This is a genomic window from Bacillus sp. EB V-12 (assembly GCF_056158125.1).
Window position 1 is genome coordinate 1 of record NZ_JBUXJL010000002.1, and the last position, 56,165, is coordinate 56,165.

Consider the following 56,165-nt stretch of genomic DNA (forward strand, 5'->3'; position numbering starts at 1 on the left):
ATGTTGGCTCGGTAGCTCAGTCGGTAGAGCAGAGGACTGAAAATCCTCGTGTCGGCGGTTCGATTCCGTCCCGAGCCACCATTTTTTTATGCCGGCTTAGCTCAATTGGTAGAGCAACTGACTTGTAATCAGTAGGTTGGGGGTTCAAGTCCTCTAGCCGGCATCATTTAGGGGCATAGTTTAAAGGTAGAACTGAGGTCTCCAAAACCTCCAGTGTGGGTTCGATTCCTACTGCCCCTGTAAAGTATATGGGCCTATAGCTCAGCTGGTTAGAGCGCACGCCTGATAAGCGTGAGGTCGATGGTTCGAGTCCATTTAGGCCCACCATATATTATTCCGCAGTAGCTCAGTGGTAGAGCTATCGGCTGTTAACCGATCGGTCGTAGGTTCGAGTCCTACCTGCGGAGCCATGGCCCGTTGGTCAAGTGGTTAAGACACCGCCCTTTCACGGCGGTAACACGGGTTCGAATCCCGTACGGGTCATACAAAAAAGAGTCAGCATTATGCTGGCTCTTTTTTATTTTGTTAATCCTTTTTATTACGTTACTTTCCAGAAATAAATAAAGGAATTTTGGAAAAGCTATGGTATGTATAAAAAGGAGGAAATCATAATGACACGAGTGAGAGACTTAATGAGTACCCATATTGTACATTGTACACCGCTAGACAATGTATATGAGGCAGCTGTAAAAATGAAGGAAGAATCGGTTGGATTAATTCCTGTTGTTGAAAATGAGCAAGTTGTTGGGCTTGTTACTGATCGTGATTTAGTCGTTCGAGGGATTGCTGAAAAACATCCTGGATCTAATAAGATTACAAATGTAATGACAACAAATATTATCTCAGTTTCTCCAAATGATTCTATTGAAAAAGCTACAGAGCTAATGGCACAGCATCAAATTAGACGATTACCAGTAGTTGATAGTGGTCAACTTATTGGCATGTTAGCACTAGGAGATTTAGCTATAAGGGAATCAGCAGATGATCAAGCTGGATTTGCCTTGAGCGAAATCTCAGAGCGTACAGAGTAAATTGAAACTTTCATTAACCGAGAGTTTAATGGTCACTCATAAAGAGCTAAATTATATATAAATTTCAGATACATTATTCTAGTATATATGGATTAAACTAATATGTTAGCGTGATGTATCTGAGACATTATATAATAAGTATGTGGTTAATAATTTCGACATTTTTTTAAAATTTGTTATTCTTAATTTTTAATAAGAGAAAAGATGATATACTGATAGATATAAGTCTTATGAGAGATTTTGAATATAACAATATTAATTTTTAGTGGTGCGATAATAAATTAATATTTCCTACATAGATGAAAAGGGAAGGGGAATTATATGAAGGCTGTACAGGGCGATCCAAATTGGAATTTGGTTACAGATACATATATAGAACCAAATAATTTCGCTGAATTATTTTCTTTGCTTGTACCTTGTCACCCAAAAGGTGAGGGGAAAGAACGAACTATATTAGTATGGAAAGAGAAAGAATTTTATAAAGAAGAAAATTTAGCGGCATTTATCGTATATGGCATGAATAAAGCAAAGAAATTACCGCAGTTTCATAAAGATGAAATTCCAACTTTAGTGCGTATTCTTCGCTTATGCCAAGAGATTGGTTGGTATGAAGAGGCAAATGATTTTATGATAGCGCAAGGATTAGCTGAGTTTGTTCATACTTCATTGGAATATGAAACATGGGATCTTTTGACGCAATCAGTTGCTTTAAATTATTTAATTATTAAATATCGTATAGGTGAATTGATAGATAGGGATATTGAAATTTGGGATAGAGTTAAATTTAATGAGAAGTGTATAACCGATTGTAAACATTTATTATCTCATAAAGAAGTATTGGAATTTACATTCTTTTATATGTGCAAGAGAGCGAAATCATTATCAAAAGAGCAATTAAATAGTGATATGATGAGTTTAGCAATGTATTGTAATACTTTTGTATATGATTTGTATACACATGATTTATTACGGAAATATCGTAAGTGTACAGATTTCCTATCATATTATGGACCTAGTCAGGCAGTTTTAGCATGTCAAAGAGCTGTATTATCTCAAATTTCCGATCGCTTAGACCCATTAAAGACAACGCATGTAGATGATTATTTATATGTGATGAAAGAAATGATGGAGCATATGACGATAGGAGTAATGGATCGATATGGTCATTTTATTGGAAAGCTACTATCTTATGTGCCATTTTTCGAAATGATACAAGTTCCACAGCATGCATATTATTGTGAAGAATTACTGTATATTTGTAAGGGGATTGAATATAAAGAAGAAACACTACGCAATTATATATTTATACAATTACATGATTGTTTACCATCATTCTTTAGGCTATTTCTTAAAAATAAGCGTTACGCAACGATTCATGATATTCTTTTCTATTGGTGCGATGACGAACAACGAATGAGCTTAGAGAAAAAATATAATCTGAGCTTTATTTATGAAAAATATGCTTGTGGATAAACAATATTTTCGATATGAAAAATTAATATAAATTAAAAAGGATCTCCAGTTTATGTGAGATCCTTTTTTGTTAGTAAAACAAGGAGAAAGTGATTAAGACAAGAAACAACATTCCATATAGGAGAAGTTGTGCAGTATAACTTCCTTGTATACCAAAAAAAGTATTGGCTTTCTTATACAAATGCAATATGTATTTTATTGGAGCATCTTTGAAAGATTGGTACACAGTGTCTCCTCTTTCTAAGCTTCTTGTTCTTGTTTTTGTTTTTGGTTATAAGGGACATTAATATATCTAGCTACAAATAATAAAACAGCCATAAAGAATACTGGAAATACAGTAGATAAATAAAAGCCATTACTAATTATATTTGTTATGAGAGCACTCAAAAGAAATATAGCGTTATAAATATGGGCAATTTTTTGTTTTAGTTGCACTTGAAATGATTCCATCATAATTTCTAATGCAACAAAAGCAATAATAATAGATAAAAATACAATGTTTGTATTGTAAATGATTAAACAACAGATTAAACCTAAAAAGGCTGCGTATTCAATTATAAGAGGTATATTGCGTGGCATACAATTTACCTAACTAAATATGGCAGTGGATTTACTGCATTTGTTTTTTCAAAATTCCATTCTCCATTATGTAATTCAAAATGAAGATGTTGCCCGTATGAATGACCTGTGTTTCCCATATGACCTATTAATTGTCCAGTTTGTACTTGATCACCAGCTTGTACAGTGCGATCCTTCATATGAGCATAAACAGTTGTATATAATTTCCCATTGATTTGATGCGCAATGAAAACAACATTGCCATAGCTAGCTGAATAATAAGATTTCACAACTTTACCTGCAGCAGCAGCTTGGATAGAGACGTTTCCTGGAGCGGCAATATCTATACCATAGTGCATTTGTTCCCAGCGTATATCAAAGGTTGAGCTAATTCTTCCTTGAGCGGGGAATTTGAAAGCAGCTGGAATTGATGAAGGCTGATCTGTTTTAGCTTGTGGTTGATTTTGTACTACATAGTGTTTTGCTACATATCCGTATCCTGTGCCAAAACGAATTTTATACCAAGTACCTACAGTTTCTACTACTTGTACTTGTGTACCGTTTTGTAATGAACCGAGTAGAGCGCTACTTGTACTAGCGGTGCTACGTACATTTAGATTAGGTGTTGCAACAGTATATTTTGTATTATTTTGAACGGTGATTCCTTTTACTAAGGGTTGTGAACCATTAGAGATGAATGCTTTTTGTACGTAACCTGTTTGGCCATTATGTGATATTTTATACCATTCGCCTTGATCTTCTTGAACGGTAATAAACTTACCATTTGGTAATACATCTAAAATGGAAGATTCTAAATTAGGTTCAGAGCGAACGTTTAATGCATTAGCATTAACGATGTATTGATCATTAGTTTGAAGTTTGTTTTTTAGTAAAATAGCATCTTTTTGTACATAACCTACTTTATTATGAACAGATACTTTATACCAACCATTAGTTGTTTCAAGGATGTTCACTTTTGTATTAAAGCGAATTGTATCAATTGATGTGCTTTTTACGTTATCTTCTGTATGTAATGCTACTTGATCGACTTTGACATACCCAGTTTTAATATTAGATAATTGTTCAGCGTTTGCTTTTTGTACATTTGTTTCACCCATAGAAGGAAGTAAAGAAGCAATCGCTACAGTAGTTGCTGTTAAAGCAGTAGCTTTCATATTCATGGAATAGAGACCTCCTCTAGTTGTATAGTTGTAATTTTATTATAGTATAAAGATATAATATAGTGGGGGTATTCACATAAATGTAATATGAAATCAATATAAAAATAAATTTTTTGAGGATAATGATTCCTTTTTATACAATTAATTGGGGTTTTATTTTCTAAAATAGAATGTATGTATTGTATAATTTTGATATTATGTTGATAATTAAGAAAATTAAAAAAGTTGATGATGTCTTATTAGGGTGTTATACTGACAGTGATAATTTTATAGTTTGCTAGGAGAGCTGGTGTTGCCAGCTGAGAGTAGGCCGTAAGCCTTTGATCCTTTTTATTACCTGATCTAGATTATGCTAGCGTAGGGAAGCAATTCGGACACTAACAATGAGTCCCCGTTTCTTTGCGTATAGAAACGGGGCTTTTTTATTTGAAAATTTCATATTGAAACCACTAGGGGTGCTTGACTTGCTGAGAGAGGAATAATCCTTAACCCTTACAACACCTGATCTAGGTAATACTAGCGAAGGGAAGTGGAACATCGAATAAATGTATAACTTTATTTGCTGTAACCACTTCTTATATATAGAAGTGGTTTTTTATTTAGATACATATATTGAAAGGGGATAGAGAAATGAAATTTTGCGATAGATTATTAGAAACTGTGCAACCGGTTTGGGAGATGAGTCATAATCATCCGTTTGTAGTGGGTATGGGAGATGGCACGTTAGAAAAAGATAAATTCCAGTATTATATTATTCAAGATTATTTATATCTGCTGGATTATGCAAAGTTATATGCGATTGGTGTTGTAAAAGCAACGAATCCACAAGTAATGGGAAAGTTCGCTGAACAAATTGATGGAATATTAAATGGCGAAATGACAATCCATAAACAATATGCAAAAAGACTTGGAATTTCTATAGAGGAGATAGAGTCTGCGAAACCATCTGCTAAAAATTTAGCTTATACAAATTACATGATGTCTGTATCTCAAAATGGCACACTTGCGGAATTAATAGCAGCGCTTCTTCCATGTATGTGGAGCTATTGGGAAATTGGAAAGCGTTTAAATGATATTCCTAGAGCAAGAGATCATGAGTTTTTTGGTGAGTGGATTCAAGGATATAGTTCGGAAGAATACGGTAATCTTTGTATTTGGTTAATAGATTTATTAAATGAAATGGCAGTTGGAAAGTCTGAGAAAGAACTAGAAAGATTAGAGGAGATTTTCTTAAATTCCAGTCGATTTGAATATTTATTCTGGGATATGTCCTATCGTAAGGAGATGTGGGGATTTGAGGAGCAAGAACATACTACAGTTTCATAATGTTTCTTTTCATTACGATGAGAAACCAATCACCCATGAATTAAATGCTTCTATACATGAGAAAGAGTTTGTCAGTATTATCGGACCGAGTGGATGTGGGAAAAGTACTTTATTTCGCCTTATTACAGGTCTAGAAAAGGTAAGTACTGGACAGATAGAACTGACAGAAACAAAGCACCATCCTGTAGGATATATGCCGCAAAAAGATATGCTTTTGCCGTGGAGAACAATTATTGAGAATGCTGCCCTGCCGCTAGAGTGCCAAGGTGTACAGAAGAAAGAAGCAGAAGTAAAGGCAAAGGAACTGTTACATAAATTTGGTTTGCAAGGGTATGAGAAAAAATATCCGAAAGATTTATCTGGTGGTATGAGACAACGTGTATCTTTTATTCGAACTTTATTAACAGGCGGGGAGATATTGCTGTTAGATGAACCATTTAGTGCATTGGATGCTTTAACGAAGACCTCTTTGCAAGAATGGTTGTTTGAACAATGGCAAGAGTGGGAAAAAACAATTTTATTCATTACTCATGATGTTGAAGAAGCGTTATTTCTTTCAAACCGAGTTTTAGTAGTGGAACAGCAGCCGATAACGACTTTGACTGAACGGACTGTACCGCTTGATCATAACAGAACACGAAAAGATTTATATAAACCGGAAGTATTAGCGCTGAAAGATGAGCTTCTTAGTATGTTACAAAGGCAGGTACTTGTGTGATGAACCGATTGAAAGAATTAGTTCCTGCTATTACACTTTCTAGTATTTTACTAGCTGTGTGGGAAATAGGAGCAAGAATTGTAGATGAGATGTACATTTTACCGTCACCTTCTGCGATTTTAATGAAGATATGGAAACTAAAAGACATATTATTTACAGTTCATTTACCTGCAACGTTATACGTCGTTTTAATAGGTGTTGTTATCTCTATCGTATTAGGTGTAGGGCTAGCGATGTTAATGAATGCGAGTACATGGATGGAGAGAGCATTTTATCCATTATTAGTTGCTTCACAAACGATTCCGATTACTGCGCTTGCTCCGCTATTTGTTTTATGGTTTGGATATACAATTTGGAGTAAGGTTGTTGTCACAGTTTTAATTACGTTTTTCCCAATTGCGGTCAATACGTATGATGGACTGCGTAGTACGAAAAAAGAATGGGAGGAGCTCTTAGTTACATATGGAGCAACAAAAAGAGATATTTTTCTTAAATTAAAGTTGCCGTCTGCTCTTCCTTATTTTTTCTCAGCTTTAAAAATTGCAGTTCCGCTTAGTGTTATCGGAGCAGCAATTGGAGAATGGCTCGGTGCACAAGCTGGGCTTGGATATTTCAGTAAGAGAATGATGACGCAGTTAGATGGAGCTGGCGTATTTGCACCTATTGTATTGTTATCATTATTAGCTATTTTCTTCGTCGTAATTATTTCCATATTAGAAAAGAAATTCATTAGTTGGAGGAAGCATTCATGAAATTTTTAAAGCGCATCTTTGTGTTTACATTATTAATTGCAATAATTGCAGGATGTTCGAGTAATTCAGCATCAGACAAAAGTAAAAAAGAGAAAGAAATAACAGTCATGTTAGATTGGTATCCAAATGCGGTACATAGCTTTATCTATGCAGCAATTGAAAAAGGATACTTTAAAGAAGAAGGTGTAAAGGTAAATATTAAATTCCCTTCTAATCCGACTGATCCATTAACGCTGGCAGCAGCAGGGAAGGTGACAGTGGGCTTGTATTATCAGCCAGATGTTGTTATGGCGAGAGCGAATGAGCAAATTCCAGTGAAATCAATTGGGGCTGTCGTACGTTCACCATTAAATCATGTTGTATCACTGAAATCAGCGGGCATTCAATCACCGAAAGATTTAGAAGGAAAAACAGTAGGATACTCTGGAACACCATTAAGTGAGATGTATTTAAAAACGATGGTAAAAGAAGCTGGTGGTAATCCTGATACAGTGAAAGTAGTAGATGTTGGCTTTGATTTAGTACCAGCATTAATTACGAAGAAAGTAGATGCGGTAACAGGGGCATACATTAACCATGAAGTACCTGTTATGCGTCATGAAGGCCATGAACCAGCGTACTTTAATCCAGCTGATTACGGAGTACCAAACTATCATGAGCTTGTGTTTGTAACAGGTGATAAAACGTTGAAAAAAGATAAAGAGGCGTTGCAAGCTTTCTTACGTGGTACGAAAAAAGGCTATGATTTCATGAAGAAAAACCCAGATGAAGCATTGAATATTTTATTAAATCATCAAGAAAAAGAAAACTTCCCACTTGTGCCAGAAGTTGAAAAGGAAAGTATGAAAATTTTATTAGAGAAGATGGAAACGAAAGATGAGCCATTCTTATCAGATTCAAAAGAATCTTGGGAGAAACAAAATAAGTGGCTGAAGGACAAAGGAATGACGAAAGAAACCGTCCCAGCCGATGAATTATTCGAAAATATTTTAAAGTAGGCGAATGAATATGAAAAATGAGCTCCACGTAATCTCAAATGGCCATATGCCATTCGAAGAGTTAGTGAATGTAGCGATGCAAATTGAGAGTGAGATTGATTATTTGCATATTCGTGAGCGTGAGAAGAGTACGAAGGAATTATATGAAGGTGTGGAAAGTCTATTAATGGAGGGCTTTCCGGCTTCTAAAATTGTCATAAACGATCGAATTGATATTGCAATTTTATTAAATATTCCTCGTGTTCAACTAGGATATCGAAGTACAGATGTAAAGTCAGTGAAAGAAAAGTTTTCGTATTTGCATGTCGGTTATTCTGTGCATTCGCTAGATGAAGCAATAGTAGCTTTTAAAAATGGAGCGGATTCACTCGTTTATGGCCATGTATTTCCGACAGATTGTAAAAAAGGTGTGCCAGCGAGAGGGCTTGAAGAAATTTCAGACATTGCAAGGTGTTTATCTATACCGATTACAGCAATTGGAGGAATTACCCCAGAAAACACAGTGGATGTTCTTACTAACGGTGTAAGCGGTATAGCAGTTATGTCTGGAATTGTAAGTAGTAGTAACCCGTATAGCAAAGCGAAATCTTATAAGGAATCAATAAGAAAGTGGGCGGAAAAACATGTGTGAGAAGTATGATGTAGCGATTATTGGTGGTGGTGTAATTGGTAGTTCAATTGCACATTTTCTAGCAGAAAGAGGACATAAAGTAGCGATTGTGGAGAAGCAAAGTATTGCATCGGAAGCTTCAAAAGCAGCTGCTGGTTTACTTGGTGTTCAGGCAGAATGGGATGCGTATGATCCGCTATTTGAACTTGCTAGAGAAAGCCGAGCTATATTTCCACAACTTGCAGCAGTTTTACGTGAAAAGACGGGTGTTGATATTGGATATGAAGAAAAAGGAATTTATCGTATTGCTCAAAATGAAGATGAGAAGGAAAGAATTCTTCACATTATGGATTGGCAGCAGAAAACAGGTGAAGATTCTTATTTTCTAACGGGAGACCATGTGCGGGAAAAAGAGCCATATCTATCCGAATCTATTATAGGAGCAGTATATTATCCGAAAGACGGTCATGTTATTGCACCAGAGCTTACGAAAGCATTCGCACATTCTGCAGCGATTTCCGGTGCTGATATATATGAACAGACAGAAGTATTTGATATCCGTATTGAAAATAATAAAGTGACTGGAGTTATTACAAGTGAAGGTATTGTCACATGTGAGAAAGTCGTTATTGCAGGAGGTTCATGGAGCACGAAGTTACTCAGTTATTTTCACCGCGATTGGGGTACATATCCAGTTAAAGGAGAAGTGGTTGCGGTAAGAAGTAGAAAACAACTTTTAAAAGCACCTATTTTTCAAGAAAGATTTTACATTACTCCAAAGCGCGGTGGACGTTACGTAATTGGGGCAACAATGAAGCCACATACGTTCAATAAAACTGTGCAGCCAGAAAGTATAACTTCTATATTAGAGCGTGCTTATACAATATTGCCAGCTTTAAAAGAAGCAGAATGGGAAAGCACGTGGGCAGGATTAAGACCACAATCGAATCATGAAGCTCCTTATATGGGAGAGCATGAAGAAATAAAAGGTTTATATGCTTGCACGGGCCATTATCGAAACGGTATTTTATTAAGTCCTATTTCTGGCCAATATATGGCTGATTTAATAGAAGGAAAGCAAGAGAATCATTTGCTAGATTCATTGCTTTCTAGAAGAGTTTAGAAAGGGGATGGAAGTTTGAATTTAAAAATTAATGGTAACCAAATTGAAGTGCCAGCGAGTGTAAAAACAGTAGCTGAGCTACTTACACATTTAGAGCTAGATAACAGAATTGTTGTAGTAGAGCGTAATAAAGATATTTTACAAAAAGATGATCATACAGATACATCTGTTTTTGATGGAGACCAAATTGAGATTGTAACTTTCGTAGGAGGCGGTTGATTATGTTAAACATTGGACCATTTTCATTTCATTCTAGACTTTTATTAGGAACAGGTAAATTTCCTGATTTTGACGTACAGCAAAAGGCAATTGACGTTTCTGAAGCTGAAATTTTAACGTTTGCAGTACGTCGTATGGATATCTTTGATGCAAAGCAACCTAATTTATTAGAGAAACTTGATGTGAAAAAATATACGTTATTACCAAATACAGCAGGAGCAAAAAACGCTGAAGAGGCTGTTCGTATTGCAAAATTAGCAAAAGCTTCTGGGCTTTGTGACATGATAAAGGTAGAAGTTATTGGTGATGATAGAACGTTATTACCTGATCCGGTAGAAACATTAAAGGCATCTGAAATGTTACTGGAAGAAGGATTTATCGTACTTCCGTATACATCTGATGATGTTGTATTAGCACGTAAATTACAAGAGCTTGGCGTGCATGCGATTATGCCAGGAGCATCTCCAATCGGATCAGGACTTGGTATTGTAAATCCATTAAATTTGAGCTTCATTATTGAACAAGCGACAGTACCAGTTATCGTTGATGCCGGTATTGGTAGCCCAGCTGATGCGGCATTTGCAATGGAATTAGGAGCAGATGGCGTGTTATTAAATACAGCTGTATCAGGAGCAAAAGATCCTATTAAAATGGCACAAGCAATGAAATTAAGTATTGAAGCAGGCCGTTTAGGATTTGAAGCAGGTCGCATTGCACGTAAGCGTTGTGCAACTGCAAGTAGTCCTTTAGAAGGAATGAGCGTAGTTGAATAATCGATATTCTCGCCAAGAACTATTTTCTCCAATTGGAGAAGAAGGACAGCAAAAGATAAGAGAAAAGCATGTGCTTATTATCGGTGCAGGTGCATTAGGTAGTGCAAATGCAGAGATGTTTGTAAGAGCAGGTGTTGGCAAGATAACAATTGTTGACCGTGATTATGTAGATTGGAGTAATTTACAAAGACAACAATTGTATGCAGAGAGCGACGTAAAGAATAATCTTCCAAAAGCTATAGCGGCTAAAAAACGTTTAGAAGAGATTAATAGTGATGTAACAATAGAAGCTCTCGTTCAAGATGTAACAGCTGAAGAGCTAGAAGAACTTGTTATAAATGTTGATGTAATTATTGATGCGACTGATAATTTCGAAACGCGCTTTATTGTAAATGATATATCACAAAAATATTCTATTCCATGGATTTACGGTGCATGTGTAGGTAGTTACGGTCTTTCTTACACAATCCTTCCTAGTAAAACACCATGTTTATCATGTTTATTACAGTCGATTCCGCTTGGCGGGGCAACATGTGATACAGCGGGTATTATATCACCTGCTGTATCTCTTGTCGTTTCTCATCAAGTAACAGAAGCTCTTAAACTGTTAGTAGAAGATTACGAATCACTTCGAGATGGGCTTGTATCGTTTGATATGTGGAAGAATGAGTATTCATGTATGAATGTGCAAAAACTTCGCCAGCATAATTGTCCTTCATGCGGAGAGAATGCATTATATCCGTATTTAAATAAAGAAAACACATCAAAAACAGCAGTTTTATGCGGGCGAAATACAGTTCAAATTAGACCACCTCATAAAGATGAAATGAATTTTGAACAATATAAAGAGTTGTTGGAAGGTCGTGTAAATGATTTAAATATAAATCCATATTTACTATCATTTTCTGTTGAAGACAAGAGGTTAGTAGCCTTTAAAGATGGCCGTGTGCTCGTACATGGAACGAAAGATATAAGCGAAGCAAAAACGATTTATCATCGCTATTTTGGATAGAAAAGGATGAGTGGGATGAAAGTGAATAAAGCTTTAACAATTGCAGGGTCTGATAGCGGCGGCGGTGCTGGAATTCAGGCAGATTTAAAAACATTCCAAGAGCTTGGTGTATACGGAATGACGGCTATTACGGCAATTACTGCTCAAAACACGCTTGGCGTTCAAGGGGTATATCCTGTTCCATTAGAAGGTATTACAGAACAGCTGAATTCAATTGGTACGGATGTAACACCAGATGCAGTGAAACTAGGAATGTTATTTAGTAGTGAAATAATTCAAATTGTTGCAGAACAAATTAAAAAGTTTGGCTGGAATAATATTGTGCTAGATCCCGTTATGATTGCAAAAGGCGGTGCATCATTATTACAGCAAGAAGCAGTTCAAGCATTAAAAGAATATTTATTACCAGTAGCAACTGTTATAACACCGAATGTCCCAGAAGCAGAAGTGTTAACTGGGATGGAGATTCATAATGTTGAAGATAGTAAGGAAGCTGCAAAAATATTGCATGAATTAGGTGCTAAATATGTGCTTATGAAGGGCGGACATGCAGAATATCAAGGGAATGAAGTAATTGATTTCCTCTTTGATGGAGAAAAATTTATTGAGTTTAGAAGCGAGCGAATTCCTTCAAAGCAAACGCATGGAAGTGGGTGTACATTTGCTTCAGCGGTTACAGCAGGACTTGCGAAAGGATACTCAATTGAAGATGCTGTTCAAGAAGCAAAACGATTTATTAGTATAGCAATTGAAGAGCCATTGAATATTGGTAGTGGTCATGGACCGACGAATCATTTTGCGTATAAAGTGAATAGAACGCGTGTATAGATAAGTGAAAAGCCAGTTTTATAACTGGCTTTTTTTCTGTTTACTTTTTCAAAATACAGGAGTAATATATCAGCCAGAATACATTTTTTTGTAAACGCTGAGTCCAATTATATGGAGCGGAGGAACCAATTTGTGCAGTGTCACTAGGGGTGAATCTTTCAAGTTTGAAAGTAGGGCTACTCTCAAAGTCCGAATCCGACAGCTAACTTCGTAAGCGTCTTGAGAGAGGACGGTGCCATGATGGATACATCACTTCATCGATCTGATTAGTATAGGGGAATATCAATCTATGTTTGATTTCTTTTATACTAAGGAGGATGAGGTACATGGAACTAACACTTATTTGTGTTGGAGAAGAAAGTAAGGTAAATAGTTTAAGAGATTTAGTATCATTTCAACATGAGTTAATTATTTTTACAGCAAATGAAGAGATAGCGGCTGAAGTTAGGAATTGTGGGTTTGATTGGACTTATAGCTGCAGTAAGGAGCAGGACTTTACTAGTATTTGTGAGTGTATTAAGAAGGTGATTTTACTAGGGGATGAGCTTCCAATCGTTAGTTTTTTCACAGAACACATTCGCTTTTCTTTTCAAGCACCTATTACTGTTGTTACAAGGAATAAACGATATCCAGCGAGGCTCTATGAAACAATTGGAGCTAAGTTTGTCGTGTTTACAAATTGTGATAATATTTCTTTTTTATTTTTTGAATAGGGCGGGGGAAGAAATGATGAAGGTACTATTACTTGGAGATATAGCAAATCGTTGGGCAGTATCGGTAGAGCGAGTTCAAGAATTGGTTCAGATCGATCCCCTTTTTCCAGGGCCGTATATTATATTACCATCAAAAGATGCTTTGTATTTAGAGGTAGATATTACCGAGTATGAGCAGCTACATGCAGAATTGACACAAGTTTATATTCGCGGGAGAAATTTACGTGCATTTTTACGAGGAGAATAAAGGTTGAATAAAAAAGAGCGAATGCTGAGTGCAACAAGCTATGCACTTCATGTCATTCGCTCTTTTTATTTCATATTTAAAAGGTCATTTTTAAGAAAAGAGAAGAGAAATAAAGAAAATAGATGAAATAATAGTAATAATCTTCAATGTAAGCGTTTAAATGAATGTAAATATTGTTATTTTCAGTAATTTACTCCTTTACAAGTGAAATATAGAGGAGTATATTTACTCTCATAAATCATTCATAAAATTTCCAAAAAAACCTAAAATCGCTGAGTTCCAGAAATGGAGCGGGGGAACCAATTTTGTGCATCGTCACTTGGGGTGAATCTTTCAGTTTTGAAAGTAGGGCTACTCTTTAGGCCCGAATCCGACAGCTAACCTCGTAAGCGTTTAGAGAGGAGGTTTACTTTTTGTTGTTCATTTTTTGAACACTGAGTAGAGCTCAGTGTTCTTTTTTAATATTTAAATGGTAAATTTTAACAAAAATAAAGTGAGGGATAGCTATGTTAGATGTTGTAATGGTCGGGATTTTTATTTTATTAGTTGCATCAATGGCAAGTCTTGCAAGTTGGTCAGATAAAGTTGTGAAAGAAGGAAAGCAATCATGATGATTGTCTTATCGGTTATTGTCGCAGCAATTACAGTGTATTTAGTGTATGCATTATTAAATCCAGAGAAGTTTTAATTAGGGGGAATCATTCATTATGATTTGGGTTGCAGTCATTATTACAATGCTCTTGTTTATTTTAGTAGCAAAGCCAACGGGGGTTTATTTAGAAAAAGCTTTTCAAGGTAGCAAAACGCTAGATAAAGTATTTGGGCCTTTTGAAAAACTTATTTTTAAAATTACGGGTGTAAAAGAATACAATCAAACGTGGAAACAGTACGCATTATCATTAGTTTTACTCAACGGATTTATGATTGTTGTTGTATATTTCATTTTCAGATTACAAGGTGTGCTGCCGCTAAATCCAGCGCATATTGAAGGGATGGAGCCTACGCTCGCTTTTAATACAGCGATTAGTTTTATGGCTGATACAAATTTACAGCATTATAGCGGTGAAAATGGTTTATCCTATTTATCACAATTAATCGGGATTACATTTTTAATGTTTGCGGCACCAGCAACGACATTAGCGCTCGTTATGGCTTTTATAAGAGGACTTGCTGGAAAAGAACTTGGTAACTTTTTCGTTGATTTTACGAGAGCGTTAACGAGAGTGTTTCTTCCTATCGCATTTATTGCGGCACTAGTTTTTGTCGCACTTGGCGTACCCCAAACGTTAGATGGGGCGGTTACAGCACAAACGATTGATGGGGCAAAGCAAAGTATATTACGTGGACCTGTTGCATCATTCGTTTCCATAAAGGAACTTGGAAATAACGGCGGTGGATTTTTCGGAGCGAACTCTACGCATCCTTTTGAAAATCCAGGACAAATGAGTAATATTTTGCAAATGATGCTTATGATGTTATTACCAACAGCACTTCCATTTACGTACGGACGAATGGTAGGAAATAAAAAACAAGGTCGCATCCTTTTCGTATCACTTTTTATGGTGTTTTTACTAGGATTTATAACGATTACGACATCTGAACTAAATGGGAATCCGGCATTAAATGGAATGGGTATCGAACATGTACAAGGAAGTACAGAAGGGAAAGAAGTACGATTTGGAACAGTATTTTCTTCATTATACGCAACGGTAACGACAGCTGCTGAAACAGGCGCTGTTAATACGATGCATGATACGTTAACACCAATTGGCGGTTTAGTTCCGCTTGTAAATATGATGTTAAATACTGTGTATGGCGGCGTTGGAGCAGGTTTTGTAAACATTATTATGTATGCAATTATCGCGGTGTTTATATCTGGGTTAATGGTTGGACGGACACCAGAGTTTTTAGGTAAAAAGATTGAAGGTAAGGAAATGAAATTAATCGCGGTCACGATTTTATTTCATCCATTGCTCATTTTAGGATTTTCGGCATTAGCTCTTTCAACAAATTTAGGGACGGATGCTATTTCTCATTCCGGTTTCCACGGTTTGACGCAAGTGGTATATGAATATACATCGTCAGCTGCGAATAACGGATCTGGATTTGAAGGATTAGGAGATAATACACCGTTTTGGAATATTACGACTGGTTTAGTTATGTTTTTAGGACGTTACTTCAGTTTAATTACGATGCTAGCTGTGGCAGCTTCATTGAAAGAAAAAACGGTAGTGCCAGAAACAGTCGGAACGTTCCGTACAGATAATAGTTTATTTGGTGGCATCTTCATCGGAACAATTGTAATTGTCGGTGCATTAACATTCTTCCCGATGTTAGTACTCGGTCCAATTGCAGAATTTCTTACATTGAAGTAATGGAGGGTAAATGATGAGACCGGTAGTAGTAAAAGAAAAACAATTAAATGAGTCCCAAATACATGCTGTAGAAGATGAAGTTAGACAAGCGAAAACGATGGATCGTGATATCGTAACACATGCGATGAAGCAATCCGTTGCGAAATTGAATCCGAAGGTCATGATAAAGAATCCGATTATGTTCGTTGTGGAAATTGGATTTATCATTACGTTCATTTTATCTTTTCTTCCAAGCAGTTCTAGTAGTATACCAGGATGGTTTAATATAACAGTTTCTCTCATTCTATTATTTACAGTTTTATTTGCGAATTTTGCAGAAGCATTAGCAGAAGGTCGTGGTAAAGCGCAAGCCGATTCTTTAAAGCAGTCGAAGAAAGATGTGTTTGCAAATGTAGTAAAAGAAAATGGAGACATTGTCCAAGTTTCAGCAACTGATCTTAGAAAAGGTGACGTTGTTATCGTAAAACAAGGAGAAATGATTCCAAGTGATGGCGAAGTAATCAAAGGATTAGCATCTGTAGATGAATCTGCAATTACAGGTGAATCAGCTCCTGTTATAAAAGAAGCAGGCGGTGATTTTTGTTCCGTAACAGGTGGAACGATGGTCGTAAGTGATGAAATTACAATTGTCATTACGAGTAATCCTGGTGAATCATTTATCGATAAAATGATTTCTTTAGTAGAAGGAGCTGCTCGTCAAAAAACGCCGAATGAGATTGCTTTAAATACAGTATTAACGAGCTTAACTCTTATTTTCTTGATCGTCGTTGTGACGTTGCCGATTTTTACAAATTATTTAGGTTTTCAAATTGATACTGCTGTACTTGTAGCGTTGTTAGTATGTTTAATTCCAACGACAATTGGTGGTTTGCTATCAGCGATTGGTATTGCGGGGATGGATCGGGTGACAAAATTTAACGTGCTAGCGATGTCAGGGAAAGCAGTAGAAGCTGCGGGCGATATTAATACAATTATTTTAGATAAAACAGGTACAATTACTTTTGGGAACCGAATGGCTCATACATTATTACCTGTAGGAAATGAAACGATTGAGCAAGTTGGAAAGTGGGCCGCTATTAGTTCTGTTTTAGATGAAACACCAGAAGGTCGATCTGTTATCGAGTATGTGCAGGGAAAATCTATATCATATAATAGAGAACTTGCAGAACAAGGTGAGTTTGTTCCGTTTAAAGCAGAAACGAGAATGAGTGGTGTTGATTTACAAGACGGAACGAAAGTGAGAAAAGGTGCTGTAGGTGCCGTTATTGAATGGGTTGAGTCACAAGGCGGAACAATTCCGAAAGATGTAAATCAAAAAGCAGACTTAATTTCAAAAGAGGGCGGAACACCACTTGTAGTTGCAGTAGATAATCGTATTTATGGCTTAATTTATTTAAAGGATACAGTAAAACCGGGTATGCGTGATCGTTTTGAACAGTTGCGCCAAATGGGGATTAAAACGGTTATGTGTACAGGTGATAATCCGTTAACAGCAGCAACGATTGCAAAAGAAGCTGGAGTAGATGAATTCGTTGCCGAGTGTAAACCGGAAGATAAAATTGCTGTTATTAAAGCAGAGCAAGATAAAGGGAAACTTGTAGCGATGACAGGTGATGGTACAAATGATGCTCCAGCATTAGCACAGGCGGACGTTGGATTAGCGATGAACAGTGGTACGACAGCAGCGAAAGAAGCGGCGAACATGATTGATCTAGACTCAAATCCAACGAAAATTATTGAGGTTGTAGGAATCGGTAAGCAATTGTTAATGACGCGAGGTGCTTTAACGACGTTTAGTATTGCGAATGATATAGCGAAATATTTTGCAATCATTCCAGCAATGTTTACACTTGCGATTCCGCAAATGGAAGCATTAAACATTATGAAACTAACATCACCACTGTCAGCAATTTTATCAGCATTAATATTTAACGCTGTTATTATTCCATTACTCATTCCGTTAGCGATGAAAGGTATTGCATATAAACCGATGAGTTCTAATGCATTGCTTAGCCGAAACTTACTTATTTATGGGCTTGGCGGAGTTATCGTTCCGTTCATTGGAATTAAGGTAATTGATATGATTGTCGGCTTGTTTATATAAGGAAGAGGGGAAAAAGATGGAGAAGAAACAAAGTATACTATCACCAATTATCCGTATTACTTTTACATTTCTAGTGTTGTGTGGACTTGTATACCCACTTATTGTTACTGGTATTGCACAAGCAGTAATGAAGGATAACGCGGATGGAAGTCTAATATATAATGATAAAAATGAAGTGATTGGTTCTAAATTAATTGGTCAAAACTTCACGGATCCACGTTATTTTCAAGGGCGTGTTTCTAGTATTGAATATAAGGCTGAAGCATCTGGTTCAAATAACTATGCACCATCTAACCCAGATTTAGCAAAGCGAGTAGAGAAAAGTATTGCGGACTGGAAGGAAAAAAATCCAGCTGTTCCGGTTACAGAAATACCAATAGATTTAGTGACAAATTCAGGTTCAGGGCTTGATCCTGATATTAGTCCAAAGGCGGCCTCGGTGCAGGTGGATCGTATCTCGAAATTAACGAATATTCCGAAAGAAAAACTTAATCAATTGATTAAAGATCAAACAGAAGGTGCTGCGCTTGGTTTATTTGGAGAGACCCGCGTAAACGTCTTAAAGCTAAATTTGGCGTTACAGAAATTAATGAAATAGTAACAGTGCTACCTCAATCTAATGGATTGAGGTAGCGTTGTTTCGAATGAAAGGTAGTGTTTATTTTGTATGCAGATGATTATGAACCGAAGTTTCAAAGGCGAACGCCAGAGGAATATTTAGAATATATTCGGCAACAAAATCGGGGAAAGTTAAAGTTATATGTAGGAGCAGCTCCAGGCGTAGGAAAAAGTTATAAAATGCTCTTTGATGCAAGGGAAATGAAAAAAGATGGAATTGATATTGTAATTGGTTTAATTGAAACGCATGGAAGAAAAGAGACGGAAGAAGCAATTGCTGATTTAGAAAAAGTTCCTTTGAAAGAAATACAGTATAAAGGAAAGGTATTTTATGAGCTTGATGTGGAAGGAATAAAAAAACGCGCGCCGCAAGTAGTTGTAGTGGATGAACTTGCGCATAGTAATGTTCCTGGTTCTAAACATAAGAAACGTTATATGGATGTGCAGGAATTGTTAGAGGCTGGTATATCGGTATTATCAGCTTTTAATATTCAACATTTAGAAAGTGTTCATGATATTGTAGCTCAAATTACGAATGTAAAAGTAAGAGAACGAATTCCAGATTTTATTTTACAAAAAGCAAATGAAATTCAGCTCGTTGATGCAACGCCCGAGGTATTAAGGAAGAGACTAATAGACGGAAAGATATATAAAGAAGAAAAAATTCAGCAAAGCTTACAAAACTTCTTTACACTTAATAATTTAGGAGCACTTAGGGAATTATCACTTCGAGAAGTTGCGGATGATATGGACGAGAAAATTAGCCAAACAGTAATAGAACCGATTGGCGTAAAAGAAAAAATTCTCGTTTGTGTACAATACAGTTCAACAGCGGAGAAATTAATACGACGGGGATGGCGCATGGCTGATCGGTTAAATGCTGAATTGTACGTATTAAACGTTGAGAGGGAAAATATAGATTCTATTTCAGCTGGAAAAAAGCAGACGATCGAAGAGTGGAAGGCGCTCACGAATCAATTTGATGCAAGTTTTGTATTAGAAGAAGCAAAGGGAAGAAAGCCAGCGGATGTTATTATTGAAGTCGCGAAAAGATTGCAAGTAACACAAATTTTACTTGGACAATCGGCTAGAACAAGGTGGGAAGAAATACGAAAAGGCTCTATTGTAAATGAAATTATGAGACAAACAAAGTATATTGATATTCATATTGTTGCGGATCAAAGAGGATAAATAGAGCCGACCTTTTTGGGGGCTCTATTTTGCTTTTTGTACAGAATGAAAACTTAGCATTTTCATTGTATATAAGATTACAAGTAAAAACATAATTGCGCCTAGGAAGAAAATCCAAAAGTAATTTTGGTTAAATAAAAGAAATCCACCTATAAGTGGCCCTGTGCCCATACCAAGATAGCGGATGAAGTTGTACATACCGATAGCTGTTGCGCGTTCTTGTACGAATTCTTCTGTTAATAAAGTAGTGTGAGTTGGCATAGAAAGTCCCATACTAAAACCGTACAAAGATGTAACGATAATGATGAATGGGATATTGATGTTATATGTGAAAGAGAATAAAACGACACATATAATATTGAAGAAACTCGTAATAAATAAAGCTTGCTTTGTTGTGAGGCGTTTTTGCAAAAATTTGTAGCAAAAACTTCCTAGCATGATAGAAAGAGACATTGGTACAAACATAAGACCAATTTTATTTACAGTTAAATGAAATGAATTTGTTAAAATACTCGGTAAAAAAACGAGAAAGCAAAAGTAAATACAAAATTGAATGAAGCCAATAAGAGTAATAGAAAATCCAGTTTTATTTTTTAAGATAAGAGAGTAATTCTTTTGTGCTTTAGATTGTTTAATTATATTTGGCTTTGTTTCTGGGAGTAGTGAAATGTTTATAATTAATAAGATAATGCCAAGTGTAGATAAAAAGAGAAATACAGATAAGTGACCATTTATACTGCCAAGATAACCACCTATGAGAGGAGCCATTGCAGGTGCGAGGGCAAGTAACATTTGGTATAGGCTCATCGCTTCTCCGCGTTCTTTTCCTTCAAATAAATCGCCGATAATCGTTGCTGAAACTACAGGTATAGCCGCTATTCCTATAGCTTGAACAGCTCTAAAAAAGAGAAATAAATAAATGTTTGCCGAAAAGGCACATCCGATTGAACCAATTGTACTAATGACTAAACTAGGGATAAGGACAGATTTTCTCCCTTTTGTATCAATTAAAGGTCCATATACGAGCTGCATAATTGCAAGAACGAATGTGAAAAGTGAAACTGTTACATTTACAAGATAAAGAGAAGTGTGAAAAGAATTTTGAATCATCGGTAAGATAGGTGTGTAAATATTTTGAGCGAAGGAACCGAGTAAGGCACTAATACAGACAACATATAAAATAAAAGTTAGTTTAGAGTTTTTCATCATGTTAACCTCCTTGCGATTTAGTTTCCTCGGAAACTAAATTTATTTTAACATGATTTTCTTACTTGTAAAGATGAAAAAATGGTTTTAAAATGGTATATAGTTAAATTGTTTCTTTGGAAACTTAGGAGGCGAGCGGATTGAAGCATGCAACGAAGCAAATGGAAATACTTTCGGACATTCGTACACTTTTGCATAAAAAAGAAGAACATTTAAAACGACAAAATGAGAAGTTTCTTCGTGAGACAGGCGTAAGTAGTATGTCTTTATCTGAGTTACATGTAATCGAATGTATCGGAAAAAATGGTTTGATGAATGTAACGGCAATTACGACAGAAATGGGCATGACGAAGGGAGCAATCTCTAAAATTTGTACAAAGTTGTTTCAAAAGCAATTCGTTGAGAAGATGCAAATGTTAGATAATCAAAAAGAAATCTTCTTCAGCTTAACGGAGAGTGGGAATGAAATATATAAAGCTCATGAAAAATTGCATAAGCAAGCTGAAGAAAAGTGGTTGTTACTTTTAGATGGATATACGAAAGAAGAGCAAGACTTTATTCAAAGGTTTATAAAGGATGTCTCCGGTCATTTGGAAATATAATTGGAAGAAAAACTCCTTTTTCTCAAGGCTTTTAAATATAATTTCTGAAAGAACTCATATATAATAGAAAAAGATACTTAACATGGTGAATAATTAAAGAGTCAATATATATAGAGGAGAGAGTAACATGCTTGAAAATACGGGGTTAGTATTAGAAGGCGGCGGTATGCGTGGTGTATACACGGGCGGGATATTAGAATACTTTATGGAACAAGATTTATATTTTCCATATGTAATCGGTGTATCAGCTGGTGCTTGTCATGCAGCGTCGTATCTTTCCAGACAAAGAAATAGAAATAAAACGGTCAATATTGAGTATGCATCACATCCGAAATATTTATCGTATAAAAACTTATGGAGAAAACGTCAGCTATTTGATATGGATTTCATTTTTCATGAAATTCCAGAAAAGCATGTGCCGTTTGATTTTGAAACATACTTTAATAGCCCAGAACGTTTCCTTGTAGGAACGACGGATTGTGAAACAGGAAAATCTGTTTACTTTGAAAAAGAAGGAACGAATGATGATGCACTAAATTTATTACAAGCGTCTAGTTCATTGCCTTTCATTGCACCGGTAGTAAATTATCGTGGTAAGCAGTTATTAGATGGCGGGATTTCTGATCCGATTCCAGTTCGTAAAGCGCAAGAGGATGGATTTAAAAAATCAGTCGTTATTTTAACGAGAAATCATGGCTACGCGAAGAAAAAATCAAAGTTTGGATGGGTTGCAGCGAAAGCTTATAAAAAATATCCGAACCTTGTTAACACGATGCTGAATCGTTATGAAGTGTATAATGAAACACTTCACTATATTGAAAAAGAAGAACAAGCCGGGAATTTATTTGTTATTCGCCCAGAAGTGCCGCTTCAAGTAGATCGTATGGAAAAAGATACAGCAAAACTACAAAATTTATACGAGCAAGGCTATGAAGATGCAAAGAGACAATTTGCAGATTTGCAGGCGTTTTTGCAAAAATAAATATTAGGCTGTGGAGATGGAGTTCTCTGCAGTCTTTTTATATTGCTACTTATACGTTACTTTTTAAAAATGTATGAATGTTTAAGTGTTTAAAGAGTTTGTAAAACATCGGGGTTTCTTGTTGAGGAGAATTTATTTGAAGGCTATTATGATGATGTAGCGCTACTAAAATATTAAATTTATGAGGTGATTGTTAATGAAAGGAAAAGTTTTTTTAATTACGACTTTAGTATTATTAGCAACATCAATCTCAACAAGTGCATTCTATCCAACTCTAAGCGGTCACAAAAGCGGTAACCTACTATCTTATAGAGCTCAAACTACTACGAATCAAAATGCATCTCGTTGTTCAGTAGCAATTTCTTTTATTAAATCAAATGGAAATAATTCATATATTGAAAGCGCTTCAGACAAATTAGGGTCCCATGAATCTGGAAGAGCATTAAACGCAACTGTGAGTAATGGTGCATATAACGCCTTTGGTGCAAAAGGACTATACTCGGAGCATTATGCAAATGAGAATAATGACTATCAAGAAGATACACACAAAGGTACTTTTGATAGTAATGGTAACTTACGATTACAGTGGTAAAAAGCATTAAACAGTTGTCTTTATAAATATTTAGATAAGGAGAAGGGGATGTTCATCATCTCCTTCTTATTTCAAAGGAGCACAGACATGTACCTAGCTTTTAAAAATATAAAAAGCAATAAACTGTTTTTCTTAATTCTCCTTATGTCATTTTTTATTTCTTTTCTTTCTATATCAATAGCCGCACTTTTAACAGAGTCTAAACGAAACTTTATATCTGCTTTTCAAATCGGTTTTCCAGAGGAGAATCAAATTTTAACTGTTCCGATAGCGAATGCAACTGAATTGGAAGAGATAATTCCTTTCATACAAGATACTTTTGTTAAAAGTGATATTTATGTAGAGCATTTAAAAGCATTAAATAGTTCAGGGGCAACAAAGATTATAGCTGTGAACTTAAAAGATGATTATTATTGGAAGCCATATATTTCTGAAGGACAATATTTTCATCGTGAAAATGTAAACGATATGGTTGTTGGCGATCAAACGAATGTAGAGGAGTTATATGAATTTGATGCTACATATAAAAAAATAGGAACTATATCAAGAAAAGACAGTGACGTCGGTGTAGCAGGTATATACGTTCCACTTCAAAACTTACCTACTATATCTAAAAAAGGTATTATCGCGAGTAAACAATTACAATTAACAGTTGTTAATCCTACATCATCTATTCATAACGAAATAAAAAAGTTTATGGATAGGAGTAAAGAAGTGCTTTCGGGAGATGTTCAAATACTGAATGAACGAGATCTTCAGGAACTACATGTGACACATATAGATCCAGCAAATAAGTATTATTATAAATTTATTCTTGTTGCAATTGTTTCTGGTATTTCTGCGGTTTTATTTTGGATTTATAAAAAAGAAAGAGAGATTTCATTAAAAAAAGCAGTAGGTGCTTCTAATATATCTATTTACTGCGAACTATATATTCAAATTTTGTTTATTTCTCTAGCAGCGATGTTCTTAGTTTTTATTACGTTAGAAATATTTTCGGGAACAATTCATACTTACTTTCAGACATACTTAGTAAAACCGTTAACACTATATGTATTGATATGCAATGTTGTTTTTATAATTTTTCTTACAATTTTTGTTACTGTAATTCCAATCAAGCACATTATAAATATATATCCCGGAAAACATTTAAGAACGTAGGAGGTCTTCATGTTTTTTATATTTGATTCTATACGGTCTGTGAAAAAACGGTTGTTACCAAGTTTGATTATAGTAATTTCTTTAATTATTGCATTTTCTTCAGCAATAGAATTTGTTAGTAATCTTTCGGGATATCGAAAAATGATGACGGTAGCAAATAATTTATCGACTCATAAAAATTTCTATGAACTTTATGCGACGCAAGATATAACATTGTTTAGCGAAGAAAAAGCAAAAAGTGATTATCAACATTTCATGCAAGGGTTATCTAATACGATACCAATAACAAATAAAACAAATTATTTGTTCCGTAACTATTCACTTAGTTTAAAAAAAGAAAATGGAACGATAAAGACTCTTATTGTTGATAAAGATATTAATAAGTACTTTCATATACGAATTTCACAAGGAAGATATTTTGAGGAATCGGAATTTCATAAATCAGTATTTGATATTAGACCTGTTATATTAGGGGCTAATTATATAGAAAAGGTATCTATTGGTGATGTTATACCATCTGGAAAAATGAAGCTAAAAGTAATTGGCTTTTTAGAAAAAAATTCACCATTTACATATCCTCGAAGTGGTGAAATATCGGATAATCGTATTACATTATTAGATGACATGGCGATTTTACCAATTGGAACAGAAGAAATAGAGTTCTATAGTGTAGAACTTTTATACAATGGGTTAATTATAGAAACAAAGGAGAAGATAAATATAAATGAATTTCAAAAGAAAGTATTAAAGGTAACGGAAGGTAAGGGTTATTCGTATTATGTTACAAATCCGAATAAATTGTTAGAAAATGAAAAACAAGGTATTGATAATATGTCATACCCCTTATTATTAAGCGGTACAGTCTTATTTTTTTCATTTCTATCTATTGTATTGACATCAATGGCAGCACTTTATATGGAGCGTAAAAATATTTCTATTAAATCAGCGTTAGGTGCAAGCACTTTTCAAATATGTCTTCCATTTATTATTGAGTATATGTTGCTATTCGTTTTAGCGATATGTATAGGAATAATGTATTTTCAATGGGAGAATAGTGGAGTAATTGAAATTCAGAAAGGGCTAGAAAATAGTATAGTATCTTTCTTTGGAACGTTAAAAGTCTCTATAGAATCATTGGTTGTTATAGGTGCTTTATCACTTGTAATGATCCTCGTTATATATGCAATCATTTATTTCAATGTACTAAAAATAAAAAATACATATATGAAAGAGGTGTTATAGATGATTCGGCTCGCAAATGTGGCTAAGGGCTTTGGAAAGAATAATTTTAGTGCTTTAAAAGATATTAATCTTACAATAGAAAAAGGCGAAATGATAGCCATTATGGGCCCCTCTGGTTCGGGGAAGTCTACTCTCCTTAACATTATTGGCTTAATAGATAGCCCCTCTGCTGGAAAGTATTTTTTAGATGGAATGGATACGAGTACATTAAAGCAAAACTATCATAAGTATAGAAACACGGAAGTTGGATTTGTGTTTCAGAACTTTTCGCTACTCGATGATTATACGATTATTGAAAATGTAATGCTTCCACTTATATATAGAAGAATTTCTCATAAGAAACGTATGCAAATATCAAAAGAAATGCTGAAAATGGTAGGGCTTGAGAGGCATATTAACAAATATCCTTACGAGTTATCAGGAGGAGAACAGCAAAGAACAGCAATAGCAAGGGCTTTAGCACAAGATACAAAAATTATACTTGCTGATGAACCGACTGGTGCTCTTGATCAAGAAAATGGGGAAAAAATTATGAGTATTTTACAAGAGATTAATAAAGAAGGAAAAACAGTGCTAGTTGTTACACATGATCAAAAGGTAGCTGCATATTGTCAGAGGACGATACGGTTACTTGATGGTTGTGTGGTATAATATGGATAATGGTATATGAAGAGGTGATACATATGGAAAATGTATATAAAGGACTTAGGCATACCGGATTTACTGCAATGCTTATTTTTGGAGGGGTATATCTACTTCGCTGGCTCATACATGATGAGATGCTACTGGATCAGCTTATTGGATTTAGTGTAGGAATGGTAATGGTTGTTTCGTCAGTTTTCATTCAAAAGTATAGTAAAGAATTACAGATGAATGAGAAATATTAATAATTTTTAACTGCTGTTATCTTTTTCATAGTTTAGTAATCGTGGAGGCTTTCGTGTGATTGTTGCAAAGGGAAAAGAGAGCATCGATTCGATGCTCTCTTTTTATTTACGCTTCTTTTTAATAAATGAAAAGGCTAAAGCTGTAATTAAAATGCTGCCTTTAATAATATCTTGTGCATAATAAGGAACGTTCATCATTGTGAGTCCATTTAATATAATTCCAATTAATACCGAGCCGAGGAATGTTCCGACTATATTTGGTTTCTTGGCACCGAACATTGCGTAACCGATATAGGCAGCTGCGACTGCATCCATTAATAATGGAGCACCAGCTGAAACTTGTCCTGTTCCAACGCGGCTGCATAGAATAATGCCGCCAATAGAAGCTAGTAAACCACTAATCATATAAGCATATACACGGTAACGATCAGTAGGAATACCGGCTAATCTAGCAGCTTCTCGATTACCACCAGTCATATAAAAGAAACGACCGTACGTTGTTTTTTCTAAAAATAGATGTGCAATTAAAACGACAGTAAGCATGATAATGACAGGGACTGGAATTCCTAAGACGGAACCTTGACCGATAAATAAAAAGGATGGAATAAAATGTCCTGTTGCACCGGACATTCCTTCATAAATTGAGGATCCTTTTGAAAATGTTAAGTGTAGTCCATTAACGATATACATGATACTTAATGTAGCTAGTAAATCGGGTAGTTTAATTCGGATAACGAGTAGTGCATTTAATAATCCAACTAATAATCCGCAAAGAATAGGAACAAGGAGTGTAACTAATAGTTCTTGTCGATATAAAACGAGACAAGAAGCAGCTGCAATTGTTGCTAAACTAGCGGTAGAGCCGACTGATAAATCAAACCCATCTACAATCAATGTAAAGGTAACGCCGATTGCAAGTAACGTTACGATGGAGATAGAGCGTAAAATATCACTAATATTGTTATATGTTAAAAAAGAATCATTGACGATAGAGAAAAAAATTGTAACACCTATAATAATAGCAATTGTACTAAATTGATAAAAAAGATGAGTAGGTAAATATAGTTTCTTAGTTTTCGTTTTATGAACGAGATTCAATGGAATAGCTCCCTTCAGATAAATGTAAAAGCTGTTCAGGAGATAGTTCGCTTGGTAAGTATTCACCTACAAATTCTCCGTTTGCCAGTATAAGAATGCGATCAGCGATATGCAACGCTTCATCTTGTTCTCCTGTGAAATAAATTACGGAACTTCCGTTTTCTGTAATGTTGCGAATGAATTGAAAAATGTCTTGTTTCGCAGCGATGTCTACACCTTTAGTTGGCTCGTCTAAAAGAAATAGATTAGGTTTGAATCCACTCCACTTTGCAATTGAGATTTTTTGTTGGTTTCCACCACTAAGTGAATGAATAAAGGCTTTTGGGTCATTTGGCGAAATGCTGAAAGAAGAAATTGTCGTGGTGGCATTATTTAATTCGGTTTGTTTTCTTCGCCAACCTGATTGGTGTAAATTTGTGTGACCTATAATATTTTCTGTAAGAAACACGCCTTGTTTTCTTCTTTCTTCGGGTACAAGTGCAATTTTCGCTTTAATTGCATCTCGCGGTGTTTTGATTTTTATTGTTTGACCATCTATTTCAGCGTGATAAGTATGACGAGCACCAAATAAGGTTTCAGCAAGTGTTGTTTTGCCGCTTCCAATTAATCCATATATAACAACAGTTTCTCCTTTTCGTATTGTAAGAGAAAGGGGAGAATGATCTTCGCGTAATTGAAGCTCTTGTACTTTAAATAATTCTTCGCTCCCGCGTTTTGGTGCTGTATTAATAGGGAGTGTAAGTTGTTTTCCAGTCATTGCTTCCACAATTTGCTGATCTGTAATCGTTGTAATGGTTTCAGAAAGGGCAACTTGACCGTTATGTAATACAGTTACATCATCCGCGAAATTTCGAATCTCTGATAAACGATGAGAAACTAGAAGGATGCCAATACCTTTTGCTGTTAAATCTTTTAATAGTTTCCCAAAGGTTTCAACCTCTTTTGGTCCAAGAGAAGAAGTAGGTTCATCTAATAAAAGATAATTTGTATTGTTAGATAAAGCTCTTGCGATAAGGAGTAATTGTTTTTCATGTAATGAGCAGTTTGAAACATCTTCCGAAACATTTAAATTTACCTGTACAGTTTGCAAATGTTGTTTAGCAAGTGCGACTAGTTTGGACTTTGAAAATAGTATTTTATTTTGCATTGCTAAATGATCGATTAGTACATTTTCTAATACAGATAATCCGGGAATAAGTCCGTGATCTACTTCTTGTGTTACGAAAGAAATGCCATGCTTTTTTGCATCGCGCGGTGAAGTAAAGGAAACAGACTGAGTATCAATTTTTATATCGCCAACAACTGGTTGAATTTCACCAGTTGCTATTTTTAGTAAAGTACTTTTTCCCGCACCGTTCATGCCTAGTAAAGCGTGTACTTTTCCTTTTTGAATATGAATAGAAACATCTTCTAGAACAGGTGTAGCGACATGATAAGAATGTGTAATGTTTTGAAGAGAGAACGTCATCATTTTTTCTCCTTCTCTAATTTTTTCATCCAAGGGGAATATGCATCTTTTGAGTCTCCCCAACCGTTTATATATTTTGATAACTGATCCATTGTTATATTTTCTTTTGGTAAATTATTTTTCTTTACTAAATAAGGTTCTAGTGAATAAATATCTGGCGTTTGTTCACCAGCAATTTTTTTGTATAAAAATCGTACTTGAACCTTACCTACTTCAGCTGGATCAGTTGCAGCTGTAGCAGTCCAAGGTGAGTTTTCTTTTTGCATGAGTTGTAAATCCTCATTACTTAAGTCAATGCCATATACTTTTATATCTGTACGACCAGCTTGTTCAAGTGCTTTAACAGCCCATTTAGCAAACTCATCCCACGAAGCGAAAATAGCTTGTAAATCGCCTTTTTTCGGATATTTCTTTAGTAAAGCTTCTACTTGTGTTTGTGTATCGAGCGGTGTGTTATTACTAGCAGTACCGAATCTTGCAACTTCTTTTATATTTGGATACCGTTTATAAAAAGCATCAATGATAACATTGCGACGTTCCATTGGAGCAAAACCGCCGACCCATACAACTGCGATATTTCCTTGTCCATTCAAATCTTCCGCTAACGTTTTTAATGATTTCCATGCAAGACTATAGTCATCTTGATCAATAATTGTCACACCTGGCAAGCGTAGATCGTTATCGAACGCAACTACGGGAATGTTCGCCTGTAACGCTTTTTCTACTCCAGGTTTTAGTGCTTCAGAACGGCCATGATCAATTAAAATACCATCCACTTTTGAATTAATAGCAGTATCTAAATTTGCAGCCATTTTTGCTAAATCGTTATCAGAATTGTAGACTTGTACACTGCCGCCAAATAGCTCAACTTGTTTTTTGACACCCTCAATATATTGAGAGGAAAAAGTTCCAATGGACATTTGCATAATTAATGCTATTTTTAATGGCTTCTTCATTTGGCTTGGAATTTCTGTTTGTAATTGATTTTCTACCGTTGTAGTCGCCTTTCTCACAGTTTGTTGCTTTTGTGAAGAGATAGCATCTTGTTCATTTGTACAAGCTGCTAATGTAAATAAGAGAAAAATAAGTACGATGGAACATAATTTTTTCATAAAAAAATCCCTCCTAAACTAAGAAGAGAGAGGAGGGAGTGAAAATAAAAAACGCCTTTTCATATAGAAAAGACGCCTTATCATATTACTCTTATCTTTCAACACAATGTGTTGTAAGAATTAGCACCGTGCCCATAAATGGGTCGGTTGCCGGGCTTCGTAGGGCTCATCCCTCCACCTGCTCTTGATAAGACATCGAATATTTAACTATTTTGAATTATTCCACAAACGAATGGTGTTGTCAAACAGTATTTATAAAAAAATCCCTCAGGAAGAGGGATTTTAATGTGGTAAGAATATCAATTGATAAGCAAACAAAATTCCAAATACATATACAAGTGGGTGAACAGCACGGAATTTACCTTTTGCCACTTTCATAAGTGGATATGAAATAAATCCAAGTGCGATACCTGTTGCGATACTTGATGTAAGTGGCATGCTTAAGATTACTAAAAATGCTGGGAATGCTTCATCAAATGCGTCCCAATCGATGTGGCGAACTGAACCCATCATAAGACTACCAACGATAATTAATGATGGAGCAGTAATAGCTGATACACCAGAAACGGCACTTACTAATGGTCCGAAGAATGCTGCTAGTGCGAATAGAACCGCTACTGTAACAGTTGTTAAACCAGTACGACCACCAGCTGCAACACCAGCAGATGATTCAATGTAAGCTGTTGATGGTGTCGTTCCGAACATAGAACCAATAGTTGCTGAGAATGAGTCAGATAGAAGAGCTCGTCCTGCTTTTGGAAGCTTTCCGTCTTTCATAAATCCACCTTGTTGTGCAACGCCAAGTAATGTACCTGTTGTATCGAATAGTGTAACAAGGAAGAATGAGAATACAACGCCGTATAATCCGTAGTTAATTACGTCAGATACAGCTGTAATTGGATTTGAAACGATAATTCCTTCTGGTAAACCAGGCATTGATGTAACACCGTTTGAGAATGATAATTGTCCCGTGAAAAAAGCGATAATACCAGTTAATAGCATCCCGATAAATAGTGCGCCATTTACATTTAAAGACATAAGGACAATTGTAATTCCAAGTCCAGCTAATGCTAGTAGTACTGGAGCAGAGTGAAGATCACCAAGTCCAACTAAGTTTGCATCATTTTTTGTAACGATACCTGTTAAACGTAAACCGATAAAGGCGATAAATAGCCCGATACCAGCAGTAATTGCATGTTTTAAGTTTTCAGGAATTGCTTCCATTAATTTTGTACGGAAAGATGTAAATGATAGCAAAATTAAAATCATACCTGCTACGAATACAGCAGAGAATGCAATTGCGAAAGTCATGCCTTCATGCGCTTTTACAACAGAGTAAGAGAAGTAAGCATTTAATCCCATACCTGGCGCGATTGCGATTGGTAAGTTTGTAAAGATTGCCATAAATAATGTTCCGACAACAGCAGCAATAATTGTTGCTGTAAATGCTTGTTCAAATGGAACACCTGCATCTCCAAGGATAACAGGGTTTACGACAATGATATATGCCATTGTTAAGAAGGTAATAATACCTGCCATAATTTCAGTTTTAATAGAAGTTTTATGTTTTGAAAGGTTAAACATATAAACATCCTTTCTGTTTACGAATAATTTTCACAACAGTTATATATAATATTCGTTTTTTATCTATTTTGCAATAGTTTTGCATAAAAAGTTTATAACAATTCATATTTTGTGTCTTAAATTCGAATATTAATCGTAAACCGATGTGTGAATTTCAGCTTTTTATTGTGCACATGCTAAGGAAAAGGAGTTGAAAGCAGCTATGCCACAGCAAAAAAACTTTATAACAATGCCTGCGCAACATCAAAATAAGCAGCCTGGTATTGAATCATTAATGAGCCCCCTTCCGCAGTTTGAAGATCCAAATTATAAAGGAAGTGAAAAGTTAAAAGGAAAGAATGTATTAATTACGGGAGGAGATAGCGGAATTGGACGAGCAGTTTCCATCGCTTTTGCAAAAGAGGGAGCAAATGTTGCGATTGCTTACTTAGATGAGGAAGAAGATGCAAATGAGACGAAACAACGTGTTGAAAAAGAAGGTGTAAAGTGTGTATTGTTGCCGGGGGATTTGAGTAATGAACAGCATTGTAAAGATATTGTGGAAGAGACCGCCCGGCAGTTAGGTAGTTTAAATATTTTAGTGAATAACGTTGCACAGCAATATCCGCAGCAAGGGCTAGAGTATATTACAGCAGAACAGCTAGAAAAAACATTTCGTATTAATATTTTTTCTTATTTTCACGTTACGAAAGCAGCCCTTTCTCATTTGAAGAAAGGGGATGTCATTATAAATACGGCATCTATCGTTGCATATGAAGGAAATGAAACGTTAATTGATTATTCCGCAACGAAAGGAGCAATCGTAGCTTTTACAAGATCACTTTCTCAATCGTTAGTGCAAAAAGGGATTCGGGTAAATGGTGTTGCACCAGGCCCGATTTGGACACCGCTTATTCCATCGAGCTTTGATGAGAAGAAAGTCTCTCAGTTTGGGAGCAATGTTCCGATGCAAAGACCTGGTCAACCATATGAATTAGCGCCGGCATACGTATACTTGGCATCTGGTGATTCATCCTATGTTACTGGGCAAATGATACATGTAAATGGGGGCGTTATTGTAAATGGATAGTTTTCATTTATAAGAGCAAAGTAATGTTAATTCCACTTATTATAGGGAGCGCTAGGGGGGATATAGCTGAAAAAGTTATGTTTCATCATACTATTATTTTTCATCCTACCGGTTAGTGCTTTTGCTAATACAGATCATTTAATATTAGTAAATCTTACGACGAACCAGTTGTCTTTTTTTGAAAATGGAAATTACAAAAAAACATTTCCAGTAACGACTGGAAGAGATCGTACACCTACGCCTGAAGGTAATTTTTGTATTATAACTAAATTTAAAAATAAAGAATACCATCGAAAAAAAATACCTGGGGGTGCACCGAATAACCCTCTTGGTACGAGGTGGCTTGGACTAGATAAGAATGAATATGCAATTCACGGGACGAACCGGGAATGGACGATTGGAAGTAGGGAATCAAATGGCTGTATTCGTATGCATGACAGGGATATACAATGGTTATATGACCGAGTACAATTACAAACAAAAGTAATCATTTCTCGTTTTCATACGAGCCCCGAATATGAAGCGAATAAACTTGGTTATCGCGTTGTGAGCTGGAATGGTCGAAAAATAGAAAAAGAACAAATTGGAGTACTTACGTTAGTAGACCGCGCGGATATATATTGGCAAGAACCAAATGGACAGTTAACGAAAGTGAAAACGGTATTGCCAAATGAAAGATATCCAGTGTACTCAAAACGAAAAGATGGAATATATTATATAGGAAACAATTCGTATATTATAGATGAAACAGGAGAGAAAGTTCGTTACGAGCAAATTCCTTCTTCGATTTTAAGTAATATATATAAACGGAAATACAATGTTCCGTAATGGCTACCGTATTATAGACGGTAGCTTATTTATACTTGGAGTTTAACTGCAACTATTGTATTTTGCTGAATATAATACAGTACAGATAGGGGGCGGTTATATTATGAAAAGTGAATTTGCGTTTAAAGTTTTCTTAGTAACGACCTGTTTATTTATCGTGTATTTATATGCGTTTCTCGTCTTTTCTTTTTATGTTCCATATGTTGATTTAATATTGTTCTTCGGATTTATTTGGGCGTTTGTGAAAGCGAGGGAAGGAGAGAAGAGTATATATCGGCGCATTACCTTATGCGGGACGGCCGTTCTCGTTATTTTGTACTTTTTTATTATGCATGATTTTTGGAGAGGAATGTAAAAAAAGCATACGATTAATCGTATGCTTTTATATCTGTTAATGATGGAAGAGAGGCAATTGCACCGTAATTTGTACATGTGATAGCGCCTACTTTATTGGCAAAGGAGATAAATGCTGTTAAGTCTTTGAAATGATACGAAAGTGTATGTTCACTTTGGGCAATCTGATATAACATTGCTCCAACGAAAGCATCACCAGCACCAGTTGTATCGACTTGTTGAATGGAAATAGAAGAGACAATAGTTTGACCTTCATTTGTCGCAAGAAGGGTACCGTCTTTTCCAAGTGTAATAGCTACTACTTTTGCGCCATAATTTAATAATTTGAGTGCAGCTTGTTGTAAATCACTCTCTTTAGAGAGCATAGTAGCTTCCTCTTGACTTACTTTTACGAAGTGTGCATGTTTTATAAAGGTTAGACAATCTTGAGAGAATTGTTCTGTATTTGTAATGAGTGCACTTCGATAATTTGGATCAAAAGAAATAAAATGGCCTTTATCTTTCGCATATTGTAACAACTGAAAATACGTTTCTTTTAATGGGCTTGATAGTAAAGCTGTCGCTGAACCGAAATGTATTAAATCATTCGTTTGTATTTTTGATAAATCAATGCTATTGAATTGATATTCACCATCTGCACCACGCATAAAAGTAAAATCACGTTCGCCATCTTGATCGATGGATACGAATGCAAGTGTTGTTTGTTTATCTTTTATGAGCATGGATGTATCGACTTGCGCACGCTGTAAAGTTTGTTCAAGAAACTCACCAAATGGGTCGTTTCCTACTTGCCCCATAAATGTAGCGTGTCCACCTAATTTTGTAATCGCAGCAGCAACGTTAGCGGGTGCTCCACCAGCTTTTTTTTCGAAATCTGAACCGTTTACTAAAGAAACGTTAGTATTTCGGCACACAAAATCAATTAATAGTTCACCTATACAAAAGACATTTCTCATACAATCCCTCTTTTCAGCTTATATTGTGTGATGGTAAAGCTTAGTTTTGCATCTGAAAAGATTGCGATATGATGTTTCATGTCTTTTTGGGGAAAAACTCGGGACGTAAAGACTGTTGAACCATCGTATAAGAAAATTTCCACGATGCTTTTATCTACAAATATTTGTAGTTCTATCGTATCTTGAATATTGATTTTTTTACAGCGTTCAAATCCATATTCTCCGCCAAATTGATGGTAGAAGTTGCCTCTGTCTATAGAAATAGTACCTTGTTCCCGATTAAATGTAATGGGGAAACATTCTTCCTCATTGTGGAAGAGAGAAAGACCAAAACGCTTTGCATCTTCTGTTTTAAGTGTAACAATTAATTCATAGGAGTCTTCATCATCAAGCGTTGATAATACATTTAATCCAGCTGTTATATCTCCTGAAATGTCTTTTTTTGTTGTTCGTAGTTTTGTTAATTCTGAAACTGGTTTTTGTTTTAAGATGTTATCTTCTAATGTTAATTCACGTGGAAGTGTTAGGCAATGAGCCCACATATAATCATCAGAAGGATATGTGATTTCACTTGATCCTGCCCAAGCAAACAATAGGCGACGACTAGTAGAGTCTTCTAAAGTTTGAGGGGCATAAAAATCGAATCCTTTATCAGCTTCGTAATAGGAATCAACATGGAAATATAAATTTTTAATATCGAAATGGCCTATAGCATAAACGACATTGTATACATTGTGAAAGTTTTCTCCGTCTTTTTCAATTCCTTGCGGTGAAAAGAGAAGTACATCTTTCCCTGATAATTGGAAGTAATCGGGGCATTCCCACATAAATCCGAATTCTTTTAAGTTTGTTGTAATTTCGCCTTGGAAATGCCAATTGTATAGGTCTTGTGATTTGTATAGTAATAGAGTTCCTGTTTTATTTTCACGTTGGGCACCGAGTAACATATAGTACATATCATTATGTTTCCAGACTTTTGGATCACGTACATGTTTTGTATATCCGTCAGGAATTATATCAATAACAGGATTATTACTATATTTCGTCATCGTATATTGTGAATCCATTGTTGCCATACATTGTTTTGCATCACGGGAATCATCAGGCTTTTTTATATTCCCTGTATAAAGTAGATGAAGAAGGCCATCTTTTACGATAGCACTACCAGAATATGCACCGTGTGATTCATAGCTTTCAGTAGGGATGATGGCTACAGGCATACGCTCCCAGTTAATAAGGTCTTTTGACCTCACATGCCCCCAATGCTTCATTCCATGAATGGGACCAAATGGATACCACTGATAAAAAACGTGATATTCATCATTGTAGTATGATACACCGTTAGGATCATTCATTAATCCAAATGGTGGGTGGATATGATAAATTGGTTTCCATGAATCTTGGTTTGCAATTTCATATAAAGAATGTAATTCGTCTTTATTAGATTGCAGTATTGTTTTATATTTTGACATAGGTTTTCACCCCGTTATTATTTACTTTCTTTATATAAAATGAATGTGGCAACAAAAGCAGTGATAACTGCAATAGCGAAACCAATTATATAGTGAATCATGTTCATCATGCCAAGAGGTGCAACAATTGTAAGCATCGGAATACCTGTTAAACCATATGCATTAGCCGCTACTTGCATCCAAACAACGTAAGCGCCTCCAATTGCGCCGCCAATAGCTGCTGCAATAAATGGTTTACCAAGTTTTAAATTGACACCAAAGATAGCTGGTTCTGTAATTCCTAAAAATGCTGAAGCTGCTGCTGGAATTGCAATTTCTTTCGTTTTTTTGTTTTTTGTTTTGAAATAGACAGCTAAAGTAGCACCGCCCTGTGCAACGTTCGCCATTGACCAAATAGGGAGTAAGAAATTGACACCGATATCTTTATTTGCGAGTAAGCCCGCTTCAATAGCGTGGAAGCTATGATGTAAGCCAGTAAGAACGATTGTTGAATACAATCCACCGAATATAAGTCCAGCTACTGGTCCTGCAAATTGATAAATTGTATTTAAAAGGTACGTAATGCCGTCACCGATTTTATATCCAATTGGTCCGATAATAATAAGTGATAAAAAGCCAGTTATAATAATTGTTAAGAATGGTGTAACTAATAAATCTAAAGAGTTCGGAACACGTTTTCGAAGTTCTTTTTCAATTGTACTCATAACATATACACATAATAAAATAGGTAAAACAGTACCTTGATAGCCAATCATATCAATATCCATACCAAGGAAATGTAAAACAGTGGGTTTTGCATTTGAAAGAGTCCAAGGATTTGTTAAGTTTGGGTGAGTTAATATACCACCAACAACTGCACCTAAGAAAATGTTTCCACCAAATTCTTTAGCGGCACTAACTCCAATTAAAATAGGTAAAATGATGAAAGCTGCACTTGAGAACATATCAAGTAATTGGATAAGTGAGTGATCTCCAGGAACTAATTTAAACGCTTTCAACATTCCGAGTAGACCCATAAGTAAACCGCTTGCGACGATAGCTGGAATAATTGGAACAAAAATATTAGATAGTGTCTTTGCTAGGCGGGCGATAGGATTCATTTTTTTCTTAGGTATATCGTTTGATGTTGTAGAATCTAGTTCGGCTATTCCAATTAGTTTTGAGAATTCATCATATACTTTGTTTACTATGCCAGTTCCAAAAATAATTTGATATTGCTCGGTCGTTGCAAAAGCACCTTTTACTCCATCGATGTTTTCGATTTCTGCAGCGTTTATTTTCGTATCATCCTTTAATATAAGACGAAGGCGAGTCGCGCAATGTGTGGCACGAACAATGTTTTCCTTTCCACCAATATTCTGTATTACTTGAGTTGCAATTTGTTTCATATCCATAAAAATTCCCCCTTACTATAAATTCCCTTTTGTGGAACCGGTTCCGCAAAAAGTTAAAATAAAAAACAGGGAAATGATGTTGAAAATCCTGTTTTTAAAATGTGGAACCGGTTTTAATTTTATTATAGAGCGCCTTTATATTTTGTCAACGCTTTCTTGGATTTTTAATGTATAACGAGAGTGTAATATTTTTGGTATAGTTTTGTTTTCAACAAGCTGTGAAAGAGAAGTGGCAGCAAGCTTTCCAGCATACTCATAGTCAAACGCAATTGTCGTTAAACTAGGGTGTACCATTTCTGAAATATCATATCCACCGAATCCTGTTACAGAAATATCACCTGGTACAGAAAGAGAGTGGGAGTGAATGACTTTCATTGCGCCAAGAGCGATGTTATCTGTAGCACATACGATAAGAGTTGGGCGATTATTATCTAAAATATGTTGTACTTGTTTCATGGCATCTTCTATGCGGAAAGTTGTTTCGTAATATGAAACGTTGCAAGTCGGTTCTAAATTTTCAATTGCTTTTTGAAAACCATTTTTTCGATTTATTCCAACAGAAATATCATCTTTTTCTATCCCTAAATAGGCAATATGTCGATGGCCTTGCGATAAAACGTATGCCCCTAACTCATAAGCTGCATCATAATCATCGTGAACGAGGCAATATTGATCTTTATATTCTTGCCCGACGAATAAAATAGGGATGTTTGAATTAGCCATAATTTTTTGATGTTCATTCGTTAATGTTTTTGTTAATAAAATAATGCCAGCTACCTTTTGTTTTATAAAGTTTTCAATTGCTTGTATTTCAGTTCCGGTTGTTTGATTTGCATTTGCTACAAGCATTTGATAGTTATTTTCCTGTAATGTTTTATCGATCCCGATAAGTGTTTTCATTGTAGCGAAGGAGTCTAATCGGGGGATGATGACACCAATTAAATTTGTTGTTTTTGCTTTTAAACTTTGAGCAAATGTATTGGGAGAGAAATTTGTTTCCTGAATAATACCTTCGATTTTAAGTTTTGTTTTATCACTTACATATCCGCCGTTTAAGTAACGAGAGACTGTGCTTTTTGCAACTCCAGCCAATTTGGCGATATCTGCAATTGTTTTAGCCATAGTATTCCACCTTCGTATTCATAAAAATGTTAACTTTATTATAGGGAGAATTAGAGATGACGTAAACAAGAAGAGAGAAAGAAAAAACCACCTCACGTATATGAGGTGGAATAATTGTTAATATCTAGGCTTAAATGTATGACAACAAGTCTCTACACTCGTTGCTACAGAACTTTCTAGCGTTTCGTTTGTTAAAACAGCAGCTGTATATGAATCATTTTCAGTTTGACCAGTTTCATCTGCATCAGGCTGAACGATGATCGCACTTGCTTGACAAAAGTTACCTTGTCCCCAAAAAGAACAGTTGGAAACAGAACATCTTACTTCTGGCATAAAACCCCCTCCTTATACATTAGTGTGGGATTTTACGCCCATTTCATGTGTAGAAGGAGTTTCCTTTTCTCGTTACTTTTTCGTTTGCTCAAGCCATTCTTTTAATTTGTCTTTCGGCTGTTCACCGCTAATACGGCTCACTTCTTTGCCATCTTTAAAATGAATGATTGTTGGTGTACCTTGAATTTTATATTCATCCCAAGGAACATCTAATTTTTCAATATCCATAACTTTCATATCAACGTTCAAGTCTTTAGCCATTGGCACTACGACAGGAGATAATTTTTGGCAATGAACGCAAGATGTTTGATAAAAGTATACTGTTTCTTCTTTTTTCTCTTTTAAGTTCTTTTGAAGATCTGAAAGAGAAATTTTATTTGTGTAGTAGTCAGGGCCATCTGTTTGACTACCAGTAGCATTATCAATTTTTTGGCTAGTTGAAGCGTTTTTTTCTTCCATTTGTGTTACAGCGAAAATTGCCGCAAACAAGGCGATAATAATACCACCAAATATAAGCATTTTTTTCATTCTTTCATCTCCTTATTTGTTTTTGATGACAATAAAGCTACAAACAGCGATTGTAATAAAGCCGATAAGTGCTAAAAACGGGATTGTCACAAAGCCGAACCAGTTTATGTATTCTCCCGTACATGGTACACGTCCACAAGCTGCCCCAGCGGCTGAAAATGCTGCGACTTTTTGAATTGCATAGTGATATAAAGAAATACAAGCACCAATAGTTGCGATAGGTAAAGAATAAGTTGCGATGCGATAGTCTTTCTTTGCTACAGCGATACCGAGCCATAAAACGAATGGATACATAAAAATACGTTGATACCAACAAAGAACACAAGGCTCAAATTTCATGATTTCGGAAAAATAAAGACTTCCTAGTGTAGCGATAAAAGAAGCTCCCCATGCGGTAAGTAAAGCATATTCTTGCTTTTTTTCTCGTCCCATATTTTATACCTCTCTTATAATAGTTACATACTAAATTATAGTATGAAGTGGTATGGAAAAGAAAGAAAAAATATGTTTATCAATAAAAGTTTTATAAGAGGGAACTTTTATTAATATTAATAAAAGCGCTACCCTCCTAAAGAGAATAGCGCTATAGTTTACATTTGAATTTGTTCTACTTCTTCTACATGCGACTTTTGGGATGCATGATCAATATATTGAAATAGGAGCTGCAATTGTTTATCAACTTCTGGTAGTTCCTTGCTGTATTGATAAGCGTGTAAAAAATGCTCAATACGCTTAGAAAATAATTGATCGTTCGTTTGAACCATGAGAACGAGTAATTTATCCCAATTACAGCAATACGTGTAATAGAGAGCTTTATCATAGTCGTTATATGTTTGCACTGTGTACCCTCCTTACCGAGAGTTATATATAGTGTGTGATAAGTAAGGAGAAATACACTTGAAAGAATTTGTTAAGAAAAAAAGTGAATGAAAAGAAAAAACGAGGAGTTTCCTCGTTTTTTAAGCTTTTGGCATTGGCGTAGGTGTTGGTTTGCCATAGCCTTCTTTATATTTATTATCGATATAGTTACGAATTTCTAGCGTTGATTTTCCTTTTTGTTTCATGGAAGCAGATTCAACTGCGATTTCTAGGCAATTGACGCAAGTCGTTGCGTGGGAATCCCAAACAACTTCACCATTCTTTTTAATTTCACGGATAAAGCAGTTTTTATTATTTTTATGTCCTACACTTTCGCCGCAACCACAATAGCATGGAATCCAATCTAATAGCTCTACATTTTGTCCAGCCACGGTGTAGATATCTTTCATTTGTGGATCAAGCTTATCTAGGAAGGTCGGAAGTGTGTCGACTCCTTTTGTTTTCTCTTGAATGTCAGCTTGCTGAGTGTGCGATGCGTGGTCATGTTCTTCTTTTTTTGATTCAGAAGATTTTTGGTCATTTGTACCAGTACTTCCGCATCCAGCAAGAATTAAGCTTAGTACTGCAAGTAAAGAAAATACATACTTTTTCATTCGCTTGTCCCCTTTACAAATGTATTAATCAAATTGTATCAGAGATTACGGTGTATCGGTTGAAGATTTTTTTGACTGATTTTTGAAGCGCCACCTTAGCGAATGAACTAGAAATAAAATTGGGATATAAGCGTATACAATATACAATCCCGCTTGAGATAGTACAGTATTTAATGCGTTGATACTTTCCCGATTTTTAAAAAATAAAGAAGCTGTAAAAACGATGAAAATAAAAAATGGTAGTGTAAATTTAAATGAAATATGAAAGGAACGCTTCATCGTTTGACATGATGACCAAATAGTTAAACAAAGATTCGGCAAAATTATTAAAAACCAAACAAAAATAATAATATATTCGAACCGTTGAATAAAAGGAACTTTAATTATTTTTAACATCGTTAAAGTAGGCCAAATAGTGTGATTCAATTGTCCTTCACTATAATACATAAATGATACAATAGCTAAAACTACATAAATTAGAGTGCTAAAAACAATCCCTGCGTGAGCCCATCTTTTTAAAGATTTTCCTTTTTCAATAAAGGGATAGAAGATAAGAATTGTTTCAAATCCGAGAAATTCTAATGCAGATTGTTTTGCTGACACAAGTATGTCGAAAGGGGAATGCGTAAAAATAGGTAAAATATTACGAAAATGTGCATACTTCATCGGATAGACTAAAAAGAATACAACGAACATAGGAAGAACAATACCCCAAAAACATATCCCTGTCACAGAACGGAAGCCACCTTTTATAATGTAGTAAGTGACCAATAAAAACATTAGGGTAAGTTTCCATAACTTAATGGTAGGAAAGATCCAAACTTGTATTACTTCCATATATGTACGAAGAACAGTAAGGCAAAATAATAAGCAATAGAGAGTGAAAATTACAGAAAATATAGAGCCAATCCATTTTCCAAAGGTTGTTGTATGAATGCTAATTAAATCTCCGTCTTTTTCAAGCATTTTTAACATACAAAACAGTACAATATGAGTTGCAATACCTGCAATAATAAGAGAAATCCAAGCATCATAACCTGCATTTTTCAAAATTACACGTTGATATCCGAGAATTCCTATTCCGATTTGGAGAGAATGCAATAAAATAAATGCAAAATATGGAGAGACAGTTTTTGTTTTATTCATTGTATTCATTGCTCATTTCACCTCACTATTCCCCGATTCCAGATTGTACAATATTAAGATCTAAATTTATATCCACCGCTACATTTTGATACATATTTCGAATTTGTTTTATATTCCATTTTCTCGTATGGCTTCTAATTTCATCTCGTATTCCTAAAGGATCAATTTTCTTTTCTTGAAATTGTTTTATTAAATCTTCACAGTCTTTTTCAACATTTCGTTCAATTTGTTTTTTTATATAGTTGATATTTGTTTTTTTTCTTAGATCAATCCAATTTGGAGAGTTTTTAATTAATCCATTTAATTTTAAATGGATTTTTACTTTTGGTATGTCGCCAGTTTGATCTATATCATACTTATTTTCCCCAGCTAAGTTTTGTATAACAACCATACCTTTATGTTTATCCTTTGTTATCGCTGCTTCGTAACGTCCATTTTTCGTAGGGTTAATAAGTAATTTTGCTAAAACAGAATGTCTTTTATCCGTATACATAACGACTTTATCGCCTTTTAAAAAAGCAAGTCCTTTGACAGCGACGGAATGATTATCGTCCATTTTAAGATAAGGGACATAGGCATCACATACAGAAGAGTAGTAATTATATAAAAAAATGTCTAATGCGGTTTGTGGAATGTTCTCATTTCGGATATTTTGTTCAAGTAAATCAGCAATGTATAAAGATCCATTTTTTTTTCCGTAATTTAAAAGTTCCTCAGCTGATCCATCTACAATTGCTAGTTGTACATCGCGCCCGATATTTGGGTCACGTTGTAAGTTAGTAATAATCTCTCCCATTCCGCGTTCTCCTAGAGCCTTTCCAAATAGGACGACACGCATTTGACCTACAACGACATTGTGAGGTGATTTTGCATTTAATCGTGAAGCGATTGTCTCAAGTGAACGGGCAGATGTTGATTGAGTTTCTGGTTTAGACTTTACACCATGTGTGTACTCTGGGAAGAGAATAGTTCCTTGGAATCTTTTGTTTTTTGTGATGTCAAATCCAGCGACATGAATAATACGCTGCGTATCTACTATATACGTTTGTGTACAGCCAGTTTGTAAAATGAAGAAGATAATGATAATAAGGTGCAATAAAATTTTCTTCATTCATTCTCACCATCACGTTTTTGCTTCGATTTGTTTGGATTGTAGCGCCATTTTGATTTTGGTCTAAGAAAAGAAGGTCTTTGTGCCGTTTGACTAAATGGTAATCGAAGAAAACCTTCTGCTGTACCTAAACCACGAAATGGATATAAAGGTAACAAATAAGGTGATCCAAGCGATTTTAATTTAATTAAATGAGCTAAAATAAATACAAATCCGACAGCGAGGCCTAATCCTCCGAATGCACCGGCTAAAAGAATAAGCGGAAAGCGTAACAACCGGATAGTAGAAGACATCTTTACTGTTGGTGTTGTGAAAGATGCAAGAGCAGATAAAGCAACTGCAATTAATAAAATTGTACTTGTCAAAGCTGCCTCCACGGATGCTTGGCCAATTACAATCCCCCCAACAATTCCGATTGTTTGTCCGACTTTTGTCGGTAAACGCGCTCCAGCTTCACGGAGCAATTCAATTGTAATTTCTAAAAAGAGTGCTTCTAGAATAGGAGGAAAAGGTACGTTAGCTCTCGAGAAAATAATAGGACCTAGTAAATCGGCAGGGATCATTTGATAATGATATGTTAAAGCCGCTGTATAAATAGCGGAGGAAAAAAGAGAAAATATAGCTCCGAAAAAACGAATAATACGAAAGAACGATCCAATCATCCACGGTAAATAATAATCTTCTGGTGAAATGAAAAAATCCAGTAACGTTGTTGGTCCTGATAAAGCATATGGAGAGCCATCTGTTAAGATTAAAACTTCCCCATTAATTAATGCAAATACAGCTCGATCTAATCGTTCTGTAGGTAATAGAACAGGAAAAGGTGAATTGCTATTATCACTAATAAATTGCTCAATCATAGTTGAATCAAATGGGACATCAAAGTCAATGTCTTCTAGCCGTTGAATTGCGGTGTTGACAAATTGTTCATTTGTAATTCCTTCTATATAAGCAACTGCTACTTTCGTTTTTGATATAGATCCGACGGTAACTTCTTTAAAAATGAGTTGCTCCGTTACGATATTTCGGCGTAATAAGTGGATATTTGTATCAAGATTTTCAACGAAACCGATTTTAGGCCCGATTACACTATACTCATTTTCTGTATCGTTATATAATCGTTTTCCTAAAACAGTACTTTCGGCACGAATTAAAGCATATTGATCAGGATTCGAATTGTTTTTTAAGCGTATTAAAATATATCCACCTAATAATTTTTCACGAATATCATCAATAGAAGGGGAGGTAATAATGTCTTCAATAGAGATGATATTACATAAATCAGAGATGTTTTGGATTTGTTCCGATTCTTTTTTTATAGGAGTTAAAATAAATTGTTTAATAATAAGTGCTTCCACGACAGATTTATAATAAAACAAGCACAACGTTTCATCTTTAAGTATGTTATAAGAGACAAAATCGCTTGATTCTTTCATGGTTTTTATAAATTCTGGGATAGAACAAAGTGTTTTTGTATTAGTCTTTTTTGATTTTTTAGATGATAAACCGAACATTTTCTCACCCCTAACATATATCATTTACTTGTGTTAGTTTTTGGGAAATACGGGAATTTATACTTAAAAATTGAAAGTTCATAAAGAAAAGGAAGAGTGGTGAATGGCTCTTCCTTTTTAGCATTTTAATTTGTTTTTTGTTCTTTAATAGACTTCACTAATTTCATCATTTCCGCTCGTATATCTTCTCTTTTTACATTTAATTTTTCGGCAATTTGTTTAATGTCCATTCCATCTTTTTTCATCTTTAATACATCATCAAGAGGAGTATTGCTTTTTTGAGAGATGATTGTTAACACAGTAAGATGACGCAATTTGATGTTATATTCTTTCATTTTTTGCTTTAGCTGATCCGGTGTGGATTTTTGCATAGTTGCTAACTGTTGTAGCAGTGCTTGCTTTGTTTCTTTATTCATATGATGCTTTTTCAGCTTACTTGGATCTATACCGAAATGCTCGGCTGTTTTCTCCCAAGATTTATTTTGCTTATAGTAAGCTAAAACATCTTTTATTTCTTTATTACTAATTCTTGCAATATGAGCAGCTTTCCAAATTTCATGTTTGTTATAGCCGAGTTTTTCTAGCGATTGCATTTCTTCTTCTGAAATTGGGTTATGGTGATGCAGTGTTACTTCTTTTGGCGTGGCAGCGGATATAGGGAAGGTGGATATCCCGCATAATAATGCTGCCATAGTCATACAAACAGCGATTTTTTTGTACATGTAAACTCCTCCTAGATGGATAATGTAGAAAACTGTACACATATCATTTCCATAAAATGTGAAATACTTGTGAACAAGCTAAGTTTTTTTATTCACAGCATGAAATGACGTTTTTAGAAGTTTTCCAACATAAAACATTGATTAATAGTAAAAAACTAAGGTATAATCGAAATTGAAAATCAATATCAATACTAACGATAAACTTATACATATAGATAAAAATAAGGGAGAGATAAATATGACTACATATACTTCCATCGCAAATGTGATTAAAGAAAGACGTTCTGTACGTACATTTACAGATAAAGCAGTAGAAAAAGATTTATTAATTGAACTATTAAACGACGCAACATGGGCACCTAATCATAAGCACCGTGAACCATGGAATTGTAAACTATACATCGGAGAAGGCCGCAAGAAATTAGTAGACGCAGTATTAAACTCTTTCACAGAAGAAGAAAGAGCGAAACGCGGTAAAATTTTATCAGATCGTTTTTTAAGCACACCTGCACAAATCGTTGTATATATGAATGAAGATCCACGTCAAATTCAGCGTGACGAAGATTACGCTGCAACATGTGCATTTATGCAAAACTTCCAACTTCTTGCTTGGGAACGTGGATTAGGTTGTGTTTGGAAATCAGGCGGATTAAACTACAATCCATTATTTATAGAAGGAATCGGTTTAACAAGAGGCCAACGTATCGTTGGAATTCTTCATATCGGCTATTTCGATAAAGCACCAGAAGGAAAAGCTCGTACTCCGATTACGGAGAAGATGGAGATTATTGAAGGTTAATAGATGAGACATTCTCGTTTTTGCGGGGGTGTCTTTTTATTATGCAATCAATCCTCATGAAAGCTTGTTCTTCATCATACACTTTCTTAAGGGAAAGTGTAAGGAGGGAAAATAATGAGAGCAAGTGACGATAAAGCACTGCAATATGCGATTGCGGAAATTACGGAAATTGCGACTGGATTTGGGCTTGATTTTTATCCGATGCGTTATGAAATATGTCCAGCGGAAATTATTTATACATTTGGTGCATATGGGATGCCGACAAGGTTTTCACATTGGAGTTTTGGAAAACAATTTTTCAGAATGAAATTACAATACGATTTAGGACTTAGTAAAATATACGAACTCGTTATTAACTCTGATCCATGTTACGCCTTTTTATTAGATACGAACTCTTTAATTCAAAACAAATTAATTGTAGCGCACGTTTTAGCACACTGTGATTTCTTCAAAAATAATATTCGTTTTTCAAATACGAAGCGAGATATGGTAGAGAGTATGGCGGCAACAGCGGACCGTGTGAAAGCGTATGAGCATAAGTACGGAAAGGCAGAGGTAGAAACATTTTTAGATGCCGTACTTGCCATTCAAGAGCATATTGATCCGTCGCTTATGCGTCCGAAGCTCGCATGGAGTATTGATGATTTAGAAGATGAAGAAGTAGAAAAGAAAAAGGTGTCGCAATACGATGATTTATGGAATTTAGATAATCGCAATAAAAAGCAGGAACGTTCTAATGTGCGTAAAAAGAAGAAAATTCCACCACAACCAGAGAAAGATTTACTGCTCTTTATTGAAGAATATAGCCGTGAGTTAGAAGATTGGCAGCGTGATATATTAACGATGATGCGCGAAGAAATGTTATATTTTTGGCCACAGCTTGAAACGAAAATCATGAACGAAGGCTGGGCATCCTACTGGCATCAACGCATACTTCGTGAAATGGACTTAACCTCTGATGAAGCTATTGAATTTGCGAAATTAAATGCAGGTGTTGTACAGCCATCAAAAACAAGTATTAATCCATACTACCTAGGTATTAAAATCTTTGAAGATATTGAAGAACGGTACAACAATCCAACAGAAGAAATGAAGCGACGAGGCGTAAAACCAGGATCTGGCCGTGACAAAATGTTTGAAGTACGCGAAATTGAATGGGACGTATCGTTCCTAAGAAACTACTTAAATAAAGATCTTGTTATGCGAGAAGATATGTACTTATTCCAGCGCCAAGGAAAAGAATATAAAGTAATAGATAAAGAATGGGAAAATGTGCGTGATCAACTTGTAAATATGCGGACAAATGGTGGGTTCCCGTACTTAGTAGTAGAAGATGGAGACTACTTAAAGAACGGAGAATTATACATTAAACATAGTTACGAAGGAATCGAGCTCGATTTAAAATACTTAGAAAAGGTATTACCATATCTTCATCAGCTATGGGGAAGAACGGTGCATATGGAGTCTATTGTGGAGAGTAAGGGCGTTGTGTTTTCTTATGATGGGAAGATGGTGCATCGGAAGTATGTGTGAGGGGAAGAACGGACATAGGATACTGTGTCCGTTCTTTTTATTTGGAACTAAGTTAAATATGTTATTCTTGAAAAAAGGGAGTTACATAGAGAAATGGAGAGGTTCAAATGGGCAAAGTAGGGGTAGGTAAGGTGGATATTACGCCGCCTATAGGTATTGATTTTGTCGGATACCATAGAGAGACAGGAATAAATAATATTGAAGAACGTATTTATGGAACGGTTTTTGTATTTGAAAAAGATGAAATGAAAACTGTGTTTATAAGCATTGATAATATTGGAATGTTAATAGAAGATACGAATATGATTCGTGAGCGAGTAGCAAGAGAACTTCATGTTCCATTTGAGCAAATAACAGTTGTTTATACACATACCCACTCTGGTCCAGAAACGGTCGGTGATAATCCGCTCGTACAGTCGTATAAAACGATTTTAGTAAATAATGTAGTACACGGTGCTGTTACTGCGAATAAAAACTTGAAGCGATGCGAAGTAGGCTGGGGTGTTACGACAGGTGATATTGGGGTCAACCGAAGAGAGCGAACATCTGATGGAAGAGCAAAGATGGGCACAAATATAGGTGGTGTTGTAGATAAACGAATTGGCATGTTAGCAATAAGAGATGCTGAAACGAAGGAGTTCTCTGGGATTGTAGTATTTTGTACGGCGCATCCGAATGTTTTAAAAGGTGATAGTGATGTATTATCAGCAGACTATCCGGGGATGACAAGAGAGATTCTTGAGAAGACCGTAAATTGTCCTGTTATGATTGTTCAAGGTGCTGCTGGTAATGTGAATGCGAAGTATCGAGGTTCAAGGAAAGCATTAAAACAAATGGCTCACATACTTAGTGGACATATATTAACGATGCTTCCAACAGTTATTTATAGCCCGATTGTAAATGTAAGAACAGTTTCGAGTACGATGCAAATGAAGTTGAAGGATATTCCTGAAATTGATGAGATACGAAGCATGGCCCAGTTAGCTGAAGAGCAGTGGGGTGTGAATACGGATGAATGGCTTACTATCGTTTTAGAGAAATATAAGCAAGGTATTCGGCAATTAAGTATCAATTTAGAAGTGCAACTGTTTCAAGTTAATGATGGTATGTTTTCAGGTGTACCGATGGAACCTTTTTCGGAAACGGCATTAGAAGTGAAAGAGAATCTTCAAAATGAATTAGCTTTCTTTGGTGGATATACGAATGGATATATTGGTTACTTACCAACGAAGGAAGAATTCTCATATGGTGGGTATGAAGTGGAATTAAACCCTGTTGTGTATGGACCGGTTACGAATTTATTGATGCCATCGGAGGAGAATACAGCGGAGTTGGTTGTGAAGAGAGTTATGGAATTATATACCGCGTAAAAAATATATTCAGTAGAATAAAATGTAAAGAAATTCATGATTTTTAATACAGCTATAGAAAAACGAATCCATTTTGAAGAAGATGAATTAAAATGGATTCGTTTTTGTTTACCAGACAGGTCGTATATTTGATGATAATTTCTCTGTATTTTCTTTAGTAACGAATGTTGTTAAATCTTCTTTTAGCATTTGCATTCGTTCTGTACCTATGTTTTCAATCCAGCGCTGCTCTATTTCAGCTACTATTTCTTCTTTTGCTTTCATTACTGACAAACCACGTTCGGTTAAAACGATGATTTTACCTCTTTTATCAGTAGGATGTGTTTTGCGTGTAACGTAGCCATTACTCTCAAGAGAATCCACCATTTTACTTACAGCTTGTTTGGAAATCCCCAAATACTCAGCTAGCTCTATACCAGTTGCCCCATTAGGAAGGATGCGTTTGAACATAAAACCATGTGCTGGCCTAATATCCTCAAATCCTAATTCACTTAATTTGTCATGTAGCTCAGTAATTAATGTGCTAAATGATAATGATAAAAGCGATGTAAGATCTAACTCGTTAAATGTTTGATCCATATATATAACCTCCGCACTTGTAGTCAATTAAGTTGACTATATGTAATACCTATTGTACTATACATAATATAGTCAATCAAATTGACTATATTATGTCGGTAGAACAAATAATGATTTATATAATATAGAATCAATGGAGGTTTCACATGGTTAATATCGTGAAAATTAGAGGGAGTGTATTTGCACCGTATGCATCGCTGGAACCTATTAAGAACCCTACAACAGGAAGAGTGTTTGAATATGCTGGAGATGCACGTGAGTTTACACCACAAGCTGTGAACACAAAGCGTTCAAGGTTAGAACAAGAAGTGAATATTGATTTTTATAAAAGAGAAATTTTCACATATGCAGATGCTTGTATCGTCACCGTGAAGATTACAAATTCAGATGGCTCAATTGAGTATCAAAAGGGAGAAACAAGTACAGAAAACATTGTATGTACAAATATTGTATGGAGTGAAGATGAAGTTTCATTTGAAATGAGAGCAAGTGCAAGTAATCCTTTAAACGCAGCAGCACCTGCAGCTGATTATTTTTTGACTATACGAGCTAATGAAAGTGGTACTGTGAATATTGAAGGTGTACATGATGGTTTCCCTTGCTATGAATTTTATAAACAAGTAGATTTTGGTTCGTTTGAATTGATATACACACATGATTTCAGAAAAACGGATGATACCCCAGCAGCACTAGCTGGAGAGATGGAATATAGCTTTAAAACGACAGTCTAAACATAAATATAGCGTTATTTTTTAGAAAGAAATAGAAAAGTAAAAGAGAAATCTAGTGGTTTTAGGATTGAAATTATGGTCTGTTTTATTTAATAAGCATTCAGCATCTAAAATAAAATTATAGAGGTGTTTCTTATGACTAATATCGTGAAAATTAGAGCCAGTGTATTTATTCCAATGTCTTGGACTGAGGCTAAGAAGAATATGGAAACAGGAAAAGTAATTCAATTCGAAGGTGATTCACGTGAATTCACACCGTATGCGGTAAATGCGATGCGCTCTAGAGTTGAGCAAGAGGTAGTAGTTGATTTCTATAAAGAAGAAGTGTTTTCATATGCGAACACGGGTATTACGACCGAGAAGATTACAAGTCCAGATGGTTCTGTGAGTAAAAGAACAGGGAAAGCAAGTACAGAAAATATTGTGTGCACTGATATCACATGGAATTCTGAAGGTGTGCAATTCAAAATGAGTGCGAGTGCAAGTAATCCATTAAATGTATATGCACCTCCTGTGGATTATGTATTAAATGTATGTGTGAAACAGGATGGTAGTATTGATATTCAAGTGGAGCATGATGGATTCCCTTGTTTTGAATTTTATAAGCAAGTAGATTTCGGTTCATTTGAAAAAATATATACACATGATTTTAGAGAAACTGGTGATACAGCGGCAGCCCTAGGCGGGAATATGGAGTATAGTTTTACAAAGAGATTATAGGAAGTATGACGATAGAACGATGGATTGCTTCATTCGTAAAGAACTTGGAAATATCTAAGTTCTTTTTTTGTTTCAAATTTGTGAAAGAAAGACATATTGATTGAAAATAAATTTTTTATACTCTATCATATACCCATACAGGTATATGTTTTTCTGTGTGATGCATGAGAAAATTAAATAATATGGAGGTTCGAAATATGTCTAGAAAAATTGTTGTAGTGGGCGGAGTTGCTGGCGGGGCATCAGTAGCTGCAAGGCTTCGTCGTTTAAGTGAGGAAGATGAAATTATTATGGTTGAACGCGGTGAATACATTTCGTTCGCAAACTGTGGATTGCCATATTATATTGGCGGTGTCATTACAGAAAGACAAAAGTTATTAGTACAAACTGTTGAAAGGATGTCAAAACGTTTTAATTTAGATATACGTGTATTGAGTGAAGTTGTAAAGATTAATAAAGAAGAGAAAACAATTACGATAAAGAATGTAACTACAGATGAAACATATAACGAGGAATATGATGTTTTGATTCTTTCACCAGGGGCGAAACCAATTGTTCCACCTATTCCGGGCATTGAAGAAGCGAAGGCGTTGTTTACGTTACGAAATGTACCTGATACAGATCGTATAAAAGCGTATATTGATGAGAAGAAACCACGTCATGCGACGGTTATTGGTGGAGGATTTATTGGAGTGGAAATGGTTGAGAATTTAAGAGAACGCGGGATTGAGGTTACTCTTGTAGAGATGGCAAATCAAGTGATGCCACCAATTGATTACGAAATGGCGGCATATGTACATGAGCATATGAAGGTGCACAATGTTGAGCTTGTTTTTGAAGATGGTGTAGATGCGTTAGAAGAGAATGGGACTGTTGTACGTTTAAAAAGTGGCTCAGTTATAAAAACAGATATGATTATTTTAGCAATTGGTGTACAACCAGAGAGTAGTTTAGCGAAAGATGCAGGATTATCATTAGGAGTTAGAGGAACGATAAAGGTAAATGAGAAATTTCAAACATCTGACCCATATGTATATGCAATTGGTGATGCGATTGAAGTGAAAGATTTTGTTACAGAAACAGAAACGATGATTCCTTTAGCGTGGCCCGCTAATCGTCAAGGTCGTATGTTAGCAGATATTATTCATGGCCATACAGATTCTTTATATAAAGGTACGATGGGAACTTCTGTGGCTAAAGTTTTTGATTTAACAGTTGCTTCGACTGGAGTAAATGAGAAAATATTAAAACGATTAAATATACCCTATGAGGTAGTACATGTACAGGCAAATTCTCATGCAGGATACTATCCGAATGCTACGCCAGTGCTAATAAAATTAATTTTTAATAAAGATAGCGGAAAGATTTACGGAGCACAGGCTTTAGGGCGTGACGGGGTAGATAAGCGTATAGATGTTATCGCGACGGCAATGAAGGCAAACTTAGCTGTAATCGATTTACCAGATTTAGAATTATCATATGCCCCGCCGTATTCTTCTGCAAAAGATCCAGTAAACATGGTGGGGTATGCCGCAAGTAATATAGTAGATGGTTTTGTGGAAACGGTACAATGGCATGAAATAGATCGTATTGTTGACAATGGTGGATATCTTATAGATGTTCGGGAGCCCAATGAACTAAAACAAGGAATGATTAAAGGCTCTATTAATATTCCGTTAGATGAATTACGTGATCGATTGGATGAAGTGCCAATGGACAAAGAAATATATATCACTTGTCAACTTGGTATGAGAGGGTATGTTGCAGCGCGCATGTTAATGGAAAAAGGATATAAGGTAAAGAATGTAGATGGTGGTTTTAAATTGTATGGGACAGTACTGCCAGAACGTGTTGTATATTGATATTTTTCATTTTCTACTTCAAGATTTAGTGGAAGATAAAAACTTATAGATTAAGGTTTTATTTTTTGTTTTGCGAACATATAAGGTGAAAATTTAAAATAGGGGTTTACAAAATACCCTATAGGGTATAATATATTGTCATAGGTTATAAATAGTGACATAATGGTAATGAGGTGATTATAGGATGGAATATAATCAAGATATGAAAAATAGATTGAAACGTATTGAAGGTCAAGTTCGTGGTGTGCTTCGTATGATGGAAGAAGGAAAGGATTGCCGAGAAGTTATTACACAGTTAACGGCATCTCGTTCTGCCCTTGATCGTACAATTGGGCTCGTTGTTGGAACGAATTTAGAGCAATGTTTGCGTGAACAGTTTGAAAGTGGTAATGGTTCAAATGAAGAGTTAATTAAAGAAGCTGTTCAATTACTTGTAAAAAGCCGATAATCTGTCAAACATAATTGTTGACAGATTTTCAAAAACACTTTAATATACCCCTACGGGTATATGTATATGAATTGTGGAGGAATCGATTATGAGTATAAAAGTGGATATGAGTTTAGATTGTAAAGGGTTGGCTTGTCCGATGCCGATTGTGAAAACGAAGAAGGCGATAGAAGGATTAGCACCAGGGCAAGTGATTGAAGTTAAGGCGACAGATAAAGGATCTACGGTAGATATAAAAAGTTGGGCGGGTAAAGTAGGACATCAATATATAGGGACGAAACACGAGGGTGATGTATTGGTGCATTATGTTAGGAAAGCAAACGAGCATGAAGTGAATGAAGTTGTGAAATATCCACATACAATTACGAATGCAGAATTACAGTCTATATTGTCTCATGGAGAAGAGAGCATTGTATTAGATGTTCGCGAAGCAGCGGAATTTGCTTTTGGTCATATTCCATCCGCCATTTCGGTACCATTAGGTGAATTAGACAGCGCAGTATTAGATAAGACGAAGCAAATTTATGTTATTTGCCGAACTGGTAATCGCAGTGATATAGCTTGCCAAATGTTGAAAGAAAAAGGTTATTCAAATGTGAAAAATGTCATTCCAGGTATGTTAGAGTGGCAAGGGAATATAGAGAAATAAATTTTTTTGAATAAAAATATACCTATGGGGGTAATAGAATGAGTGTTAAACCGTTACAAGCAAAAGATGTGGCAGAGAAAGTGTTATTCGGAGAGTTATTCATTTTAGATGTTCGTAATGAGGCGGATTATGAAGATTGGAAAATTGAAGGGAAACAAGTTTCTTCTATTAATAGACCTTACTTTGACTTGTTAGATGGTGTAGATCATATTGTAAGTGAATTACCTAAAGATGTTTTAGTAGTATGTGCAAAAGAAGGGTCTTCTATATTTGTGGCAGAGCAATTAACAGAGGCTGGATTAGAAAATATTTATTATTTAGCTGGTGGCATGAAGGCTTGGAGTGAATATGTAAAGCCTATAAAAGTTGGAGATTTAAAAAATGGTGGAAGTATGTATCAGTTTAACCGCCTTGGAAAAGGCTGTTTATCTTATATGGTCGTTTCAAATGGTGAAGCAGCAGTTATTGATGCAGTAAGAACAGCCGAGGCATATGAAGAATTTGCGAAAGAGCATGGCGTTACGATTACGAATGTAATGGATACACATTTACATGCAGACCATATTTCCGGAGGACGTAAGTTAGCGGAAAAGGTAGGTGGTACGTATTGGTTACCACCAAAAGATGCAGAGGAAGTTGTTTTTTCATACGAACCGCTTGTTGAAGGATCTGTTATTACGGTGGGGGGGACTAAAATTGTAATTGACGCATTATACTCACCAGGACATACGATTGGAAGTACGTCATTCATTGTAGATGATTCTTATTTATTATCAGGCGATATTTTATTTGTAGATTCAATTGGGCGTCCTGATCTTGCTGGTAAGGCTGAAGATTGGGTGAGTGATTTACGTAATACTTTGTATAGCCGATATAAAGAGCTATCTCAAAATTTAGTTGTGTTACCGGCTCATTATTCAAAAATAAGTGAAATGAACGAAAGTGGTATTGTTAGCGCAAAATTAAAAGATTTGTTTGCGAATAATGCGGGGTTAAATATTGAGGATGAGGTAGAGTTCCGTAAAACTGTAACAGAAAACTTACCACCTCAGCCAAATGCATATGAAGAAATTCGTCAAACCAATATGGGTAAAATTCACCCAAGTGTGGATAAAGAGCGTGAAATGGAGATTGGTCCAAATCGTTGTGCAGTGCACGAATAATGAAATAAATAAAAAATGGAGGAATTGATGATGAATATAAAACAAGTGTTAGATGCGAAAGGTTTAGCATGTCCAATGCCGATTGTAAGAACAAAGAGAGCAATGGATGCTCTACAAACTGGAGAAGTGTTAGAAATACATGTAACGGATAAAGGGTCAGTTAAGGATATTCCAGCGTGGGCAAATAAATGTGGCCATGACATCGTAAAGCTTGAAGAAGAAGGCGATGTGCTGAAGTTTTGGATTAGGAAGGCGTAGTGAAGCAATAGTTTTGTAAATATAGAGAGGTTGGTTATATGAACACAATATTAAGTATGCTTTTTATTGTACTTGCTGCATGGTTTGTTATTTCACGATTTTTACCAGTGAAAGGTGTGCAAAATATAAATGGCAAAGAATTGAAAAGTATAGTGGGGAAAAAGGGGAAGTATTTTATTGATGTCCGTACAGTAGGTGAGTATAGAGGGAATCATATGAAAGGCTTTCAAAATATCCCCCTAAATGAT

General features: G+C 35.4%; 63 protein-coding genes, 6 tRNA genes and 5 riboswitches (1 of these 74 running past the window's edge). Of the genes, 48 read left to right on the top strand and 21 right to left on the bottom strand.

Going from position 1 to position 56,165, the window contains the following annotated elements; translation table 11 throughout:
* Positions 1 to 5 precede the first annotated feature (5 nt).
* The 8 genes from ACZDYH_RS06495 to ACZDYH_RS06530 all read left to right on the top strand — a co-directional run bounded on the left by ACZDYH_RS06495 (position 6) and on the right by ACZDYH_RS06530 (position 2,504).
* Positions 6 to 81, top strand: a tRNA-Phe gene (locus ACZDYH_RS06495).
* 9 nt (positions 82 to 90) lie between these two features.
* A tRNA-Thr gene (locus ACZDYH_RS06500) sits at positions 91 to 163 on the top strand.
* A gap of 6 nt (positions 164 to 169) precedes the next feature.
* Positions 170 to 240: transfer RNA gene (locus ACZDYH_RS06505), tRNA-Trp, on the top strand.
* Between the two features lie 10 nt (positions 241 to 250).
* Positions 251 to 327 (top strand) — tRNA-Ile (locus tag ACZDYH_RS06510).
* 8 nt (positions 328 to 335) lie between these two features.
* Positions 336 to 410: transfer RNA gene (locus tag ACZDYH_RS06515), tRNA-Asn, on the top strand.
* Position 411: 1 nt separating this feature from the next.
* Positions 412 to 483 (top strand) — tRNA-Glu (locus ACZDYH_RS06520).
* A 128-nt stretch (positions 484 to 611) separates the two neighbouring features.
* Positions 612 to 1,031 (top strand): CBS domain-containing protein, encoded by a 420-nt coding sequence (locus ACZDYH_RS06525; protein ID WP_000199011.1) that lies wholly within the window; start codon positions 612 to 614, stop codon positions 1,029 to 1,031.
* A 321-nt stretch (positions 1,032 to 1,352) separates the two neighbouring features.
* Positions 1,353 to 2,504, top strand: a complete 1,152-nt coding sequence (locus ACZDYH_RS06530) for a DUF3965 domain-containing protein (RefSeq protein ID WP_074554253.1) — start codon at positions 1,353 to 1,355, stop codon at positions 2,502 to 2,504.
* 240 nt (positions 2,505 to 2,744) lie between these two features.
* Here the strand turns inward: ACZDYH_RS06530 and ACZDYH_RS06535 are convergent, their stop codons facing one another.
* Positions 2,745 to 3,083, bottom strand: a complete 339-nt coding sequence (locus ACZDYH_RS06535) for a hypothetical protein (RefSeq protein WP_001137818.1) — start codon at positions 3,081 to 3,083, stop codon at positions 2,745 to 2,747.
* A 5-nt stretch (positions 3,084 to 3,088) separates the two neighbouring features.
* On the bottom strand, positions 3,089 to 4,243 hold the full coding sequence (locus tag ACZDYH_RS06540; protein WP_074554249.1) for an SH3 domain-containing protein: 1,155 nt from the start codon (positions 4,241 to 4,243) through the stop codon (positions 3,089 to 3,091).
* A 269-nt stretch (positions 4,244 to 4,512) separates the two neighbouring features.
* Positions 4,513 to 4,624, top strand: a riboswitch (TPP riboswitch).
* Positions 4,625 to 4,684: 60 nt separating this feature from the next.
* Positions 4,685 to 4,788, top strand: a riboswitch (TPP riboswitch).
* An 85-nt stretch (positions 4,789 to 4,873) separates the two neighbouring features.
* On the opposite strand from ACZDYH_RS06540, the gene tenA reads away from it, so the two are divergent.
* From tenA to kdpDN, 19 genes are all read left to right on the top strand, one after another.
* Positions 4,874 to 5,569: a thiaminase II gene (tenA, locus tag ACZDYH_RS06545; RefSeq protein ID WP_434713517.1), complete on the top strand. Its 696-nt coding sequence runs from the start codon at positions 4,874 to 4,876 to the stop codon at positions 5,567 to 5,569.
* Positions 5,538 to 6,287, top strand: coding sequence for an ABC transporter ATP-binding protein (locus ACZDYH_RS06550; protein ID WP_001256824.1), 750 nt, complete (start codon positions 5,538 to 5,540; stop codon positions 6,285 to 6,287). The genes tenA and ACZDYH_RS06550 overlap by 32 nt, the downstream gene beginning before the upstream one ends.
* Positions 6,287 to 7,039, top strand: a complete 753-nt coding sequence (locus tag ACZDYH_RS06555) for an ABC transporter permease (protein ID WP_001080853.1) — start codon at positions 6,287 to 6,289, stop codon at positions 7,037 to 7,039. The genes ACZDYH_RS06550 and ACZDYH_RS06555 overlap by 1 nt, the downstream gene beginning before the upstream one ends.
* Entirely contained in the window at positions 7,036 to 8,037 is a 1,002-nt protein-coding gene (locus ACZDYH_RS06560; protein WP_000670416.1) for an ABC transporter substrate-binding protein, read from the top strand. Before ACZDYH_RS06555 ends, ACZDYH_RS06560 begins: the two co-directional genes overlap by 4 nt.
* A 10-nt stretch (positions 8,038 to 8,047) precedes the next feature.
* On the top strand, positions 8,048 to 8,668 hold the full coding sequence (gene tenI, locus ACZDYH_RS06565) for a thiazole tautomerase TenI (protein ID WP_000787170.1): 621 nt from the start codon (positions 8,048 to 8,050) through the stop codon (positions 8,666 to 8,668).
* Positions 8,661 to 9,770: a glycine oxidase ThiO gene (gene thiO / locus ACZDYH_RS06570; protein WP_000333287.1), complete on the top strand. Its 1,110-nt coding sequence runs from the start codon at positions 8,661 to 8,663 to the stop codon at positions 9,768 to 9,770. Before tenI ends, thiO begins: the two co-directional genes overlap by 8 nt.
* A gap of 15 nt (positions 9,771 to 9,785) precedes the next feature.
* Positions 9,786 to 9,989 (top strand): sulfur carrier protein ThiS, encoded by a 204-nt coding sequence (gene thiS / locus ACZDYH_RS06575; protein ID WP_001049502.1) that lies wholly within the window; start codon positions 9,786 to 9,788, stop codon positions 9,987 to 9,989.
* A gap of 2 nt (positions 9,990 to 9,991) precedes the next feature.
* Entirely contained in the window at positions 9,992 to 10,762 is a 771-nt protein-coding gene (thiG, locus tag ACZDYH_RS06580; protein ID WP_000931981.1) for a thiazole synthase, read from the top strand.
* Positions 10,755 to 11,774: a thiazole biosynthesis adenylyltransferase ThiF gene (gene thiF, locus ACZDYH_RS06585; RefSeq protein ID WP_001065417.1), complete on the top strand. Its 1,020-nt coding sequence runs from the start codon at positions 10,755 to 10,757 to the stop codon at positions 11,772 to 11,774. The genes thiG and thiF overlap by 8 nt, the downstream gene beginning before the upstream one ends.
* A gap of 15 nt (positions 11,775 to 11,789) precedes the next feature.
* On the top strand, positions 11,790 to 12,602 hold the full coding sequence (gene thiD, locus ACZDYH_RS06590) for a bifunctional hydroxymethylpyrimidine kinase/phosphomethylpyrimidine kinase (RefSeq protein ID WP_000867387.1): 813 nt from the start codon (positions 11,790 to 11,792) through the stop codon (positions 12,600 to 12,602).
* An 85-nt stretch (positions 12,603 to 12,687) separates the two neighbouring features.
* Positions 12,688 to 12,835: riboswitch (cyclic di-AMP (ydaO/yuaA leader) on the top strand.
* Between the two features lie 93 nt (positions 12,836 to 12,928).
* A complete protein-coding gene (locus tag ACZDYH_RS06595; RefSeq protein WP_000424090.1) occupies positions 12,929 to 13,315 on the top strand; it encodes a hypothetical protein in 387 nt (128 codons plus the stop codon).
* Between the two features lie 13 nt (positions 13,316 to 13,328).
* Positions 13,329 to 13,562, top strand: a complete 234-nt coding sequence (locus tag ACZDYH_RS06600; protein ID WP_001985933.1) for a hypothetical protein — start codon at positions 13,329 to 13,331, stop codon at positions 13,560 to 13,562.
* A gap of 3 nt (positions 13,563 to 13,565) precedes the next feature.
* Positions 13,566 to 13,688: a hypothetical protein gene (locus tag ACZDYH_RS06605; protein ID WP_001034421.1), complete on the top strand. Its 123-nt coding sequence runs from the start codon at positions 13,566 to 13,568 to the stop codon at positions 13,686 to 13,688.
* A gap of 134 nt (positions 13,689 to 13,822) precedes the next feature.
* A riboswitch (cyclic di-AMP (ydaO/yuaA leader) is annotated at positions 13,823 to 13,968 on the top strand.
* Positions 13,969 to 14,068: 100 nt separating this feature from the next.
* On the top strand, positions 14,069 to 14,173 hold the full coding sequence (locus ACZDYH_RS06610) for a SipW-dependent-type signal peptide-containing protein (protein ID WP_000887894.1): 105 nt from the start codon (positions 14,069 to 14,071) through the stop codon (positions 14,171 to 14,173).
* Positions 14,173 to 14,250 (top strand): K(+)-transporting ATPase subunit F, encoded by a 78-nt coding sequence (gene kdpF, locus ACZDYH_RS06615; protein ID WP_223153441.1) that lies wholly within the window; start codon positions 14,173 to 14,175, stop codon positions 14,248 to 14,250. The genes ACZDYH_RS06610 and kdpF overlap by 1 nt, the downstream gene beginning before the upstream one ends.
* A 19-nt stretch (positions 14,251 to 14,269) precedes the next feature.
* On the top strand, positions 14,270 to 15,937 hold the full coding sequence (kdpA, locus tag ACZDYH_RS06620) for a potassium-transporting ATPase subunit KdpA (RefSeq protein WP_006914749.1): 1,668 nt from the start codon (positions 14,270 to 14,272) through the stop codon (positions 15,935 to 15,937).
* 13 nt (positions 15,938 to 15,950) lie between these two features.
* Positions 15,951 to 18,041, top strand: coding sequence for a potassium-transporting ATPase subunit KdpB (kdpB, locus tag ACZDYH_RS06625; RefSeq protein WP_001248002.1), 2,091 nt, complete (start codon positions 15,951 to 15,953; stop codon positions 18,039 to 18,041).
* A 16-nt stretch (positions 18,042 to 18,057) separates the two neighbouring features.
* The gene (gene kdpC / locus ACZDYH_RS06630; protein ID WP_000412594.1) at positions 18,058 to 18,639 is read left to right on the top strand and encodes a K(+)-transporting ATPase subunit C; all 582 of its coding nucleotides are present in this window, start codon (positions 18,058 to 18,060) and stop codon (positions 18,637 to 18,639) included.
* 56 nt (positions 18,640 to 18,695) lie between these two features.
* Positions 18,696 to 19,850 (top strand): KdpD-like non-kinase potassium sensor, encoded by a 1,155-nt coding sequence (kdpDN, locus tag ACZDYH_RS06635; protein ID WP_074619043.1) that lies wholly within the window; start codon positions 18,696 to 18,698, stop codon positions 19,848 to 19,850.
* Between the two features lie 24 nt (positions 19,851 to 19,874).
* Here the strand turns inward: kdpDN and ACZDYH_RS06640 are convergent, their stop codons facing one another.
* Positions 19,875 to 21,056 carry an MFS transporter gene (locus ACZDYH_RS06640; protein ID WP_042866434.1) on the bottom strand — a complete coding sequence of 394 codons (1,182 nt, stop codon included), beginning with the start codon at positions 21,054 to 21,056 and terminating at the stop codon, positions 19,875 to 19,877.
* 140 nt (positions 21,057 to 21,196) lie between these two features.
* Between ACZDYH_RS06640 and ACZDYH_RS06645 the strand changes: the two genes are divergently transcribed.
* The 7 genes from ACZDYH_RS06645 (at position 21,197) to ACZDYH_RS06675 (ending at position 26,522) form a co-directional block, all read left to right on the top strand.
* Positions 21,197 to 21,658, top strand: a complete 462-nt coding sequence (locus tag ACZDYH_RS06645; RefSeq protein ID WP_000679681.1) for a MarR family transcriptional regulator — start codon at positions 21,197 to 21,199, stop codon at positions 21,656 to 21,658.
* 127 nt (positions 21,659 to 21,785) lie between these two features.
* Entirely contained in the window at positions 21,786 to 22,640 is an 855-nt protein-coding gene (locus ACZDYH_RS06650; protein WP_000892707.1) for a patatin-like phospholipase family protein, read from the top strand.
* Positions 22,641 to 22,836: 196 nt separating this feature from the next.
* A complete protein-coding gene (locus ACZDYH_RS06655; protein WP_139849187.1) occupies positions 22,837 to 23,232 on the top strand; it encodes a hypothetical protein in 396 nt (131 codons plus the stop codon).
* Positions 23,233 to 23,319: 87 nt separating this feature from the next.
* The gene (locus ACZDYH_RS06660; RefSeq protein ID WP_139849188.1) at positions 23,320 to 24,393 is read left to right on the top strand and encodes an ABC transporter permease; all 1,074 of its coding nucleotides are present in this window, start codon (positions 23,320 to 23,322) and stop codon (positions 24,391 to 24,393) included.
* A gap of 9 nt (positions 24,394 to 24,402) precedes the next feature.
* On the top strand, positions 24,403 to 25,635 hold the full coding sequence (locus ACZDYH_RS06665; RefSeq protein ID WP_065228322.1) for an ABC transporter permease: 1,233 nt from the start codon (positions 24,403 to 24,405) through the stop codon (positions 25,633 to 25,635).
* Complete coding sequence (locus ACZDYH_RS06670; RefSeq protein WP_139849190.1) at positions 25,636 to 26,286, top strand: ABC transporter ATP-binding protein; 651 nt, start codon at positions 25,636 to 25,638, stop codon at positions 26,284 to 26,286.
* Positions 26,287 to 26,294: 8 nt separating this feature from the next.
* A complete protein-coding gene (locus ACZDYH_RS06675) occupies positions 26,295 to 26,522 on the top strand; it encodes a hypothetical protein (protein WP_139849191.1) in 228 nt (75 codons plus the stop codon).
* Between the two features lie 102 nt (positions 26,523 to 26,624).
* On the opposite strand, the gene ACZDYH_RS06680 is transcribed toward ACZDYH_RS06675, so the two are convergent.
* From ACZDYH_RS06680 to ACZDYH_RS06695, 4 genes are all read right to left on the bottom strand, one after another.
* Positions 26,625 to 27,620 (bottom strand): ABC transporter permease, encoded by a 996-nt coding sequence (locus ACZDYH_RS06680; RefSeq protein WP_001054980.1) that lies wholly within the window; start codon positions 27,618 to 27,620, stop codon positions 26,625 to 26,627.
* Positions 27,604 to 29,091, bottom strand: a complete 1,488-nt coding sequence (locus tag ACZDYH_RS06685; protein WP_434713521.1) for a sugar ABC transporter ATP-binding protein — start codon at positions 29,089 to 29,091, stop codon at positions 27,604 to 27,606. Before ACZDYH_RS06685 ends, ACZDYH_RS06680 begins: the two co-directional genes overlap by 17 nt.
* The gene (locus ACZDYH_RS06690; protein ID WP_139849193.1) at positions 29,088 to 30,200 is read right to left on the bottom strand and encodes a sugar ABC transporter substrate-binding protein; all 1,113 of its coding nucleotides are present in this window, start codon (positions 30,198 to 30,200) and stop codon (positions 29,088 to 29,090) included. The genes ACZDYH_RS06685 and ACZDYH_RS06690 overlap by 4 nt, the downstream gene beginning before the upstream one ends.
* A gap of 88 nt (positions 30,201 to 30,288) precedes the next feature.
* Positions 30,289 to 30,394: riboswitch (SAM riboswitch) on the bottom strand.
* 88 nt (positions 30,395 to 30,482) lie between these two features.
* The gene (locus ACZDYH_RS06695; RefSeq protein ID WP_000482713.1) at positions 30,483 to 31,784 is read right to left on the bottom strand and encodes an NCS2 family permease; all 1,302 of its coding nucleotides are present in this window, start codon (positions 31,782 to 31,784) and stop codon (positions 30,483 to 30,485) included.
* Between the two features lie 202 nt (positions 31,785 to 31,986).
* Here ACZDYH_RS06695 and ACZDYH_RS06700 point away from each other — a divergent pair, with 202 nt between their 5' ends.
* The 3 genes from ACZDYH_RS06700 (at position 31,987) to ACZDYH_RS06710 (ending at position 34,036) form a co-directional block, all read left to right on the top strand.
* A complete protein-coding gene (locus ACZDYH_RS06700; protein WP_001136264.1) occupies positions 31,987 to 32,853 on the top strand; it encodes an SDR family oxidoreductase in 867 nt (288 codons plus the stop codon).
* Between the two features lie 66 nt (positions 32,854 to 32,919).
* Entirely contained in the window at positions 32,920 to 33,681 is a 762-nt protein-coding gene (locus tag ACZDYH_RS06705; protein ID WP_041183970.1) for a L,D-transpeptidase, read from the top strand.
* Positions 33,682 to 33,784: 103 nt separating this feature from the next.
* Positions 33,785 to 34,036: a hypothetical protein gene (locus tag ACZDYH_RS06710; RefSeq protein WP_000834195.1), complete on the top strand. Its 252-nt coding sequence runs from the start codon at positions 33,785 to 33,787 to the stop codon at positions 34,034 to 34,036.
* A gap of 13 nt (positions 34,037 to 34,049) precedes the next feature.
* Here ACZDYH_RS06710 and ACZDYH_RS06715 read toward each other — a convergent pair whose 3' ends face one another.
* The 13 genes from ACZDYH_RS06715 to ACZDYH_RS06775 form a co-directional block, all read right to left on the bottom strand.
* Entirely contained in the window at positions 34,050 to 34,991 is a 942-nt protein-coding gene (locus ACZDYH_RS06715) for a carbohydrate kinase family protein (RefSeq protein WP_001246640.1), read from the bottom strand.
* Positions 34,988 to 36,463, bottom strand: a complete 1,476-nt coding sequence (scrB, locus tag ACZDYH_RS06720; RefSeq protein WP_074619040.1) for a beta-fructofuranosidase — start codon at positions 36,461 to 36,463, stop codon at positions 34,988 to 34,990. Before scrB ends, ACZDYH_RS06715 begins: the two co-directional genes overlap by 4 nt.
* A 17-nt stretch (positions 36,464 to 36,480) precedes the next feature.
* Entirely contained in the window at positions 36,481 to 37,857 is a 1,377-nt protein-coding gene (locus tag ACZDYH_RS06725; RefSeq protein WP_000367318.1) for a sucrose-specific PTS transporter subunit IIBC, read from the bottom strand.
* A 135-nt stretch (positions 37,858 to 37,992) separates the two neighbouring features.
* Positions 37,993 to 38,979 carry a LacI family DNA-binding transcriptional regulator gene (locus ACZDYH_RS06730; RefSeq protein ID WP_001140402.1) on the bottom strand — a complete coding sequence of 329 codons (987 nt, stop codon included), beginning with the start codon at positions 38,977 to 38,979 and terminating at the stop codon, positions 37,993 to 37,995.
* 117 nt (positions 38,980 to 39,096) lie between these two features.
* On the bottom strand, positions 39,097 to 39,312 hold the full coding sequence (locus tag ACZDYH_RS06735) for a DUF1540 domain-containing protein (protein ID WP_001115482.1): 216 nt from the start codon (positions 39,310 to 39,312) through the stop codon (positions 39,097 to 39,099).
* A gap of 72 nt (positions 39,313 to 39,384) precedes the next feature.
* A complete protein-coding gene (locus ACZDYH_RS06740; RefSeq protein ID WP_000738436.1) occupies positions 39,385 to 39,840 on the bottom strand; it encodes a thioredoxin family protein in 456 nt (151 codons plus the stop codon).
* Positions 39,841 to 39,852: 12 nt separating this feature from the next.
* Positions 39,853 to 40,272, bottom strand: coding sequence for a disulfide formation protein C (locus ACZDYH_RS06745; protein ID WP_000532267.1), 420 nt, complete (start codon positions 40,270 to 40,272; stop codon positions 39,853 to 39,855).
* A 158-nt stretch (positions 40,273 to 40,430) separates the two neighbouring features.
* On the bottom strand, positions 40,431 to 40,679 hold the full coding sequence (locus ACZDYH_RS06750; protein WP_001195459.1) for a YhdB family protein: 249 nt from the start codon (positions 40,677 to 40,679) through the stop codon (positions 40,431 to 40,433).
* A 120-nt stretch (positions 40,680 to 40,799) separates the two neighbouring features.
* On the bottom strand, positions 40,800 to 41,312 hold the full coding sequence (locus ACZDYH_RS06755) for a PCYCGC domain-containing protein (RefSeq protein WP_000761027.1): 513 nt from the start codon (positions 41,310 to 41,312) through the stop codon (positions 40,800 to 40,802).
* Between the two features lie 45 nt (positions 41,313 to 41,357).
* Positions 41,358 to 42,467, bottom strand: a complete 1,110-nt coding sequence (locus tag ACZDYH_RS06760) for a GerAB/ArcD/ProY family transporter (RefSeq protein ID WP_001095034.1) — start codon at positions 42,465 to 42,467, stop codon at positions 41,358 to 41,360.
* Positions 42,468 to 42,483: 16 nt separating this feature from the next.
* The gene (locus ACZDYH_RS06765) at positions 42,484 to 43,569 is read right to left on the bottom strand and encodes a Ger(x)C family spore germination protein (RefSeq protein ID WP_000722252.1); all 1,086 of its coding nucleotides are present in this window, start codon (positions 43,567 to 43,569) and stop codon (positions 42,484 to 42,486) included.
* On the bottom strand, positions 43,566 to 45,083 hold the full coding sequence (locus ACZDYH_RS06770) for a spore germination protein (protein ID WP_434713522.1): 1,518 nt from the start codon (positions 45,081 to 45,083) through the stop codon (positions 43,566 to 43,568). Before ACZDYH_RS06770 ends, ACZDYH_RS06765 begins: the two co-directional genes overlap by 4 nt.
* Positions 45,084 to 45,208: 125 nt before the next feature.
* On the bottom strand, positions 45,209 to 45,805 hold the full coding sequence (locus ACZDYH_RS06775; protein WP_000276964.1) for a hypothetical protein: 597 nt from the start codon (positions 45,803 to 45,805) through the stop codon (positions 45,209 to 45,211).
* 238 nt (positions 45,806 to 46,043) lie between these two features.
* On the opposite strand from ACZDYH_RS06775, the gene ACZDYH_RS06780 reads away from it, so the two are divergent.
* From ACZDYH_RS06780 to ACZDYH_RS06790, 3 genes are all read left to right on the top strand, one after another.
* The gene (locus tag ACZDYH_RS06780) at positions 46,044 to 46,604 is read left to right on the top strand and encodes a nitroreductase family protein (protein WP_000214821.1); all 561 of its coding nucleotides are present in this window, start codon (positions 46,044 to 46,046) and stop codon (positions 46,602 to 46,604) included.
* A gap of 114 nt (positions 46,605 to 46,718) precedes the next feature.
* Positions 46,719 to 48,137 carry a stage V sporulation protein SpoVR gene (spoVR, locus tag ACZDYH_RS06785; protein ID WP_001202693.1) on the top strand — a complete coding sequence of 473 codons (1,419 nt, stop codon included), beginning with the start codon at positions 46,719 to 46,721 and terminating at the stop codon, positions 48,135 to 48,137.
* A gap of 107 nt (positions 48,138 to 48,244) precedes the next feature.
* Positions 48,245 to 49,507 carry a neutral/alkaline non-lysosomal ceramidase N-terminal domain-containing protein gene (locus ACZDYH_RS06790; protein ID WP_069604138.1) on the top strand — a complete coding sequence of 421 codons (1,263 nt, stop codon included), beginning with the start codon at positions 48,245 to 48,247 and terminating at the stop codon, positions 49,505 to 49,507.
* Positions 49,508 to 49,615: 108 nt separating this feature from the next.
* Here ACZDYH_RS06790 and ACZDYH_RS06795 read toward each other — a convergent pair whose 3' ends face one another.
* Complete coding sequence (locus ACZDYH_RS06795; protein WP_065224725.1) at positions 49,616 to 50,086, bottom strand: MarR family winged helix-turn-helix transcriptional regulator; 471 nt, start codon at positions 50,084 to 50,086, stop codon at positions 49,616 to 49,618.
* Positions 50,087 to 50,232: 146 nt separating this feature from the next.
* On the opposite strand from ACZDYH_RS06795, the gene ACZDYH_RS06800 reads away from it, so the two are divergent.
* The 8 genes from ACZDYH_RS06800 to ACZDYH_RS06835 form a co-directional block, all read left to right on the top strand.
* The gene (locus tag ACZDYH_RS06800; protein WP_102956470.1) at positions 50,233 to 50,817 is read left to right on the top strand and encodes a DUF3238 domain-containing protein; all 585 of its coding nucleotides are present in this window, start codon (positions 50,233 to 50,235) and stop codon (positions 50,815 to 50,817) included.
* A gap of 135 nt (positions 50,818 to 50,952) precedes the next feature.
* Positions 50,953 to 51,537, top strand: a complete 585-nt coding sequence (locus ACZDYH_RS06805) for a DUF3238 domain-containing protein (RefSeq protein WP_434713524.1) — start codon at positions 50,953 to 50,955, stop codon at positions 51,535 to 51,537.
* Positions 51,538 to 51,734: 197 nt separating this feature from the next.
* On the top strand, positions 51,735 to 53,399 hold the full coding sequence (cdr, locus tag ACZDYH_RS06810; protein WP_434713526.1) for a CoA-disulfide reductase: 1,665 nt from the start codon (positions 51,735 to 51,737) through the stop codon (positions 53,397 to 53,399).
* Positions 53,400 to 53,583: 184 nt separating this feature from the next.
* Positions 53,584 to 53,847, top strand: a complete 264-nt coding sequence (locus tag ACZDYH_RS06815) for a metal-sensitive transcriptional regulator (protein WP_000456206.1) — start codon at positions 53,584 to 53,586, stop codon at positions 53,845 to 53,847.
* 88 nt (positions 53,848 to 53,935) lie between these two features.
* Positions 53,936 to 54,496, top strand: coding sequence for a sulfurtransferase TusA family protein (locus ACZDYH_RS06820; protein ID WP_000023948.1), 561 nt, complete (start codon positions 53,936 to 53,938; stop codon positions 54,494 to 54,496).
* A 38-nt stretch (positions 54,497 to 54,534) separates the two neighbouring features.
* The gene (locus ACZDYH_RS06825; RefSeq protein ID WP_434713529.1) at positions 54,535 to 55,659 is read left to right on the top strand and encodes an MBL fold metallo-hydrolase; all 1,125 of its coding nucleotides are present in this window, start codon (positions 54,535 to 54,537) and stop codon (positions 55,657 to 55,659) included.
* Positions 55,660 to 55,686: 27 nt separating this feature from the next.
* Positions 55,687 to 55,917: a sulfurtransferase TusA family protein gene (locus ACZDYH_RS06830; protein WP_002093886.1), complete on the top strand. Its 231-nt coding sequence runs from the start codon at positions 55,687 to 55,689 to the stop codon at positions 55,915 to 55,917.
* Between the two features lie 38 nt (positions 55,918 to 55,955).
* Positions 55,956 to 56,165: the 5' portion of a rhodanese-like domain-containing protein gene (locus ACZDYH_RS06835; RefSeq protein WP_434713531.1), read on the top strand. 150 nt of this gene lie beyond the right edge of the window; the window shows 210 of its 360 coding nt (coding positions 1–210); the start codon lies at positions 55,956 to 55,958; its stop codon lies off the right edge, out of view.

What these genes read in the sequence shown, in the direction of transcription:
- ACZDYH_RS06725 (WP_000367318.1), bottom strand. Translation starts at nt 37,857, where the DNA reads ATGGATATGAAACAAATTGCAACTCAAGTAATACAGAATATTGGTGGA.
- ACZDYH_RS06815 (WP_000456206.1), top strand. Translation starts at nt 53,584, where the DNA reads ATGGAATATAATCAAGATATGAAAAATAGATTGAAACGTATTGAAGGT.
- ACZDYH_RS06535 (WP_001137818.1), bottom strand. Translation starts at nt 3,083, where the DNA reads ATGCCACGCAATATACCTCTTATAATTGAATACGCAGCCTTTTTAGGT.
- ACZDYH_RS06760 (WP_001095034.1), bottom strand. Translation starts at nt 42,467, where the DNA reads ATGAATACAATGAATAAAACAAAAACTGTCTCTCCATATTTTGCATTT.
- ACZDYH_RS06740 (WP_000738436.1), bottom strand. Translation starts at nt 39,840, where the DNA reads ATGAAAAAAATGCTTATATTTGGTGGTATTATTATCGCCTTGTTTGCG.
- ACZDYH_RS06805 (WP_434713524.1), top strand. Translation starts at nt 50,953, where the DNA reads ATGACTAATATCGTGAAAATTAGAGCCAGTGTATTTATTCCAATGTCT.
- ACZDYH_RS06830 (WP_002093886.1), top strand. Translation starts at nt 55,687, where the DNA reads ATGATGAATATAAAACAAGTGTTAGATGCGAAAGGTTTAGCATGTCCA.
- kdpC (WP_000412594.1), top strand. Translation starts at nt 18,058, where the DNA reads ATGGAGAAGAAACAAAGTATACTATCACCAATTATCCGTATTACTTTT.
- ACZDYH_RS06670 (WP_139849190.1), top strand. Translation starts at nt 25,636, where the DNA reads ATGATTCGGCTCGCAAATGTGGCTAAGGGCTTTGGAAAGAATAATTTT.
- ACZDYH_RS06745 (WP_000532267.1), bottom strand. Translation starts at nt 40,272, where the DNA reads ATGGGACGAGAAAAAAAGCAAGAATATGCTTTACTTACCGCATGGGGA.
- kdpF (WP_223153441.1), top strand. Translation starts at nt 14,173, where the DNA reads ATGATTGTCTTATCGGTTATTGTCGCAGCAATTACAGTGTATTTAGTG.
- ACZDYH_RS06685 (WP_434713521.1), bottom strand. Translation starts at nt 29,091, where the DNA reads ATGATGACGTTCTCTCTTCAAAACATTACACATTCTTATCATGTCGCT.
- ACZDYH_RS06530 (WP_074554253.1), top strand. Translation starts at nt 1,353, where the DNA reads ATGAAGGCTGTACAGGGCGATCCAAATTGGAATTTGGTTACAGATACA.
- kdpB (WP_001248002.1), top strand. Translation starts at nt 15,951, where the DNA reads ATGAGACCGGTAGTAGTAAAAGAAAAACAATTAAATGAGTCCCAAATA.
- thiG (WP_000931981.1), top strand. Translation starts at nt 9,992, where the DNA reads ATGTTAAACATTGGACCATTTTCATTTCATTCTAGACTTTTATTAGGA.
- spoVR (WP_001202693.1), top strand. Translation starts at nt 46,719, where the DNA reads ATGAGAGCAAGTGACGATAAAGCACTGCAATATGCGATTGCGGAAATT.
- ACZDYH_RS06690 (WP_139849193.1), bottom strand. Translation starts at nt 30,200, where the DNA reads ATGAAAAAATTATGTTCCATCGTACTTATTTTTCTCTTATTTACATTA.
- ACZDYH_RS06730 (WP_001140402.1), bottom strand. Translation starts at nt 38,979, where the DNA reads ATGGCTAAAACAATTGCAGATATCGCCAAATTGGCTGGAGTTGCAAAA.
- ACZDYH_RS06665 (WP_065228322.1), top strand. Translation starts at nt 24,403, where the DNA reads ATGTTTTTTATATTTGATTCTATACGGTCTGTGAAAAAACGGTTGTTA.
- ACZDYH_RS06775 (WP_000276964.1), bottom strand. Translation starts at nt 45,805, where the DNA reads ATGTACAAAAAAATCGCTGTTTGTATGACTATGGCAGCATTATTATGC.
- scrB (WP_074619040.1), bottom strand. Translation starts at nt 36,463, where the DNA reads ATGTCAAAATATAAAACAATACTGCAATCTAATAAAGACGAATTACAT.
- cdr (WP_434713526.1), top strand. Translation starts at nt 51,735, where the DNA reads ATGTCTAGAAAAATTGTTGTAGTGGGCGGAGTTGCTGGCGGGGCATCA.
- ACZDYH_RS06755 (WP_000761027.1), bottom strand. Translation starts at nt 41,312, where the DNA reads ATGAAAAAGTATGTATTTTCTTTACTTGCAGTACTAAGCTTAATTCTT.
- ACZDYH_RS06695 (WP_000482713.1), bottom strand. Translation starts at nt 31,784, where the DNA reads ATGTTTAACCTTTCAAAACATAAAACTTCTATTAAAACTGAAATTATG.
- ACZDYH_RS06595 (WP_000424090.1), top strand. Translation starts at nt 12,929, where the DNA reads ATGGAACTAACACTTATTTGTGTTGGAGAAGAAAGTAAGGTAAATAGT.
- ACZDYH_RS06795 (WP_065224725.1), bottom strand. Translation starts at nt 50,086, where the DNA reads ATGGATCAAACATTTAACGAGTTAGATCTTACATCGCTTTTATCATTA.
- ACZDYH_RS06735 (WP_001115482.1), bottom strand. Translation starts at nt 39,312, where the DNA reads ATGCCAGAAGTAAGATGTTCTGTTTCCAACTGTTCTTTTTGGGGACAA.
- ACZDYH_RS06650 (WP_000892707.1), top strand. Translation starts at nt 21,786, where the DNA reads ATGCTTGAAAATACGGGGTTAGTATTAGAAGGCGGCGGTATGCGTGGT.
- ACZDYH_RS06800 (WP_102956470.1), top strand. Translation starts at nt 50,233, where the DNA reads ATGGTTAATATCGTGAAAATTAGAGGGAGTGTATTTGCACCGTATGCA.
- thiO (WP_000333287.1), top strand. Translation starts at nt 8,661, where the DNA reads ATGTGTGAGAAGTATGATGTAGCGATTATTGGTGGTGGTGTAATTGGT.
- thiD (WP_000867387.1), top strand. Translation starts at nt 11,790, where the DNA reads ATGAAAGTGAATAAAGCTTTAACAATTGCAGGGTCTGATAGCGGCGGC.
- ACZDYH_RS06555 (WP_001080853.1), top strand. Translation starts at nt 6,287, where the DNA reads ATGAACCGATTGAAAGAATTAGTTCCTGCTATTACACTTTCTAGTATT.
- ACZDYH_RS06715 (WP_001246640.1), bottom strand. Translation starts at nt 34,991, where the DNA reads ATGAGAAATGTCTTTTGTATAGGTGAACTATTAATTGATTTTGTGTGC.
- ACZDYH_RS06660 (WP_139849188.1), top strand. Translation starts at nt 23,320, where the DNA reads ATGTACCTAGCTTTTAAAAATATAAAAAGCAATAAACTGTTTTTCTTA.
- ACZDYH_RS06700 (WP_001136264.1), top strand. Translation starts at nt 31,987, where the DNA reads ATGCCACAGCAAAAAAACTTTATAACAATGCCTGCGCAACATCAAAAT.
- kdpA (WP_006914749.1), top strand. Translation starts at nt 14,270, where the DNA reads ATGATTTGGGTTGCAGTCATTATTACAATGCTCTTGTTTATTTTAGTA.
- ACZDYH_RS06770 (WP_434713522.1), bottom strand. Translation starts at nt 45,083, where the DNA reads ATGTTCGGTTTATCATCTAAAAAATCAAAAAAGACTAATACAAAAACA.
- ACZDYH_RS06560 (WP_000670416.1), top strand. Translation starts at nt 7,036, where the DNA reads ATGAAATTTTTAAAGCGCATCTTTGTGTTTACATTATTAATTGCAATA.
- ACZDYH_RS06655 (WP_139849187.1), top strand. Translation starts at nt 22,837, where the DNA reads ATGAAAGGAAAAGTTTTTTTAATTACGACTTTAGTATTATTAGCAACA.
- ACZDYH_RS06820 (WP_000023948.1), top strand. Translation starts at nt 53,936, where the DNA reads ATGAGTATAAAAGTGGATATGAGTTTAGATTGTAAAGGGTTGGCTTGT.
- ACZDYH_RS06825 (WP_434713529.1), top strand. Translation starts at nt 54,535, where the DNA reads ATGAGTGTTAAACCGTTACAAGCAAAAGATGTGGCAGAGAAAGTGTTA.
- ACZDYH_RS06640 (WP_042866434.1), bottom strand. Translation starts at nt 21,056, where the DNA reads ATGAAAAACTCTAAACTAACTTTTATTTTATATGTTGTCTGTATTAGT.
- ACZDYH_RS06790 (WP_069604138.1), top strand. Translation starts at nt 48,245, where the DNA reads ATGGGCAAAGTAGGGGTAGGTAAGGTGGATATTACGCCGCCTATAGGT.
- tenA (WP_434713517.1), top strand. Translation starts at nt 4,874, where the DNA reads ATGAAATTTTGCGATAGATTATTAGAAACTGTGCAACCGGTTTGGGAG.
- ACZDYH_RS06610 (WP_000887894.1), top strand. Translation starts at nt 14,069, where the DNA reads ATGTTAGATGTTGTAATGGTCGGGATTTTTATTTTATTAGTTGCATCA.
- ACZDYH_RS06675 (WP_139849191.1), top strand. Translation starts at nt 26,295, where the DNA reads ATGGTATATGAAGAGGTGATACATATGGAAAATGTATATAAAGGACTT.
- ACZDYH_RS06780 (WP_000214821.1), top strand. Translation starts at nt 46,044, where the DNA reads ATGACTACATATACTTCCATCGCAAATGTGATTAAAGAAAGACGTTCT.
- ACZDYH_RS06600 (WP_001985933.1), top strand. Translation starts at nt 13,329, where the DNA reads ATGATGAAGGTACTATTACTTGGAGATATAGCAAATCGTTGGGCAGTA.
- ACZDYH_RS06525 (WP_000199011.1), top strand. Translation starts at nt 612, where the DNA reads ATGACACGAGTGAGAGACTTAATGAGTACCCATATTGTACATTGTACA.
- tenI (WP_000787170.1), top strand. Translation starts at nt 8,048, where the DNA reads ATGAAAAATGAGCTCCACGTAATCTCAAATGGCCATATGCCATTCGAA.
- ACZDYH_RS06710 (WP_000834195.1), top strand. Translation starts at nt 33,785, where the DNA reads ATGAAAAGTGAATTTGCGTTTAAAGTTTTCTTAGTAACGACCTGTTTA.
- ACZDYH_RS06540 (WP_074554249.1), bottom strand. Translation starts at nt 4,243, where the DNA reads ATGAATATGAAAGCTACTGCTTTAACAGCAACTACTGTAGCGATTGCT.
- ACZDYH_RS06765 (WP_000722252.1), bottom strand. Translation starts at nt 43,569, where the DNA reads ATGAAGAAAATTTTATTGCACCTTATTATCATTATCTTCTTCATTTTA.